Source organism: Streptomyces sp. NPDC004031, from assembly GCF_053604375.1.
Map to the genome: position 1 here is coordinate 1 of NZ_JBSGHL010000055.1, position 55969 is coordinate 55969.

The 55969-nt window shown below is 74.3% G+C and carries 47 protein-coding genes and 2 pseudogenes; 27 read left to right on the top strand and 22 right to left on the bottom strand.

What is annotated here, in order from left to right:
* Together ACWERV_RS28465 and ACWERV_RS28470 are read left to right on the top strand one after the other, a co-directional pair.
* Nucleotides 1-575 (top strand): SPFH domain-containing protein (locus ACWERV_RS28465; RefSeq protein WP_452938349.1); only part of this gene is annotated, 575 nt, incomplete at its 5' end.
* A 249-nt stretch (nucleotides 576-824) separates the two neighbouring features.
* Nucleotides 825-2768 (top strand): discoidin domain-containing protein, encoded by a 1944-nt coding sequence (locus ACWERV_RS28470; RefSeq protein ID WP_452938351.1) that lies wholly within the window; start codon nucleotides 825-827, stop codon nucleotides 2766-2768.
* Nucleotides 2769-2823: 55 nt separating this feature from the next.
* Here ACWERV_RS28470 and ACWERV_RS28475 read toward each other — a convergent pair whose 3' ends face one another.
* Nucleotides 2824-3735, bottom strand: a complete 912-nt coding sequence (locus tag ACWERV_RS28475) for an EamA family transporter (protein ID WP_398189659.1) — start codon at nucleotides 3733-3735, stop codon at nucleotides 2824-2826.
* A 270-nt stretch (nucleotides 3736-4005) separates the two neighbouring features.
* On the opposite strand from ACWERV_RS28475, the gene ACWERV_RS28480 reads away from it, so the two are divergent.
* Nucleotides 4006-5868, top strand: coding sequence for an arabinofuranosidase catalytic domain-containing protein (locus tag ACWERV_RS28480; protein ID WP_452938354.1), 1863 nt, complete (start codon nucleotides 4006-4008; stop codon nucleotides 5866-5868).
* Between the two features lie 48 nt (nucleotides 5869-5916).
* Here ACWERV_RS28480 and ACWERV_RS28485 read toward each other — a convergent pair whose 3' ends face one another.
* Nucleotides 5917-6687, bottom strand: coding sequence for an IclR family transcriptional regulator (locus ACWERV_RS28485; protein ID WP_398189653.1), 771 nt, complete (start codon nucleotides 6685-6687; stop codon nucleotides 5917-5919).
* 69 nt (nucleotides 6688-6756) lie between these two features.
* Here ACWERV_RS28485 and ACWERV_RS28490 point away from each other — a divergent pair, with 69 nt between their 5' ends.
* The 3 genes from ACWERV_RS28490 to dmpG are packed head-to-tail and all read left to right on the top strand — an operon-like array spanning nucleotide 6757 to nucleotide 9520.
* Nucleotides 6757-7566 (top strand): 2-keto-4-pentenoate hydratase, encoded by an 810-nt coding sequence (locus ACWERV_RS28490; RefSeq protein WP_452938357.1) that lies wholly within the window; start codon nucleotides 6757-6759, stop codon nucleotides 7564-7566.
* Entirely contained in the window at nucleotides 7563-8516 is a 954-nt protein-coding gene (locus ACWERV_RS28495) for an acetaldehyde dehydrogenase (acetylating) (protein WP_398189648.1), read from the top strand. Before ACWERV_RS28490 ends, ACWERV_RS28495 begins: the two co-directional genes overlap by 4 nt.
* Nucleotides 8513-9520 (top strand): 4-hydroxy-2-oxovalerate aldolase, encoded by a 1008-nt coding sequence (gene dmpG / locus ACWERV_RS28500; RefSeq protein WP_452938360.1) that lies wholly within the window; start codon nucleotides 8513-8515, stop codon nucleotides 9518-9520. The genes ACWERV_RS28495 and dmpG overlap by 4 nt, the downstream gene beginning before the upstream one ends.
* Before the next feature lie 66 nt (nucleotides 9521-9586).
* On the opposite strand, the gene ACWERV_RS28505 is transcribed toward dmpG, so the two are convergent.
* From ACWERV_RS28505 to ACWERV_RS28520, 4 genes are all read right to left on the bottom strand, one after another.
* Nucleotides 9587-11350, bottom strand: coding sequence for an FAD-dependent oxidoreductase (locus ACWERV_RS28505; RefSeq protein ID WP_452938363.1), 1764 nt, complete (start codon nucleotides 11348-11350; stop codon nucleotides 9587-9589).
* Nucleotides 11351-11418: 68 nt separating this feature from the next.
* Nucleotides 11419-12261: an alpha/beta fold hydrolase gene (locus ACWERV_RS28510; protein ID WP_452938366.1), complete on the bottom strand. Its 843-nt coding sequence runs from the start codon at nucleotides 12259-12261 to the stop codon at nucleotides 11419-11421.
* Nucleotides 12261-13202: a VOC family protein gene (locus ACWERV_RS28515; RefSeq protein WP_452938369.1), complete on the bottom strand. Its 942-nt coding sequence runs from the start codon at nucleotides 13200-13202 to the stop codon at nucleotides 12261-12263. Before ACWERV_RS28515 ends, ACWERV_RS28510 begins: the two co-directional genes overlap by 1 nt.
* 80 nt (nucleotides 13203-13282) lie before the next feature.
* The gene (locus tag ACWERV_RS28520; protein WP_452938371.1) at nucleotides 13283-14848 is read right to left on the bottom strand and encodes a bifunctional 3-(3-hydroxy-phenyl)propionate/3-hydroxycinnamic acid hydroxylase; all 1566 of its coding nucleotides are present in this window, start codon (nucleotides 14846-14848) and stop codon (nucleotides 13283-13285) included.
* Nucleotides 14849-15007: 159 nt separating this feature from the next.
* Between ACWERV_RS28520 and ACWERV_RS28525 the strand changes: the two genes are divergently transcribed.
* Nucleotides 15008-15658 carry a TetR/AcrR family transcriptional regulator gene (locus tag ACWERV_RS28525; protein WP_398189631.1) on the top strand — a complete coding sequence of 217 codons (651 nt, stop codon included), beginning with the start codon at nucleotides 15008-15010 and terminating at the stop codon, nucleotides 15656-15658.
* Between the two features lie 36 nt (nucleotides 15659-15694).
* Here ACWERV_RS28525 and ACWERV_RS28530 read toward each other — a convergent pair whose 3' ends face one another.
* Together ACWERV_RS28530 and ACWERV_RS28535 are read right to left on the bottom strand one after the other, a co-directional pair.
* Nucleotides 15695-15934 carry a hypothetical protein gene (locus tag ACWERV_RS28530; RefSeq protein WP_398189629.1) on the bottom strand — a complete coding sequence of 80 codons (240 nt, stop codon included), beginning with the start codon at nucleotides 15932-15934 and terminating at the stop codon, nucleotides 15695-15697.
* Nucleotides 15935-16165: 231 nt separating this feature from the next.
* Nucleotides 16166-16327 (bottom strand): hypothetical protein, encoded by a 162-nt coding sequence (locus ACWERV_RS28535; protein WP_452938375.1) that lies wholly within the window; start codon nucleotides 16325-16327, stop codon nucleotides 16166-16168.
* On the opposite strand from ACWERV_RS28535, the pseudogene ACWERV_RS28540 reads away from it, so the two are divergent.
* Together ACWERV_RS28540 and ACWERV_RS28545 are read left to right on the top strand one after the other, a co-directional pair.
* Nucleotides 16326-16853, top strand: a pseudogene (locus ACWERV_RS28540) (MFS transporter); the annotation flags it as partial. The gene ACWERV_RS28535 and the pseudogene ACWERV_RS28540 sit on opposite strands and share 2 nt — an antisense overlap.
* A gap of 97 nt (nucleotides 16854-16950) precedes the next feature.
* Nucleotides 16951-17352 (top strand): glycoside hydrolase family 5 protein, encoded by a 402-nt coding sequence (locus ACWERV_RS28545; protein WP_452938445.1) that lies wholly within the window; start codon nucleotides 16951-16953, stop codon nucleotides 17350-17352.
* Nucleotides 17353-17362: 10 nt separating this feature from the next.
* Here the strand turns inward: ACWERV_RS28545 and ACWERV_RS28550 are convergent, their stop codons facing one another.
* Entirely contained in the window at nucleotides 17363-17902 is a 540-nt protein-coding gene (locus ACWERV_RS28550; RefSeq protein WP_452938377.1) for a hypothetical protein, read from the bottom strand.
* A 304-nt stretch (nucleotides 17903-18206) separates the two neighbouring features.
* On the opposite strand from ACWERV_RS28550, the gene ACWERV_RS28555 reads away from it, so the two are divergent.
* From ACWERV_RS28555 to ACWERV_RS28585, 7 genes are all read left to right on the top strand, one after another.
* Nucleotides 18207-20153, top strand: a complete 1947-nt coding sequence (locus tag ACWERV_RS28555) for a hypothetical protein (RefSeq protein ID WP_452938380.1) — start codon at nucleotides 18207-18209, stop codon at nucleotides 20151-20153.
* Nucleotides 20154-20229: 76 nt separating this feature from the next.
* On the top strand, nucleotides 20230-21072 hold the full coding sequence (locus ACWERV_RS28560; RefSeq protein WP_452938382.1) for a preprotein translocase subunit SecD: 843 nt from the start codon (nucleotides 20230-20232) through the stop codon (nucleotides 21070-21072).
* Nucleotides 21073-21193: 121 nt separating this feature from the next.
* On the top strand, nucleotides 21194-21769 hold the full coding sequence (locus ACWERV_RS28565; protein ID WP_452938384.1) for a hypothetical protein: 576 nt from the start codon (nucleotides 21194-21196) through the stop codon (nucleotides 21767-21769).
* 127 nt (nucleotides 21770-21896) lie between these two features.
* A complete protein-coding gene (locus tag ACWERV_RS28570; protein ID WP_452938448.1) occupies nucleotides 21897-22349 on the top strand; it encodes a SigE family RNA polymerase sigma factor in 453 nt (150 codons plus the stop codon).
* Nucleotides 22350-22354: 5 nt separating this feature from the next.
* Entirely contained in the window at nucleotides 22355-23110 is a 756-nt protein-coding gene (locus ACWERV_RS28575; protein WP_452938387.1) for a hypothetical protein, read from the top strand.
* A 204-nt stretch (nucleotides 23111-23314) separates the two neighbouring features.
* On the top strand, nucleotides 23315-24595 hold the full coding sequence (locus tag ACWERV_RS28580; protein WP_452938390.1) for a quaternary amine ABC transporter ATP-binding protein: 1281 nt from the start codon (nucleotides 23315-23317) through the stop codon (nucleotides 24593-24595).
* Nucleotides 24588-26408, top strand: coding sequence for an ABC transporter permease/substrate binding protein (locus ACWERV_RS28585; RefSeq protein WP_452938393.1), 1821 nt, complete (start codon nucleotides 24588-24590; stop codon nucleotides 26406-26408). Before ACWERV_RS28580 ends, ACWERV_RS28585 begins: the two co-directional genes overlap by 8 nt.
* Before the next feature lie 62 nt (nucleotides 26409-26470).
* Here ACWERV_RS28585 and ACWERV_RS28590 read toward each other — a convergent pair whose 3' ends face one another.
* Entirely contained in the window at nucleotides 26471-28123 is a 1653-nt protein-coding gene (locus ACWERV_RS28590) for a ricin-type beta-trefoil lectin domain protein (RefSeq protein WP_452938395.1), read from the bottom strand.
* Nucleotides 28124-28321: 198 nt separating this feature from the next.
* Complete coding sequence (locus ACWERV_RS28595) at nucleotides 28322-29077, bottom strand: ArsR/SmtB family transcription factor (RefSeq protein ID WP_398189597.1); 756 nt, start codon at nucleotides 29075-29077, stop codon at nucleotides 28322-28324.
* 57 nt (nucleotides 29078-29134) lie between these two features.
* Here ACWERV_RS28595 and ACWERV_RS28600 point away from each other — a divergent pair, with 57 nt between their 5' ends.
* Nucleotides 29135-29809: a flavin reductase family protein gene (locus tag ACWERV_RS28600; protein WP_452938397.1), complete on the top strand. Its 675-nt coding sequence runs from the start codon at nucleotides 29135-29137 to the stop codon at nucleotides 29807-29809.
* Here ACWERV_RS28600 and ACWERV_RS28605 read toward each other — a convergent pair.
* A complete protein-coding gene (locus tag ACWERV_RS28605; protein ID WP_452938400.1) occupies nucleotides 29793-30353 on the bottom strand; it encodes a TetR/AcrR family transcriptional regulator in 561 nt (186 codons plus the stop codon). The two genes, ACWERV_RS28600 and ACWERV_RS28605, sit on opposite strands and share 17 nt — an antisense overlap.
* 101 nt (nucleotides 30354-30454) lie before the next feature.
* On the opposite strand from ACWERV_RS28605, the gene ACWERV_RS28610 reads away from it, so the two are divergent.
* The 4 genes from ACWERV_RS28610 to ACWERV_RS28625 all read left to right on the top strand — a co-directional run bounded on the left by ACWERV_RS28610 (nucleotide 30455) and on the right by ACWERV_RS28625 (nucleotide 33850).
* Nucleotides 30455-31378, top strand: coding sequence for an NmrA/HSCARG family protein (locus ACWERV_RS28610; protein WP_452938403.1), 924 nt, complete (start codon nucleotides 30455-30457; stop codon nucleotides 31376-31378).
* 95 nt (nucleotides 31379-31473) lie between these two features.
* A complete protein-coding gene (locus ACWERV_RS28615; protein WP_452938406.1) occupies nucleotides 31474-31632 on the top strand; it encodes a hypothetical protein in 159 nt (52 codons plus the stop codon).
* 165 nt (nucleotides 31633-31797) lie between these two features.
* On the top strand, nucleotides 31798-32106 hold the full coding sequence (locus ACWERV_RS28620; protein WP_452938407.1) for a hypothetical protein: 309 nt from the start codon (nucleotides 31798-31800) through the stop codon (nucleotides 32104-32106).
* A 166-nt stretch (nucleotides 32107-32272) separates the two neighbouring features.
* Nucleotides 32273-33850, top strand: coding sequence for a hypothetical protein (locus ACWERV_RS28625; protein WP_452938410.1), 1578 nt, complete (start codon nucleotides 32273-32275; stop codon nucleotides 33848-33850).
* Nucleotides 33851-33945: 95 nt separating this feature from the next.
* Here the strand turns inward: ACWERV_RS28625 and ACWERV_RS28630 are convergent, their stop codons facing one another.
* On the bottom strand, nucleotides 33946-34488 hold the full coding sequence (locus ACWERV_RS28630; RefSeq protein WP_452938413.1) for a hypothetical protein: 543 nt from the start codon (nucleotides 34486-34488) through the stop codon (nucleotides 33946-33948).
* A gap of 141 nt (nucleotides 34489-34629) precedes the next feature.
* Between ACWERV_RS28630 and ACWERV_RS28635 the strand changes: the two genes are divergently transcribed.
* The gene (locus ACWERV_RS28635; RefSeq protein ID WP_452938451.1) at nucleotides 34630-35547 is read left to right on the top strand and encodes an NADP-dependent oxidoreductase; all 918 of its coding nucleotides are present in this window, start codon (nucleotides 34630-34632) and stop codon (nucleotides 35545-35547) included.
* Nucleotides 35548-35576: 29 nt separating this feature from the next.
* Here the strand turns inward: ACWERV_RS28635 and ACWERV_RS28640 are convergent, their stop codons facing one another.
* Complete coding sequence (locus ACWERV_RS28640; RefSeq protein ID WP_452938415.1) at nucleotides 35577-36128, bottom strand: TetR/AcrR family transcriptional regulator; 552 nt, start codon at nucleotides 36126-36128, stop codon at nucleotides 35577-35579.
* A 114-nt stretch (nucleotides 36129-36242) separates the two neighbouring features.
* On the opposite strand from ACWERV_RS28640, the gene ACWERV_RS28645 reads away from it, so the two are divergent.
* A complete protein-coding gene (locus ACWERV_RS28645) occupies nucleotides 36243-37292 on the top strand; it encodes an aldo/keto reductase (RefSeq protein ID WP_398189575.1) in 1050 nt (349 codons plus the stop codon).
* 9 nt (nucleotides 37293-37301) lie between these two features.
* Here the strand turns inward: ACWERV_RS28645 and asnB are convergent, their stop codons facing one another.
* From asnB to ACWERV_RS28670, 5 genes are all read right to left on the bottom strand, one after another.
* The gene (gene asnB / locus ACWERV_RS28650; protein ID WP_452938418.1) at nucleotides 37302-39131 is read right to left on the bottom strand and encodes an asparagine synthase (glutamine-hydrolyzing); all 1830 of its coding nucleotides are present in this window, start codon (nucleotides 39129-39131) and stop codon (nucleotides 37302-37304) included.
* Between the two features lie 126 nt (nucleotides 39132-39257).
* Nucleotides 39258-40646: a cytosine permease gene (locus ACWERV_RS28655; protein WP_452938421.1), complete on the bottom strand. Its 1389-nt coding sequence runs from the start codon at nucleotides 40644-40646 to the stop codon at nucleotides 39258-39260.
* Between the two features lie 31 nt (nucleotides 40647-40677).
* Complete coding sequence (locus tag ACWERV_RS28660; protein WP_452938423.1) at nucleotides 40678-42180, bottom strand: oxamate carbamoyltransferase subunit AllG family protein; 1503 nt, start codon at nucleotides 42178-42180, stop codon at nucleotides 40678-40680.
* Nucleotides 42177-43727, bottom strand: a complete 1551-nt coding sequence (gene fdrA / locus ACWERV_RS28665) for an acyl-CoA synthetase FdrA (RefSeq protein WP_452938426.1) — start codon at nucleotides 43725-43727, stop codon at nucleotides 42177-42179. Before fdrA ends, ACWERV_RS28660 begins: the two co-directional genes overlap by 4 nt.
* Nucleotides 43724-44644 (bottom strand): oxamate carbamoyltransferase subunit AllH family protein, encoded by a 921-nt coding sequence (locus ACWERV_RS28670; protein ID WP_452938428.1) that lies wholly within the window; start codon nucleotides 44642-44644, stop codon nucleotides 43724-43726. The genes fdrA and ACWERV_RS28670 overlap by 4 nt, the downstream gene beginning before the upstream one ends.
* Before the next feature lie 125 nt (nucleotides 44645-44769).
* Here ACWERV_RS28670 and ACWERV_RS28675 point away from each other — a divergent pair, with 125 nt between their 5' ends.
* Complete coding sequence (locus ACWERV_RS28675; RefSeq protein WP_452938430.1) at nucleotides 44770-45705, top strand: carbamate kinase; 936 nt, start codon at nucleotides 44770-44772, stop codon at nucleotides 45703-45705.
* Between the two features lie 388 nt (nucleotides 45706-46093).
* Here the strand turns inward: ACWERV_RS28675 and ACWERV_RS28680 are convergent, their stop codons facing one another.
* Both ACWERV_RS28680 and ACWERV_RS28685 read right to left on the bottom strand, forming a co-directional pair.
* Entirely contained in the window at nucleotides 46094-46747 is a 654-nt protein-coding gene (locus ACWERV_RS28680) for a GntR family transcriptional regulator (protein ID WP_398189557.1), read from the bottom strand.
* Between the two features lie 103 nt (nucleotides 46748-46850).
* Nucleotides 46851-48860 carry a lamin tail domain-containing protein gene (locus tag ACWERV_RS28685; protein ID WP_452938433.1) on the bottom strand — a complete coding sequence of 670 codons (2010 nt, stop codon included), beginning with the start codon at nucleotides 48858-48860 and terminating at the stop codon, nucleotides 46851-46853.
* 266 nt (nucleotides 48861-49126) lie between these two features.
* Between ACWERV_RS28685 and ACWERV_RS28690 the strand changes: the two genes are divergently transcribed.
* The 3 genes from ACWERV_RS28690 to ACWERV_RS28700 all read left to right on the top strand — a co-directional run bounded on the left by ACWERV_RS28690 (nucleotide 49127) and on the right by ACWERV_RS28700 (nucleotide 55800).
* Nucleotides 49127-50638 (top strand): cryptochrome/photolyase family protein, encoded by a 1512-nt coding sequence (locus ACWERV_RS28690; RefSeq protein WP_452938435.1) that lies wholly within the window; start codon nucleotides 49127-49129, stop codon nucleotides 50636-50638.
* A 92-nt stretch (nucleotides 50639-50730) separates the two neighbouring features.
* Complete coding sequence (locus ACWERV_RS28695; protein ID WP_452938438.1) at nucleotides 50731-51756, top strand: helix-turn-helix domain-containing protein; 1026 nt, start codon at nucleotides 50731-50733, stop codon at nucleotides 51754-51756.
* 198 nt (nucleotides 51757-51954) lie between these two features.
* The gene (locus ACWERV_RS28700; RefSeq protein WP_452938442.1) at nucleotides 51955-55800 is read left to right on the top strand and encodes a S8 family serine peptidase; all 3846 of its coding nucleotides are present in this window, start codon (nucleotides 51955-51957) and stop codon (nucleotides 55798-55800) included.
* Nucleotides 55801-55878: 78 nt separating this feature from the next.
* Here ACWERV_RS28700 and ACWERV_RS28705 read toward each other — a convergent pair.
* A pseudogene (locus ACWERV_RS28705) lies at nucleotides 55879-55969 on the bottom strand (transglycosylase SLT domain-containing protein); the annotation flags it as partial.

Here is a 55969-nt window from a genome sequence, read left to right on the forward strand (position 1 = left end):
TGGCCACCCCGGCGACCGGCTGGGGCGTGCACATCGACCGGGTGGAGATCAAGGACGTGGCGCTGCCGGAGTCGATGAAGCGGTCGATGGCCCGGCAGGCGGAGGCCGACCGGGAGCGGCGGGCCAGGATCATCACCGCGGACGGTGAGCTGCAGGCGTCGCAGAAGCTGTCGGAGGCTGCCCGCACGATGGACGCCAACCCCGCCGCGCTGCAACTGCGCATGCTGCAGACCGTCGTCGAGGTCGCGGCGGAGAAGAACTCGACGCTCGTGCTGCCCTTCCCCGTCGAGCTGCTGCGCTTCTTCGACCGCGCGTCGTCGGGCGCGGCCCCGCGGCCCGCCCCGTCCGCCTCCCCCGTCGAGCCGGTCGAGCCGGTCGAGCCGGTCGAGCCGGTCGAGCCGGTCGAGCCCATGGAGCCGGTGGAGCAGGCCGAGCGGGTCGAGCCGGTGGAGCCCGCCGAGGAGGCGGGTGAGCTGACGGCGGCCGGGGAGCGGGCGGAGCTGCCCGGGGCCGCGTCGCCGAAGTCCGCCGAACGGTCCGCCCAACCGCCCGCCGAACCGCCCGCCGAGGTGTAACGGCCGCCGCACGGGGAGCCGCGCGGGCCGTCCGGAACGGGCCGCGCGCGGCTCCCCGTCGGCCGTTCCTGTTACATCAACTTGTTTCATCACGTCATGCACCAACCCCTTGCGGCACGCCTCTTGACACCCGAGAGGCGTGCCGTCTTTGCTGATGCACGCCGCACCGCCCGCACATTGTGTTTCATTCTGTTTCACCCGGACGAGGTCAAAGACCGGCGGCCGGGTCCCGTCAGCAAGGAGACGTCCATGAAACGCGCCTTCGGCGCCTCGGCCCTCATGGCCGCCGCGCTGTGCCTGGCCTGCCTGCCGTCCACCGCCACCGCGGCGGCGCACCCGGCCCACGGGCCGGACGAGCCGCAGGCACAGGTGTGGCTCACGACCGCCGACGACTCCGCGCAGCTCCAGCGGCAGGCGCCCGTCGCCTTCCACCGGGGGGCGTCGGACCTGACCACGATCACCGTCGACCCCACGCGGCGCTTCCAGCAGATGGACGGCTTCGGCGGCGCCCTCACCGACTCCTCCACCGCGGTGCTCGGCGCGCTCCCCCGCCCGGCGCGGGACGCCGCGATGAGGCGGCTGTTCGACCCGGCGTCCGGCATCGGTGTGAGCTTCCTGCGCCAGCCGGTCGGCTCCTCCGACTTCACCGCCGAGGCCGAGCACTACACGTACGACGACATGCCGGCCGGGCAGACCGACTTCGCGCTGCGCCACTTCAGCATCGCGCACGACCAGAAGCAGATCCTTCCCCTGCTGCGGCAGGCGGAGCAGCTGAACCCGCAGCTCACCGTGCTGGCCACGCCGTGGAGTCCGCCCGCGTGGATGAAGGACTCGGACTCCCTGGTCGGCGGCCACCTCAAGGACGACCCGGCCGTCTACCAGGCGTACGCCCGCTACCTGGTGAAGTTCGTGCAGGCCTACCGGGCGGCCGGGGTCCCCGTCGACTACCTGACGGTGCAGAACGAGCCGCAGAACCGCACGCCCAGCGCGTACCCCGGCACCGACCTGCCGGTCGAGCAGGAGGCGAAGGTCATCGAGGCGCTCGGCCCGATGCTGCGGGCCGCCGGGCTGCGTACGAAGATCCTGGCCTACGACCACAACTGGACGACGCACCCGGGCGACATCGCCACCGCGGAGAAGCTCGGCGAGGACCCGCAGACGGACTACCCGTACGAGATCCTCGACGGCCCCGCCGCCAAGTGGGTGGCCGGCACCGCCTACCACTGCTACTCCGGCGACCCGAGCGCGCAGAGCGCCCTGCACGACGCCCACCCGGACAAGGGCATCTGGTTCACCGAGTGCTCCGGCTCGCACGGGGCGACCGACACCCCGGCGGAGATCTTCCGCGGCACCCTGACCTGGCACGCCCGCACCATCACCGTCGGCACCACCCGCAACTGGGCCAAGTCCGTGGCGGACTGGAACCTCGCCCTGGACGCCGACGGCGGCCCGCACAACGGCGGCTGCGACACCTGCACCGCGCTGCTCACCGTGCAGCCGGACGGCACGGTGAGCGCCAACGCCGAGTACAGCACCATCGGGCACCTGTCGAAGTTCGTGAAGCCCGGCGCGTTCCGCATCGCCAGCACCAGTTACGGCACCACGGGCTGGAACGGCCAGCTCACCGATGTGGCGTTCACCAACCCCGACGGCTCGACCGCGCTCGTCGTCCACAACGAGAACGACGCGCCGCGCTCGTTCACCGTGGCCGTCGGCGACCAGTCCTTCGACTACACGCTGCCCGGCGGGGCGCTCGCGACCTTCACCTGGCCCGCGTCCGGCCGCCTGCACACCACCCTGCGCCAGCTCGACCTGTCCGGCGCCACCGCCACCGCCGCCCCCGCGGGTGACGGCGCGGCCGCGGCCGTACTGGACGACGACGGCAGCACCCGCTGGTCCAGCGGCGCCGCGCAGGCCCCCGGCCAGTACGTGCAGCTCGACCTCGGGCGCCGCACCGCCTTCGGCACCGTCGCGCTCGACGCGGGCGACAACCCGGGCGACTTCGCCCGCGGCTGGCAGCTCTCGGTCAGCGACGACGGCGCCCACTGGCGTACCGCCGCGCAGGGCGCCGACACGGGCCAGCTGACCACGGTCCGGCTGCCCCGCACCACCACCGCCCGCTACCTGCGCGTCACCCAGACCGGTACGGCCGCCAACTGGTGGAGCCTGGCGGACGTCCGCCTCTACCGCTGACCTGACCGCCCGCCGCCCCATGCCCGCTGCGGTGCGGGCCCGGGGCGGCGGGGGCTCACGCCTCCGGCCGGGCGCCGCGCGTGGCGCCCGCCGACGCGGCCATCACGCACAGCACCGCGACCCACTGCGACCAGTGCAGGGACTCGCCGAGCACGACGAGGCCGACGAGCGCCGCGGTCGCCGGTTCCAGGCTCATCAGGATGCCGAAGACGTGCGGCGGGATCCGGCGCAGCGCCTCCAGTTCCAGCGAGTACGGGACCACCGACGACAGCAGCGCCACGCCGAGCCCGGCGAGCATCACCCACGGCGAGACCAGGGCCGTCCCGCTGTCCGCCACACCGAAGGGCACGGCGACCAGCGCGGCCACCGCCATGGCCAGGGCGAGCCCGTTGCCCTCCGTGGTGTGCCGGCCGAGCGCGGCGCCGAGCAGGATGTAGAGGCCCCAGCAGGCCCCGGCCGCCAGGGCGAACAGCAGGCCGACGAGGTCGATGTCGCCGCGGCCCTCCATCAGCAGCAGCACTCCGCCGCCCGCGAGCAGCGCCCAGAAGGCGTCCAGCCACCGCCGCGACCCGCCCAGGGCCACGGCGAGCGGGCCGAGGAACTCGGTGGTCACCGCGATGCCCAGCGGGAGCCGGGCGAGCGCCAGGTAGAAGCAGAGGTTCATCACGCCGAGCACGACGCCGTAGCCGAGCACCACCGTCCACGCGCGGCGGCCCATGCGCAGCGGCGGCCGCCAGACCGCCATCAGCACCGCGGCGGCGAACAGCAGCCGCAGCGCGACCGTGCCGAAGCTGCCGACCTCGTCGAAGAGGTGCTTGGCCAGGGCGGATCCGACCTGGACGCTCACGATGCCGACCAGCACCAGGGCGGGCGGGGGCACGGCGCCGAAGGCGCGTCCGGCGAGCGCGGTCGGCGAGGAGCGCGGGAGCGGGGCGCCGCCGGCCCCGTCGACGTTCATGACAGCCATCCGGGGATTCTGCGCGATCCGGCGCCCGCGGGCACCCCCTTTCCGCGTCCCGGACCGCCGCCGCGCGGGCGTGGGCGCATCCGCCCCTTCCGCACCGGGGGTGATCGTTCGTCACAATGCTGGGTGGGGCATGCTTCTCCGTCGTAGGACCGCACGGCTGCGTGCGGCGGCCACGGCACCACAGCACCCGGCCGCCGCGCGGCAAGCACCCGCACGATCCGCACGACCCCGCATCACCTCGACGGACACTCGACGGAGAAAGGGTCGACGATGACCGCACACCCTCCCCGCAGCCACGGCCGGCTGCGCCTCGCCCTGCGCCGCTGCCGCAGCGCCCTCCTCGCCCTCGGCGGCACGCTCGTCCTCGCCGCGGGCCTCCTCCTCGGCGCCACGGGCCCCGCGCACGCGGCCGGATCCCTCCCCTGCGACATCTACGGCGACGCCGGCACCCCGTGCGTCGGCGCCTTCAGCACGGTGCGCGCCCTCTACTCCGGCTACGGCGGCAGCCTTTACCAGGTCACCCGGGTCACCGACGGCGCCACCCGCGACATCGGCCCGGTCGCCACGGGCGGCTGGGCGGACGCAGGCGCGCAGAACGCCTTCTGCACCGGTACCGCCTGCCGCATCAGCCGGATCTACGACCAGTCGCCGCAGCACAACGACCTGACGATCGCGGGCGCGGGCACCGCGGGCGCCGCCAACGCGGGGGCGCTCGCGAGCGCGCTGCACGTCACGCTCGCCGGGCACTCGGTCTACGGGGTGTACGTGCAGCCGGGCGTCGGCTACCGGCACGCGGTCGGCTCGGGTGTCGCGACGAAGGACCAGCCCGAGGGCATGTACATGGTCACCAGCGGCACCCACACCATCCACGACTGCTGCTTCGACTTCGGCAACGTCGAGGCCAAGGAGGAGGACACCGGCGCCGGGCACATGGACGCCCTCAACATCTCCCCCGCCCGCGCCTGCGACCCCTGCACCGGCAACGGCCCGTGGGTGCAGGCCGACCTGGAGAACGGCATCTTCCAGGCCGACACCAACGCGCACAGCCGCAACGGCGGCAACGCCACGCCGTTCGTCACCGCGGTGCTGAAGAACAACGGCAAGGACACCTTCGCCCTCAAGGGCGGCGACTCCCGCTCCGGCGGCCTGACCACGTGGTGGAACGGCGCCCTGCCGCCCGGCTACGCGCCCATGAAGAAGGAGGGCTCGATCGTCCTGGGCACCGGCGGGGACAACAGCAACCGGGCCGGGGGCTCCTTCTTCGAGGGCGCCATGACCGCGGGCTACCCCTCCGACGCGGCCGAGAACGCCGTGCAGGCGAACGTCGTCGCGGCCGGTTACGCGGGTGACACCGCGGGCACCGCCCCGGCCACGGTCGGCGCGCCCGGCGGCAAGTGCGTGGACGTCACCGGCAACGACGTCGGCGGCGACGGGGCCGCCGTCCAGATGTGGGACTGCCAGACCGGGGCCGTCGACCAGCGCTGGACGCACGAGTCGGACGGCTCGCTGCGCACCCTCGGCCGGTGCCTGGACATCAACGGCAACGGCACCGCCCAGGACACCCAGGTCGAGCTGTGGGACTGCAACGGCGTCGGCGGCCAGAAGTGGACACAGCAGGTGGACGGCTCGCTGTACAACCCGCAGTCCGGCCGCTGCCTCGACACGCCGAGCGGCTCCACCGCCAACGGCAGCCGGCTGCGCATCCACGACTGCAACGGCACCGCGGCGCAGAAGTTCGCGGTCAACGGCGGCGGCGCGGTCGCGGGCCCCGCGGGCAAGTGCCTGGACGTCTACGGCGACGACAACGGCGGCGACGGCGCCGCGGCCCAGCTCTACGACTGCCAGTCGTACGCCGTCGACCAGCACTGGTACCACCGCGCCGACGGCTCGCTGACGACGCTCGGCCGCTGTCTGGACGTCACGGGCGACTCGACGGCCGCGGACACCCCGGTCGAGCTGTGGGACTGCGACGGCAACGGCGGCCAGGTCTGGCGGCTGCAGACCGACGGCTCGCTGCTCAACCCGCAGTCCGGGCTGTGCCTGGACGCCAAGGACGGCTCCACCGCCAACGGCACACCGCTGCGGATCCACCAGTGCAACGGGACCGAGGCGCAGCGGTTCGGCCTGAACTGACCCGCCGGGGGTGGTGCGGGGGCCTCCTCCCCCGCACCACCGCCCGGGTCACAGCGTGGCGGTGTGCGGGGGGACGCGGCGGCGGGCGAGCTGGTTGCCGAGACCGGTGGCGGCGGCCCGCACGGCGTCGGCGTGGCTCTCCGGGCGGAATCTGCCGACCGGCCCCGACACACTGATCGCGAGCGAGGTACGGCCCTCCGCGTCCGGCACCGGGGCGGCCACGCACAGCAGCCCGGCCGCCGACTCCTCGTGCTCGTAGCCGACGCCCGCCTCCAGGACGCCCTTGAGCTGGCGCTCCAGCGCGCCCGGGGCCACGACGGTGTGCGGGGTGCGCCGCTCCAGCGGCCCGGCCAGCACCTCCCGGCGCAGGTCGGGCCCGGCGTGGGCGAGCAGCACCTTGCCGATCGCGGTGCAGTGCAGCGGCATGCGCCCACCGGTGCGGGAGGGGCTGGCGGCCTGCCGGTGGCCGCCGATCTTGGCGATGTAGACGACCTCGGCGCCATCGCGCACGCCCAGGTGGACGGTCTCGTGGGTGCGCTCGTAGAGGTCCTGGAGGAAGGGCATGGCCACCTCCAGCAGGGTCCGCTCGGCGGAGGCCCGCAGGCCCAGCTCGAACAGTCCGCCGGAGAGCCGGTAGCCGTAGCGGTCGCGGTCCAGCAGCCGGTGCTCGACCAGCTCGGCGGCGAGGCGGTGCACGGTGGCCTTGGGAAGCCCGGTGCGGCGCACCAGCTCGGCCAGGCCGAGGACCCGGTCGTCGCCCGTGAACGACCGCAGGATGGCCACGGCCTTGCCGAGCACCGTGTTCAGCTCCGGTTCCACACGAACAGCGTACCGCTGAGCGGAACGCCGTCGTGGCCGCGGACCTGCGGCGATGCGAGCCTGAGCGGCATGACCGACAACCCTGTGGCCACGGATGCCGTGGCCGAGGCGGCCGACCGGCTCCTTCGCGCTCAGGCCGGCGGCACGCCGTGCCCGCCCGTGCGGGACCTGATCGGCCGCGACGACGTGACGGCCGCCTACGCCGTCCAGCAGCTCCTCACCCGGGCCCGGCTGGCCGCGGGCGAGCACGTGGTGGGCCGCAAGATCGGCCTCACCTCGCCTGCGGTTCAGGCCCAGCTCGGCGTGGACCAGCCCGACTTCGGCGTGCTCTTCGACACCATGAGGTACGAGGACGGCGCCGCCGTCCCGGCCGCGGCGGTGCTCCAGCCGCGCGCGGAGGCGGAGATCGCCTTCGTGCTGGGCGCGGACCTCGCCGACGGCGAGCTGTCCGTGGATCAGGTCCGCGCCGCGGTCGATCACGCCGTGGCCGCGATCGAGATCTGCGGCAGCCGGATCGCGGGCTGGGACATCAGCTTCGCCGACACGGTCGCGGACAACGCCTCGGGCGGCGCCTTCGTGCTGGGTCCGGACCGCCTGGACCTCGCGGACTTCGAGCCGCGGGACGCGGTGATGACGCTGGAGGTGGACGGCGAGCAGGTCTCCGCCGGCACCGGCACGGCCTGCCTGGGCGACCCGCTGCTGGCCGTGCGGTGGCTGGCCCGGCAGGCGCGCGCGCTCGGCGACCCGCTGCGGGCGGGCCAGGTGATCCTGTCCGGCGCGCTGGGCCCGATGGTGCCGGTCGCGCCCGGGAGCACGGTACGGGCCACGGTCGGGCCGCTCGGCACGGCCTCCTTCACCCTTGCAGAGGAGCAGCGATGACGGCCGCGCCGCGCACGAAGGTCGCGATCATCGGTTCCGGCAACATCGGCACGGACCTGATGATCAAGGTGATGCGCACCTCGCAGCATCTGGAGATGGGCGCGATGGTCGGTATCGACCCCGCGTCCGACGGTCTCGCGCGGGCCCGCCGGTTCGGCGTGGCGACCACCGCGGAGGGTGTGGAGGGCCTGGTCGCCCTGCCCGGTTTCGACGAGATCGGGATCGTCTTCGACGCCACCTCGGCGAAGGCCCATGTGGCCAACGCCGCCCGGCTGCGGCCGCTGGGCAAGCGGCTGATCGACCTGACCCCGGCCGCGATCGGCCCGTACGTCGTCCCGGCGGTGAACCTGGACGCACACCTCGACGCCGGGGACGTCAACATGGTCACGTGCGGCGGGCAGGCGACCATACCCGTGGTCGCCGCGATCTCCCGGGTCGCCCCGGTGCACTACGCGGAGATCGTCGCCTCGATCGCCAGCCGGTCCGCGGGACCGGGCACCCGCGCCAACATCGACGAGTTCACCGAGACCACCTCGGCCGCGATCGTCGAGGTCGGCGGCGCCCGCCGCGGCAAGGCGATCATCATCCTCAACCCGGCGGAGCCGCCGCTCATCATGCGCGACACCGTCTTCGCGCTCGTCGAGGCCCCGACCGCGCAGCTGCACGAGCGGATCCGGGAGAGCGTCGGCGCGATGGTCGCCGAGGTCGCCGGGTACGTCCCCGGCTACCGCCTCAAGCAGCAGGTCCAGATCACCGCGATCGCCGCGGACCAGCCCGTGCACACGCTGCTCCCCGGCGGCGTGTCCCGCCCCACCCACCAGGTGTCGGTGTTCCTGGAGGTCGAGGGCGCCGCCCACTACCTCCCGGCCTACGCGGGGAACCTCGACATCATGACCTCTGCCGCCCTGCGGGTGGCCGAGCGCCTCGCCGCCGGGAAGGTGCAGCCGTGAGCACTCCGATCTTCATCCAGGACGTCACCCTGCGCGACGGCATGCACGCCGTACGCCACCGGATCACCCCCGACGACGTGGCCCGCATCGTCGCGGCGCTGGACGACGCGGGCGTGGACGCGATCGAGGTCGCGCACGGCGACGGCCTCGCGGGCGGCTCGGTCAACTACGGCCCCGGCTCGCACACCGACTGGGAGTGGATCGAGGCGGCCGCCTCGGTGCTCCGCAGGGCCCGGCTGACCACCCTGCTGCTGCCGGGCGTCGGCACCGTGCACGAGCTGAAGCGCGCCTACGACCTCGGGGTGCGCTCGGTCCGGGTGGCCACGCACTGCACCGAGGCGGACGTCTCCGCCCAGCACATCGCGGCGGCCCGCGAGCTGGGCATGGACGTCTCCGGCTTCCTGATGCTCTCCCACATGGCCCCGCCGCAGGAGCTGGCCGCGCAGGCGAGGCTCATGGAGTCCTACGGCGCGCACTGCGTGTACGTCACCGACTCCGGCGGCCGGCTGACGATGAACGACGTGGCCGCGCGGGTGCGCGCCTACCGCGACGTGCTCGGCCCGCAGACGGAGATCGGCATCCACGCGCACGAGAACCTGTCGCTGTCGGTGGCCAATTCCGTGGTCGCCGTCGAGAACGGCGTCACCCGGGTCGACGCCTCGCTCGCCGGGCACGGCGCCGGGGCGGGCAACTGCCCCATCGAGGCCTTCGTCGCGGTCGCGGACCTGTCGGGATTCACCCACGGCTGCGACCTGTTCAAGCTCCAGGACGCCGCCGACGACCTCGTCCGCCCGCTCCAGGACCGGCCCGTCCGGGTCGACCGGGAGACCCTGACGCTCGGTTACGCCGGTGTCTACTCGTCCTTCCTGCGGCACGCCGAGAACGCGTCGGCGACCTACGGCGTGGACGTCCGCGACATCCTCATGGAGTGCGGGCGGCGCCGGCTCGTGGGCGGCCAGGAGGACATGATCATCGACATCGCCCTCACGCTGGCCGCCGGCTGAGCGGACCCGCGCACGGGAACGGCCCCCTCGGAGATCTCCGAGGGGGCCGTTCCCGTCACCGGCCGGTCAGGCGGCCGGTGTCTGGAGGATCGACCGCATGACGCCGAGCAGCGCGCCGGACGGGTCGTCGCCGCGCCCCGTGCTGCGCCAGCCGACGATGTGGTCGGGGCGGACCAGCACCGCGCCGTCCTCGCCGATGCCGCACACGTCGGCCCAGTCGCCGTAGCGGTCCTCGTAGGCGCAGCCGCGTCCGATGGCGACGACGTCGACGGCGACGCCCGTCTCCGCCTCGGCCCTGGCCGCGGCCTCCCGCCAGTCCGCGCCGCGCACCCCGGTCAGGAGGGTGAAGCGGCCGTGGCCGCACAGGTCGATCACGGGCACCTTGCGCTGCCCGTCGAGCAGCCACGCGTGCGGCAGGTGCCGGCCGGGGTAGGTGGTCGCGAAGTAGTGGATCTCCTCGTCCCGCGGCGCGGCCGGAGCGGGTTCCCCGTCCGTCACCAGGGCCGCGGAGCGGTAGTTCTGGTTGGTCTCCACACCGTGCGAGTTGAAGCACAGCAGGGTGTCGCGCACCGCCGTGTCGAAGGCGGCGCGCACCTGCGCGCCCTCGGTGGTCGGGGCCCGCAGCGTCTCCAGCGCCGCGCCGAGCGCCTCGGGGCCCGCGGCGGGCGGCACCCGCAGCGCCATGAACAGCGGCGGGATCAGCCCGTTGCTGGCGGTGGCCCGCTCGACGATCTGCCGGGCGACCGGCAGCCGTTCGTCGCGGTAGGTCTCCAGCAGCCCGGGGCCGGCCTGCCCGCGCAGCACCAGGGCGAGCTTCCAGCACAGGTTGAAGGCGTCCTGGATGGAGGTGTTGGAGCCGAGGCCGTTCATCGGCGAGTGCCGGTGGACGGCGTCGCCCGCGCAGAAGACCCGCCCGGCGGTATTGTCGGTGGCGTGGACGTGGTTGACCGCCCAGGTGGAGATCGACTCGATCCGCACCGGGACGGTGTCGTCGCCGATGAGCTGGTGCACGATCGCCCGGCCGAAGTCGTCGGTCAGCTCGGGGGCGCCCTGCTCGACGTCGTAGCCCCAGACCGCCATCCACGTCGTCCAGGGGCGGACCGCGCGCAGCACCCCGACGCCGTTGCCGTCGTGGCCGACACCGGGCTGGACGAACCAGTACATGTCGCCGGGCCGGTGCGCGACCAGATGCGTCAGATCGGCCTCGAAGACGATGTTGATGGAGCCGCCGAGGCCCATCTCGCCCTCCAGCGGGATGCCGAGCTGCGACATGATCCGCGAGTTGCCGCCGTCGGCGCCGATCAGGTACTTCGACCGGATCAGGTACTCCTCGCCGGTCACCCGGTCGAGCACGGTGCTGGTGACACCGTCGTCGTCCTGGGTGAAGGACAGCAGCTCGGTGCCGGTCCGCAGGGTGGTGCCGCGGCGGGTCGCGGCGCCCAGCAGGATCGGCTCCATCCGGTCCTGCGGCAGGTCGCACACCGCGGTCGGGCTGGCGAGATCGTGCTCGGCCTTGAAGGTCGGGTGCGTGTACCAGGTCCGCAGCCGCCCGAGCTCGGTGCCGGTCAGGCTGGTCGCCCACACGTGCTCGCCCATGAGGTGCTGGGGCATCGAGGCGCGCTTGGCGTCGTCCTCGACGCCGAGGTCGCGCAGCACCTCCATGGTGCGCTGGTTGGTGATGTGGGCCCGCGGCGTGTTCGCCACCGAGCCGTGCTTGTTCAGCACGATCGCGCGGATTCCGTACGCCCCCAGAAGGGCGCCGGCGGCGGCGCCCGCCGGACCGGCGCCCGAGACGAGGACGTCGGTCTCGACGGTACGGGGATTGCTCATGGGTACTCCTGAAGGAACCGTGGGACCGCGCCGCCGGGCGCTTGGGCGCACCCGGCGGCGCGGGAGCATCAGTGGTGCGTGACGAAGTCCGTCACCAGGCGGTTGAACTCGTCGGCGTGCTCCAGCTGGGCCCAGTGGCCGCAGTGGTTGATGAGGTGCGCGCGGGAGTCGGGGATGTTCGCGGCGAGGAAGAGCGTGGACTCGAAGGAGACCACCCGGTCGTCGCGGCCGTGGATGAGCAGCGAGGGCGCGGTGATGCCCGCCGCCTTGGCCAGGTCGAGCCAGATCGGGATCGGCGCCCGGGGGGCGGCCGCCGCGATGTTGGCCAGGTGCTCGGGGCGCCGGAGCGCGGCCTTGGAGCGCAGCTCGCACAGTTCGGGGGTGGCGAAGCGGGCCTTGTCGTAGACCATGATCTCGACGAGCCGCCGCATGCCCTCGGGGGTGGCGTTCGTGTACGTCTCGTACATGATCTTCAGGCCCTCGGTCGGGCCGCCGCCCGCGCCGAAGAGGAAGGGCCTCATCTGGATCGGCGGGCCCATGGTGATCAGGTGCGAGACCCGCTCGGGGCGTTCGGCGGCGAGCCGCAGCGAGGTGTGGCCGCCCATCGAGTTGCCGACGAAGGCCGCCTTCTCGATGCCCAGCGCGTCAAGCAGCTGGCAGGCCGCCTCGACGTGGTCGAGGGTGCCGAAGTCCACCTCGTCGGAGTCGCCCCAGCCCGGCATGTCGGGCGCGATGACGCGGAAGTGCCGCGAGAGCGCCTCGATGTTCGGGGAGTAGTTGCTCCAGCCGGTCGCGCCGGGGCCGCCGCCGTGCAGCAGCACCACCGGGTGGCCCTCGCCGGCCTCGTTGTAGTGGATCCGCCAGTCCCGGGTCTGGACGTAGCGGGAGATGTCGCTCTGCTGCAGGGCCATCAGTGGGCTCCTCCGGGGGTCTGGTTGGTGAAGGGTGCCTGGCCGAGCAGGGCGTGCACGGCCTCCGGCGGGCGGTGGCCCCAGCTGTGCAGCCGGTCGAGGGTCCGGACCTGCCAGGTGTCGTCGTCGATGAGCAGCCCGCCCCAGCCGTACTCGACGGAGAAGCCGGACGGGGTGCGGACGTAGAAGCTGAACATGTGGTCGTTGGGGTGCATGCCGAGCGTCATCTCGAACGGCTGCTTCGCGTCCATGCACCGGTCGTAGGCCATGCCGACGTCGCGGATGTCGGTGACCTCGACCATGAAGTGGTGGGTCCGCTTGGGGTGCGGCATGTCGCCGAACGCGACGCTGTGGTGGCGCGGGTTGCAGTGCAGGAAGATCAGGTCCGCGACGATGCCGGGGGCGAGTTCCTCACGGATGATGTCACTGATCCGGAAGCCGAGCAGGCCCTCGTAGAAGGCCATGTAGTCGGCGCGCGCGACGCCCTTGGACAGCAGCACCTGGTGGCCGGCGCCGCCGCTGCCGGTGACGAAGTCCCCGAGCAGGACGTCGGAGTGGAACGGGGTGGCGGCGTCGGCGAGGCCGGTGACCAGCTCGATGCGGTTGCCCATCGGGTCGGCGAGCTGCACGACGCGGTCCACGCGGCGGGCCGCGGCCAGCTCCGCGCCGCCCTCGGCGATCTCGACGCCGGCCTCGGCGAGCCGGGCCACGAGCGCATCGAGGTCCTCGGCGGAGGCGACCTCGTAGCCGCTGACCGCGAGGTCGTCGGCCGGGCCCTCGGTCACGATCCAGCGGTGCGCCTTCTCGTCGGTGCGCAGCGTGAAGCCGCGCTCGGTCCTCTCGCCCAGCTGCATGCCGAGCAGGGTGGTGCCGAAGTGCTCCCAGTCGGCGAGGTCGCCGACCTCGTACACGACGTACGCGAGCTCTTTCACTCCGGTCATGACGGTGTCCTTTCGATCCGCGGGCGGGCGCGCGGACGCGCGGCGCCGCCCAGGTCAGTGGGGGCGGAGGGGTGAAGGGTTCAGAGAGCGGGGACGGCCAGGCCGCCCGGGTCGGCGGCGGCGACGAAGCGGTCCGGGCGCACGGCCACGGCCCGGACGCCGTAGCGGGCGAGCCACGGCAGCAGCACGTCGTCGAGGTCGACCAGGTCGCCGGGGCCTCGCGTGTACGCGGTGCGCGGACGCACGGCGACGTAGGAGGCGCCGAGGGCGTCCCAGTCCGCCCGCTCCTGCCCGGTGAGCAGCGCCGCCGGGTCGGTGTCCGCGCCGAGCAGCACGAAGCCGCGGGGCAGCAGGTCGTCGAGGCGCGCCATGACGCCGGTGACGTCGCCGCACACCGGCTGCGGCACCATGCGGCCGATCACGCTGGCGTCGCCCTGCTCGCCGCGCAGCCAGCCGCCGGTGAGCACCGGCGGGGCGGTCAGCGGCGGCTCCCACGGGGTCACGGTGTTCTCCGGGACCGCGTTCATCGCCGCGACCTCCTCCGGCGACGCCTCCTGCTTGATGACGCGGCCGAGGCCGACGGCCAGGCCCGTGTAGAAGTCGGCGCTGGGGCGGCGCTCGGCCTCGTAGGTGCCGAGCCACTCCTCGGGCAGCTCGCCGCGCAGCACGCCGGCGAGCTTCCAGCCCAGGTTGTGGGCGTCGCGCATGCCGGTCTGCATGCCGGCGCCGGCCCACGGCGGCATCAGGTGGCAGGCGTCGCCGGCCAGGAAGACCCGGCCGCGGCGCCAGGTCTCGGCGGCGCGCACATGGTGGCGGTAGAACGCGTGCTGGTGGATCTCGACGTCGTCCCCGGTCACCCCGAGGGCCTCCAGCAGCGGCCACACCTCGGCGGCCGTCGGGAAGTCGGCCTCGGTCTCACCGGGCTTGAGCGGGATCTCCCAGCGGTGGTTCCCGGCCGAGAGCGCGATGTCGACGACCGGGCGTTCGCTGTCGGTCCAGAAGGTGAGGAAGTCCCGGTCCGGCCACCAGCGTTTGACGCGGCAGTCGATGACGACCCACAGCGTGTCGACGGTGTCGCCGAGCATCGGTATGCCGAGCATCTTGCGGGTGGGGCTGGAGCCGCCGTCGGCCGCTATCGCCCAGCGGGCGCGGGTGCGGGTCTCGGCGCCGGTCGCACGGTCGCGCGCGGTGACGGTCACGCCGTCCGCGTCCTGCTCGACGGCGACCACCTCGGCGCCGTAGCGGACCTCCAGGCCGTCCAGTTCCCCGCCGCAGCGGCGCAGCTCGGCCTCCATGGCCGGCTGGTAGATGTTGTAGAAGCGCGGCTTGGTGTTGCGGGTGCCGAGGGTGGACGGCGGGTGCTCGACGCGCATGACCTCCTGGCCGTCGTAGGTCACCCAGCGCAGGGCCCGCTGCGGCTCGACGACCTTCTCGATCCGCTCGTCGATGCCGAGGTCCTGGAAGATCCGCATCGTCCAGTCGTTCACGGTCACGGCACGGGCGCGTGCGTGGATGTCCTGGTCACGCTCGAAGGCGGTGACGCGGACCCCCCGGCGGGCCAGCGTCAGCGCTCCGACCAGGCCCGTCGGGCCGTAGCCGATGATCGCCACGTCCGTGTCGTATCCCGCGAGGGGGGTCTGCGTCATGCGAGCTCCAGTGATCGCTCTCTCACTATTGGACCGACCGTTCCGTCCAATAGTGAACACGGTCATACGGGAGCGGCCTCGCGTCAAGAGGCCTGGGGCAACCTTTTTCGGGCACACCTCCGGACACGGCCGCAGGTGGGGGCCCGTATGATCAACGGAATGGAGCGAGGATCGAAGGCGCCGAACGGCAACCGGCGCGGGCAGCGCTCACGCGGGGAGATCCTCGACGCGGCCGCGCGCGTCATGGCGGTACGCGGCTACGCGGGCACCACGATCTCGTCGATCACGACCGAGACCGGGCTGCCGAAGAGCGCGATCTACCACCACTTCCGCTCCAAGGGCGGGCTGCTCTCGGCAGTCATGGCACGCGGCGCCCGGGACTTCTTCGACGCGATGCGCGCCGCGCACGCCGATCCGCCCACGGGCGGCACCCACCGCGAGCGGATGGCCTGGTACCTGGACCGCACGGCCGCCGTCTTCACGGCCAAGCCGGACTTCCTGCGGCTCCACATGCTGCTGATGATGAGCGACGAGGCCGCCGAGGCGGAGGTCGCCGAGATCAACCGGCAGGTACGCGAGGAGGGCCGCGCCTACATGCGCGTCATGATCTCCTCGGCCTTCGCCGACGAGGGCCCGCAGATCGCCGGAGCGGTCGCCGAGGAGCTGGACCACTTCGCCATAGCGGGCTTCGACGGGGCCTTCGTCAACTCCCAGACCGACCCCGAGCGCACCATCGCCCGCCAGATGTCCCATCTCACCGACGCGATGGTCGCCCTCGGCGACGCGGCGGCGGCGCGCCTGCGGGGGTGACGCCCCGGGCCGGAGGGCCCGGGGCGCCGCTCCGGCTCAGTGCATCCAGAGCAGGTACAGGCCGTTGGTGCCGTACTCGCAGATGTAGACCGGCCCGTGTACGGGCGCGTACGCCTGCGCCTGGGCGACGCAGCTCTCGTTCGTCGGGAAGTACCCCAGGAACATGAACCCGCTTCCGGGCGGCGGCGAGGCCTGCGCCGCCGTGGTCGCGAGGCCGAGCCCCAGTACGGCGGTGGCGGCGACGGCGGCCGCGCGGGCGAGGATCTTGGTGCGCATGTCGCTCTCAACTCCTTCCAGGCAGGCGGATGCGCCTGCGGCTGAACCGGCAGGTGGAGGTGGTGCGTAGTGCGTGGACACTCGTGCGCGCGCAGCACGAAGCTTGGCCGGTGCGGAGGGGAGAATTCAATAGGTCCAGACCAATTGGTGAGGGTGGGGTGAGTGAGGCTCCCGCGCCCGCCCCGCACGCCGCCGACACCGCCGGGACACCCGGCGGCACGGGCGGGCGGCTCAGGTACCGGACGACGCCTCGCGGCCCTGCCGGACGGCGAGGTCCTCGCGGCGGAGCCGGTTCACGCGGCGGGTGCCCTCGTCACGCCGGCTGATCACCCCGGCCTCGCGCAGGACCTTGAAGTGACCGCTCTGGGTGGACTTGCCGACCGGCACGAACATGCCGGCCCCGCTCCACCGCGGCTACGCGGCCACGTTCGGCTTCTCGCCGCTGGTCGTCACGCCGATCTTCGCCGCGTACGTCGCCGCGCTGATCCCCGCCCTGCTGCTGGCGGACCCCGCGGCGGACGCGGTCGGCCACCGCCGGGTGCTGCTGCCCGCGATGGGCGCCGCCGCGCTCGGGTCGCTGCTGTTCACCCTCGCCTCCGGCACCGGGTGGCGGTTCGCCGCCCGCGTCCCGCAAGGCGCGGCCGTCGGCGCGGCCTCGGGCCCGCTGACCGCCGCGCTGACCGACCTCGAACCCGCGGGCGACCGGCGCCGGGCCGCCCTCGCCTCCACCGTGGCGTCCGTGGGCGGCCTCGGCCTCGGACCCGTCGTCGGCGGGCTGCTCGCGCAGTACGCCCCCGCGCCGCGGGTCCTGCCCTTCGCGGTGGAGATCGCGCTGCTGCTCGGCGGGGCGGCGGTGGCCCTCATGCTGCTTGTGCTCCGCCGCCGCACAATTCGCCGGCTACGACCGTCCGGCGCGCCGGCCCGCGGTCACCGGGCTGGTGCTGCTGGCCGCGGGACTCGCGCTGCTCGCCCTCACCCGCACCGTCTCCTCCCTGGCGCTGCCGGCCGCCGCCGTCGTGGTCGCCGACGACGTCCACCTGCTGGCCTGCGTCCACTACTACGCCCCCTTCGGCTTCACCCACCAGGGCGCCGGATGGGTGCGCGGCGCCGACCGCTGGCTCGGCCGCACCTGGGGCTCGGCCGCGGACGAGGACGCCGTACGCTCCGATCTGGGCCGGGCCGCGGCATGGGGGCGCGAGCACGGACTTCCGCTGCTGGTCGGCGAGTTCGGCGCCTTCTCGGCGGCGCCCATGGACTCCCGGGAGCGGTGGACGGCCTTCGTCCGCGCCGAGGCCGAGCGGCTCGGCATGAGCTGGGCCTACTGGGAGTTCGGCACCGACTTCGGGGCCTTCGACCCCGTCCGCGGCGCCTGGCGCGAGCCCCTGCGGCGGGCCCTCCTCGGCGGCCCGGCCGGGTGAGGCGCGGCTCTCAGCCGCCGGGGGCGGGTGCGGGCGGCGGGGTGGGGCGGCCGAGCGTGAAGACGAGGCTCGCCGGATCGACGCGGGCGGGCAGCACGGTGCCCTGGGCGGCGTCGCCGAAGCGGTAGCTGAAGACCTCCACCTCGACCTCGAACGGCTCGACGCCCGCGCCGCCGACCCGCAGCCGGAGCCGCACCTGCGGGTGGTCGTCGTGGGTGGGCGGGGCCGAGGCGACGGCGAGCACCAGCGCGGTCGCCTCCAGTCCGGCGGCGGCGAGCCGGAGCGTCAGACGCCGCTCCTCCCGGGCGTTGGCGACGGTGGAGTAGCCGACGAGGAGGACGAACACCCCGAGCGCCGCGAGCGCCCAGGCGCCCCACACCAGGCCGCCGTGCGTCCCGCCCGCCCCCGTCACGGCGAGGACCACGCACACCACGGCGCCGGCGCACCCGGCCACCGCCAGGAGCGCGCCGAAGGCAACGGCGACGGCGGTGATTCCCGGCCCCTTGGGGTCGGGCAGCAGCGCGGGCGCGGGCGCGGTGGATGCGGGCACGGCGGCAGCGTAACGGCCCCGGCCCCCGCCGGTCTCCGCTTTCGCCGCCCGGGGCTGTGACCGGTCCCGCGCACCGCGCCCGCCCGGCGCCCCCCGGGCCCCTCGGTTCTCTTCGGCCCCGCGAGGCATCTCGCCTCCCAGCCCGTCCTTCACTACCGTGAAACGCGCGTGCACTTTCCTGATCGGCGCTGCTCATCCCGGCCCGTGCGGCGACCGCCTGACGGTCGTTCGGGACCGTACGCCGTGGCCCGGCGGCGGGAAGGACCGGCGAACGTCCGTCCGACTTCCGAGGGAGATGATCTCCATGCTGGGGACGACGCACGGCAGACACCGGCTCGTGGCCGCCGCGGGCGTGCTCGCGCTCGCCGTCGGCGCGGGCGCGGCCGGTACGGGCCCGGCCCGCGCGGCGGCGGTCTGGGACCGCCAGCTCACGGCGACGACCGGGCTGTTCCTGGTCAACGGCCCCGACCACGCCGCGGCGCAGCAGTTCAGCACGGCCGCGACGCACGTCGGCGGCGTCAGCGCCTTCCTGGCGAGCAGTTCGCCGGTCGGCACGCTGGACGCGCAGATCCGCACCGACGTCACCGACCCGGCCACCGCGGTCGCGGACAGCCGGGTGGACCTCGCGGACCTCGGCGGCTCCGGCGAGGGCTGGGTCGACTTCCCCGTCGACGCCACGCTGGCCGCCGGGCAGGACTACTACCTCGTCGTGCAGGCGAGCGGCACGTCCGGCGACGTGGTGTGGAACGGCACCAGGTCCACGCTGTCCGGCGCGCTGCCGTCCTGGAACTACGACCCCGCCTACTGGGGCGGCTGGCACGCGTACGACTCCGGCACCCTGGCGACCACCCACGCCGCCTTCGGCATCGGCCTCACCGGCGCGGACGCCTGCGCCGCGGCCAACACCTGCTACCGGCCGGTCCCGGCCGGGATCCTCGCCGCGACCACCGCCGGGCTGCTCGGCAACGGGACGACGACGGTCTCGCTGACCCCCTTCGAGGCCTACGGCGCCTCCTACGTGTCCGGCAGCAACGTCCTGCGGCTGCCCGACGGCGACTGGCGCTACCTGCCGGACGGGGCGGCGCCGCCCGTGACCGTACCGGCCGGCGACCGCGGCGCTGCGGCGCAGATCGCCGCCTCGCGGGCCTGGCTCGCCTCCGGCACCGTGCCCGGCCGCACCCCGGCGGAGCGCGACGCGGCGGCCCGTGCCCTGCTGACGCTGCGTCTGCTCACGCAGCCGGACGGGGCGGTCGCCGCCGCGTGGTACGGCGCCTGGACGTACTCGTGGCCGCGCGACAGCAGCTTCGCCGCCGCCGCGTTCGCCGCCACCGGCCACCCGGACGAGGCCTACCGGATACTCGCCTACAACGCGCGCACCCAGCTCCCCGACGGCACCTGGGACGCGCGCACCCGGCTCGACGGCTCCGGCCCGCCCGACTCCCGGCACTGGCAGCTCGACGCCGACGGCTGGGTGCCGTGGGCGGTCTGGGAGTGGTACGAGGCCGCGCCCCGGGCGCACCGCGACGGGATGCTGCGCGCGCTCTACCCGATGGTGCGGAAGTCCGAGGACTACGTCACCGGCTCGCTGGACGACCAGGGGCTGCCGCCCGCCTCACCGGACTACTGGGAGATCGGCACCGACACGCCGAACATCGGCACCGCCGCCCCGCTGCTGTCCGGCCTGCGGGCCGCCGCCGGCCTCGCCCGCGTCACCGGGCACCCCTCCGACACCCGGGCCTGGACCGGCGCGGCGGACCGGCTGTCCGCGGGGATCGCGCGGGACTTCGCGCCACGGGGCTACCCGCGCACCGCCGACGGGCTGCACGGCCGGGACTCCGCGGTGACGTTCATGGCGCCGCCCTTCAACCGCCCGCCGGACGGACTGGCCGGCGCGATCGACGACACCTACCGGGCGCTGCTGCGCCCGAACGGCGGTGTCGTGCCCGGCGACGACCCCGCGCACCCCTGGGCGACCAGCTGGGGTCCCGAGACCGCCTTCTTCGCCCTCGCGTGGTCCGGCACCGGCAGGTCCGGCCAGGCCCGCCAGGTGGTGGACTGGCTGCTGGACCACCGCAACACGCTCGGCGAGCTGCCCGAGCAGGTCGATACGGCGGGCAACCCCGCGTCCGTGGTCCCGCTCGCCTGGACCGGCGCCGTCACCCTGCTCGCCCTCGTCCAGCTCGACGGGCACCCGCTGCCCGTCCCGCCGGACCGCTGCGCGCCCCCGTACCACGGGCACTGCCCGCGCTGACCGCCCGTCAGCCGCTCCCCCGCCGGGCTTGCCGAAGACCGGCACCCGGCGGGGGGCGACACGTCACACTGGGGTCATGCTCCCTCACCGCAAGGCGTACGCCGCCGCGCTCGCCGCCGTCGTGCTCGTCCTCGGGCCCGCCGTCTCCGGCTGCTCGGACTCCGGCGGCAGCCCGATGTCGGCGCCGCCGTCCGGCGCCCCGCAGGCGCGCACGACCACGACGTACACCGCGAGCCGCGCCGACTCCGGCGCCCCGACCGCCGAGGACATGCGGACGACCGCCGACCGGCTGCGGAAGCGCGCGAAGTCCCTCGGCCTGAAGAACACGGACGTGACGGCCGCCGGCACCGTCGTCACCATCGTGGCGCCCCGCGCCGACACCGACCGGGTGGCGCAGATGACGGCGACGGCCCTGCTGGAGTTCCGCCCCGTCCTCGACCCGGCGACCGCCGCGCAGCAGGGCCTGGGGCAGGCGTACTCCGCCCTGGCCTGCGACGGCACGACGCGGGCGATCACCTCGCTGCCCGACGGCCCGGCCGTGGCCTGCGACCGCCGGATGAAGGAGAAGTACCTGCTGGGGCCGACCGCCCTGCCCGGTACGGACGTCGAGAGCGCCACCGCGGCGCTCGACACGTCCAACGGCAGCGGATGGATCATCAACCTCGCCTTCACCCCGTCCGGTTCCACCGAGTTCGCCCAGGTCACCGCGAAGCTGGCGCAGAACCTCCAGCCGACCAACCAGTTCGCCATCGTGGTGGACGGCGAGGTGCTCTCCGCCCCCGCCGTCAACTCCGCCATCACCGGCGGCCAGGCCCAGATCAGCGGCAGCTTCACCCGGGAGGCCGCGGAGAACCTCGCGGCGGCGATCTCCAGCGGGGCGCTGCCCGTGCAGCTCGTGGCGAACGGCACCGGGCGGTAGAGCCGGTGCCCGGAAGTCGCGGGCGGCGTGCAACCTCACGGGCGGTACGGGAGTGAAGGAGGACGGAGGAGCCGCGGGGGTGCTCCTCCGTCCGACCCCGAACACCGTCACGGAGGATCCGATGAAACTGCGTCACCTCGCGTCGGCCGCGGCCGTCGCCACGGCGGCCACCGTCGCCGTCACCACCGCCCACGCGTCCGCCGCCCCGGCTCCCGCCGCCGTCACGTCCCACGCGAAGGCCCCGGCGAAGGCCGCGCCCGCGAAGGCCGCCCCGGCGAAGGCCGCTGCCGCCAAGGCGCACGGCGTGCTCGTCGTGCGTCCGGGGCAGCTGGTGAACGCCGGGCACGGGCAGTACCTGAAGCTCACCCGCACCGAGCGCTGCGTCGGCACGCCGCCCGAGGACTGGTCCACCTGCAAGAGCGTGACCGACGGCAACCAGCCCGCGGGCTCGGTGAGCCTGCAGAGCTCCGGTGACGCCTCGGGCACCCTGTACTCCCCGCTCTACATCGGCGACGGCAGGGCGGCCCGCATGACGGTGACGGCCGACGGGGTCACGTACCAGGTCCAGGTAGTCACGCTCGGCGGGCACCCGGGGTACGCGACCGGCTACGTCTGGGGCGCCCCCGTCAGCGGCTTCCCCGGTGACACCGAGGTCACCGTGTACGACGCCTCGGGCACGGTCCTTGCGCACTTCTGACAGCCCCTTGCTCGACCTCACCGCAACCGACGGCGCCGCCCCGGGACCCGGTACGTCCCGGGGCGGCGCCGCCGCCGCGGAGCCGGCCCCGGACTTCGAGTCCTGGGCGGCGGCGCGCTGGTCGCGGCTGGTGCGGACCGCGTATCTGCTGACCGGCGACCACCACGAGGCGGAGGATCTGGTCCAGACCACCCTCGCCAAGCTCTACCCCGGCTGGTCGCGGATCAGCCGGCTCGACGAACCCGACGCGTACGTCCACCGCGCGCTGGCGAACAACAACCTCAGCAGGTTCCGCCGCCGCCGCGTCGTCCACCTGCTCACCTCCCGGCTGCCGGAGCGCGGCAGGCCGGAGAGCACCGGGCGGGTCGAGACCCGGGCGTCGCTGGTCACCGCCCTCGCCGCGCTCCCGCCGCGGATGCGCGCCGTGGTGGTGCTGCGCTACTGGGAGGACCTGAGCGAGCAGCAGGTCGCCGACGCGCTCGGCTGCTCGGTCGGCAACGTCAAGAGCCAGGCGAGCCGGGCCTTGCACAAGTTACGGGACCATCCGGCGCTGGCCGCGACGGAGAGCGGGGAGAGGTGAGGGGAGTGAGCAGCGAGCAGCAGGAGGGCGCCGGCGACCCGGCCGCCGAGGAGGCGCGCGGGCTGGAGGAGCGGCTGCGCCGCGCCCTTTCCGACGCCGCGGGCACGATCGCGCCGGGCCCCTGGCCCGCCGGGCGGGTGCTGGGGCGGGCCGCGCGGCGGCGGCGCGTCCGGCGGGCCGCGGTGTACGTGCCGGCGCTGGGCGCCGCCGCCGCCGTGGCCGTCGCCGCGGTGCTGGCGGGAACGGCGGGCGGCCCGGACGGGCCGCCGGGACCGTTGCCGGCCGCCCCCGCGTCCCGTACGCATCCCGCCACGTCCGCGTCCCCCTCGGTCGTCTGGCCCGCGGTGCGGGTGGTCGCGCCGGGCAAGGCCTTCGGTCTCGGCGGCGGGACCCGGATGCGCGTCACCGCGGGCGAGCGCTGCGTCGACTGGAACGACGGCGCCGGGTGGGACTGCCGGGACGAGTCCAACGAGGACGGGAACCAGCCGCCGGAGTCGGTGAACGTCCAGTCGTACGGCTATACCGGCGGCACGCGCTATCTGCTGGTCTACCGGGGGACGCACGTGCCCGCGCGGATGGGTGTCACCTTCGGCGGCCGGGTCCGGCCCGCGACGGTCGTGACGCTCGCGGTGCACCCGGGGTGGGCGGGCGGCTACCTCGACGTCCCGTCGTCGGTGGCGGCGCAGGATCCGCCCGGTGCCTCCGGGGTCACGGTGTGGGACGCCGCGGGCCGGGTGATCGCGTCGATGGCGGAGCTGTGACCGGCGGCCGGGGCGACCCGGCCCCGGCCGCCGGACCTGCCGGTTCATCCCCGCGCGGGGACGGGATGTGAGCCGCCCCACAGGGAGACGGGCAAAATGTTTGCCCGATACACGGGCCCGGGTACGCGCGCCGCGACCACTCCGTCCCTGAAACGGCGCGGTCGCCCGCCGGGCACCGGGGGGTGGCCGGGCAGGAAGGCAGCCGTGCCGAAACTTGCAGTCGAGAACGTGTACAAGGTCTTCGGACGCAGACCCGGTGAAGGCGTCCGCCGCTTGCGGCAGGGCGCCGACCGGGCCCGTTTGCGCGCCGACGGCACCACGGCGGCCGTGATCGACGCCTCGTTCGAGGTGGCGGCGGGCGAGATCTTCGTGGTGATGGGCCTGTCCGGCTCGGGCAAGTCGACCCTGCTGCGGACCCTCAACGGGCTGAGCGCGCCCACCTCCGGCCGGGTGCTCTTCGACGGCCAGGACCTCGCGGCCCTGCCCGGCAAGGCGCTGCGGGCCCTGCGCGCCCGCCGGATCAGCATGGTCTTCCAGCACTTCGCGCTCTTCCCGCACCGCAGCGTGCTGGAGAACGCCGCCTACGGCCTGGAGGTCCAGGGCCTGCCCCGCGAGGAGCGCGAGGCACGGGCCGCCGAGGCGCTGGAGCTGGTGGGCCTGGCGGGCTGGGAGAAGTCCTGGCCGGACGAGCTGTCCGGCGGCATGCAGCAGCGCGTCGGCCTGGCCCGCGCGCTGGCCACCGACGCCGACCTGCTGCTGATGGACGAGTCCTTCTCCGCGCTGGACCCGCTGATCCGCCGCGACATGCAGGACCAGCTGCTGGAACTCCAGCGCCGGCTGCACAAGACCATCGTCTTCATCACCCACGACCTCAACGAGGCCATGCGGCTCGGCGACCGTGTCGCCGTGATGCGCGACGGCGAGATCGTGCAGATCGGCACCGCCGAGGACATCCTCGTCGGGCCCGCCGACGACTACGTGGCGAGCTTCGTCCAGGACGTCGACCGCTCCCGGGTGCTCACCGCCGCCTCGATCATGGAGGAGCCGGCCGTGACCGTGGAGCCCGGCGACGACGCGCGGGCCGCGATCCGCGCGCTGCGCGACGACCACGCGCCCGCCGCCTTCGTCGTGGCGCCCGACCAGCGGCTGGTCGGCCATGTCACCGAGGAGGACGCCGCCGAAGGGCTCGGCGCGGACCACGGCCGGGTGCGCGACGTGATGCACACCGACTGCGCCGTGGCGCAGGCCGACACCCCGCTGGCCGAGCTGCTCTCGCCCGCCGCCCGCTCCGAGGTGCCGCTCGCGGTGGTCGACGAGCAGGGGCGGCTGACCGGAGTGATCCCGCGCGGCACGCTGCTCGCCGCGCTCGGCGACCAGCCCGAGTGCGCCGCCGCTGCCGACGTCGCCGCCGGGGACGCCGGGGACGGCCCGGGAGCCGCCGTGCCGGGGGCCGTACCGCTCGGGAAGGAGGCGGCCCGTGCCTAGGATCCATCTCGGCAACTGGGCGGAGGACGTCGTCGACTGGCTGACCCGCCACCTCGCCTGGCTCTTCGACGCCGTCTCCGCCGTCGTGAACCACCTCTACGACGCCGTCGAGTGGGTGCTCGGCGGGCCGTCGCCGCTGCTGATGGCGGCCGTTCTCGCGGCCCTCGCCTTCTGGCTGCGCGGGGTGACCGCGGGCGTGCTGTCCTTCGCCGGTTTCGCGCTGGTGGACTCGCTCGCGCTGTGGGACGAGGCGATGCAGTCGCTGTCGCTGGTGCTCGTCTCCGCGGTGATCGCGCTCCTGCTGGCCGTGCCGCTCGGGGTGTGGGCGGCCCGCAGCCGGGCGGCGGGCGCGGTGGTGCGCCCGGTGCTGGACGTCATGCAGACGCTCCCGGCCTTCGTCTACCTGATCCCGGCGATCATCTTCTTCAGCCTGGGCACCGTGCCCGCCGTGATCGCCACCATCGTCTTCGCCATGCCGGTCGGCGTGCGCATGACCGAGCTGGGCATCCGCCAGGTCGATCCCGAGCTGGTCGAGGCCGCCGAAGCGTTCGGCACCCCGCCGGGGCGGACACTGCTGCGGGTGCAGCTGCCGCTGGCGCTGCCCACCATCATGGCCGGCGTCAACCAGGTGATCATGCTCGCGCTGTCCATGGTCGTCATCGGCGGCATGGTGGGCGCCGAGGGCCTGGGATCGACCGTGTTCGGCGCGATCAGCCAGGTGGACATCGGTCTCGGCTTCGAGGGCGGCGTCGCCGTCGTCGTGCTGGCCATCTACCTCGACCGGGTGACCGGCGCCCTCGGCGACCAGGTCTCCCCGCTCGGCCGCCGGGCGCTGGCCCGGCTGCGCGCGGGGCTGCACGGCGCGGCGGTGCTGCGCTACCGGCCGCGTCCGGCGGTGGGCCTGTCCTGCGTCGTCGTCCTCGCCCTGGTGGCGGCCGGCACCGGCGTCTTCTCCGGTTCCGGCTCCGGCTCCGGTTCCGGCTCGGGGTCCCCGGCGTCCGCCGCCGTGGGCAAGGGCCGGGCCGTGCACATCGGCGCCTTCAACTGGGACGAGTCGGTGGCCACGGCCAACCTGTGGGACGCGGTGCTCGACGACCGCGGCTACCAGGCCGACGTCAGGACGTACGACCCGGGCGCCGCGTTCACCGGCCTGTCCCGGGGCGTGCTGGACTACGTCACCGACGCCTGGCTGCCCACGACCCACGCGTCCTACCTGCAGCAGTACGGGAAGGACTACACGGACCTCGGCGCCTGGTACGACGAGACGTCGCTGGAGATCGCCGTCCCCTCCTACGTCAAGGGCGTCACGTCGATGGCCGACCTCAAGGGCCGGGGCAAGGAGTTCGGCGGCCGGATCATCGGCATCGAGCCCGGCGCGGGCGAGACGAAGCTGCTGGCGTCGAAGGTGCTGCCGGGCTACGGCCTGGACAAGGAGTACAAGCTCGTCAACAGCTCGACCGCGGCGATGCTCGCGGAGCTGAAGCGCGACTACGCCGCGCACAAGCCGGTCGCCGTCGTGCTGTGGTCGCCGCACTGGGCCTACAGCACGTACCGGCTGACGAAGCTGTCCGACCCGAAGGGGCTGTGGGGCAAGGGCGACGCGATCCACACCCTCGCCAACAAGGCGAGTGCGGCGAAACTCCCCCAGGTGTCCGCGTGGATGCGGGACTTCCACCTCACCGACGCCCAGCTGGGCTCGCTGGAGGCCGACATCCAGCAGGCCGGGCAGGGCAACACGATGCAGGGCGTGCGCGCCTGGCTGCAGCAGAACCCGGGCGTCGAGGAGAAGATGGCGCCGGTCTCCGCCGGCTGAGCCGCCGCTGCCCGGGTGTCCCGGTGCCGGCCGCGGATCGCGCGGCCGGCACCGGGCCGTTCTCAGGCCAGGGCGAACTTCTGGGCGCCGGAGCCGTTGCAGTCCCAGATCTGCAGGCGGGTGCCGTTGGCGCTCGCGCCCGAGGGCGAGTCGACGCAGCGGCCGGTCGTCGGGTTGGACAGCGAACCGTCCCCGTTCACGACCCAGTTCTGGTAGCCGCCGCCGTTGCAGGTGGCCAGTTGCAGCGGGGTGCCGTTGGCGTTGGCGCCGCCCGCGATGTCCAGGCACCTGCCGAGAGTGCGCAGGGTCTGGCCGCTCCAGGTCCACTTCTGGTCCAGGGAGGTGGCCTGCTGGCAGTCCCACAGCTGCACGGCGGTGCCGTCGCCGCCATTGTCGTCACCGGCGACGTCCACACACTTGCCGCCGGGGCCGTAGACCGGGGTGCCGATGGCGAACTGCTGGGCGCCCGAGCCGTTGCAGTCCCAGATCTGCAGGCGGGTGCCGTTGGCGCTCGCGCCCGACGGGGAGTCGATGCAGCGGCCGCTGGTGGGGTTGCGGAGCGTCCCGTCGGTCTGCCGCACCCAGTTCTGATAACCGCTCGTGTTGCACGTGGCCAGTTGCAGCTTGGTGCCCGCGGCGCTGTTGCCGCCTGCGATGTCCAGGCACTTGCCGAGGGTCTGGAGGGTCTGGCCGTTCCACGTCCAGTGCTGGTCCTTCGCCCCGGACTGGCAGTCCCACAGCTGCACGGCGGTGCCGTCGCCGCCGGTGTCGTCACCGGCCACGTCCACGCACTTGCCGCCCGGTCCGGTGATCGTCTGGCCGCTCACCGAACCGCCGCCGCCCCCGCCCCCGGAGCCGGGGCCCTTGTTGTAGACGGCCACCGAGTCGACGACCAGTTTGCCGCCGGAGACCGTGGCCGCGTTGGGGCCGCCGCCGAAGGCGTCGGGGAAGCCGCCGCCGATCGCCAGGTCGTAGATGATGAAGAAGGGGTGGTCGACCGCGTCGGCCCAGGTCGTCGCGTCCACCTGGTTGGCGCTGACGGTGAAGAAGTTGTTGCCGTCGAGGTAGAAGCGGATCTGCTCGGGCGACACCGAGCGGTCGATCTCCGCCGCGTAGTCGTGGAAGCCGGTCTGGCAGCCGGAGCAGGCCCGCTCGCCCGAGCCGATGCCGGTCGACTCGTTGCACGGCCCGCCCGGGTTGACCCCGCAGTGCAGGGTGCTGAAGTCGGAGCTGCGGCCGTTGATGTCCTCCATGATGTCGACCTCGCCGGACTTCGGCCAGGTCACCCCGGAGCGCAGCGGCGCGCCGAGCATCCAGAACGCGGGCCAGTACCCGGCGCCGTTGGCGGTGCTGACGTTCGGCTGCTGGAGGACGGACTCGATGCGCACGACGCCGCCCGCCGGGGCGCCGAAGGTCGCGGCCTGGGTCTCCACCCGCCCGGACGTCCAGCCGCTGCGCGGGTCGGAGCCGGAGTGCTGGGCCTGCAGCACCAGATGGCCCTGGCCGTCGTAGTAGACGTTGGACGTGCTGCTGGTCATGGTCTCGATCTCGCCGGTGCCGAAGCTGCTGCCGGGCCCGGTGTCGTACTTCCACAGGCCCTGGTCGATGCCGGTGCCGGCGGCGCCGTTGAAGTCGTCGCTCCAGGTGAGCGAGAAGCCCGACGGCGGCGCGGGCGCCGCCTCGGCGGCCGGTGACGCGATGGCGGTGGCCGCCACCGTGGCGACGACGACGGGCAGGAATGAGAGCGCTCTCTTCCACGCACCGCGTCGTCCTCGTACGAATGTCCAGCGCATAGGTCCAACTCCAGGGAGAAGGCGTGATGTCCGCAGGGTCACCGCGCGGGGTGCGCGGGGGTACGTCGGACCGCCGCGCGGGGTGCCGCCGCACGGTGTGTCATGTACACAGCTTGGAGATCAGCGGGACGTCCGGCAAGACGCGCGACCCGTTTCGCTGAAGAGACTGTCGTCCAGGCCGAGATGCCGGCGCAGCTCCCGTCGCCCGAGGGACGTGACGGTGACCGCGCGCGTGGTGCCGACCCGGGCGATCCAGCCCGTGTCGAGCGCGTGCCGGCACAGGGCGCCGCCGACCGCTCCGGCCAGGTGCGGGCGGCGCTCCGTCCAGTCCAGGCAGGGCCGCACCGACGGCCGCCGGGTCCCGGCCGGGACGGCGACGCCGAGATCCGCGAGCCAGGCCGCTCCCGCCGCGGTGAGCCCCAGCCCGTGGTCCAGGTCCAGCAGCCGCCGCTCGATCATCGCGTCGGTGACGGCGACCCCGAGGGCCCCGGCGAGGTGGTCGTAGCAGGTACGGGCGTGCGCCAGGGCCCGGCGGCGGCCGTCCGCCGACAGCGTGCGGGGAGCCGCGCTCCGCGCGGGGGCGAGCGCCGCGAGGCTCTCGATCAGCTCGGCGACCTGCGGACCCGCCAGCCGTACGTAGCGGTGGCGGCCCTGCCGCTCCTCGGCCAGCAGATTCCCGCGGACCAGCGCGTGCAGATGCTCGGTCGCGGTCGACCGGGCCACCCCCATGTGCCGGGCCAGCTCCGTCGCCGTCCAGGCCCGGCCGTCGAGCAGCGCCACGCAGAAGCCCGCCCGGGTGCCGTCGGCCAGCAGGGCCGCCACGGATGCCAGGTCGGGGCCGGTCCCGCGCTCGCGCCGTTCGTCCATACGCCCCATTGTCCCCGGTGACGCTTCGGCCGCCGCCGAACCGACCGGCTCCTACGCTCCCCCGCCATGGACACCGCACCGCCGGACGCCCCGGCTACCTCCGTCGAGATCGAGCCCGCCATCCTCTACTTCGGCACACCGGTGGTGCTGCTGTCGACGGAGAACGAGGACGGCTCCTTCAACCTCGCGCCCATCTCCTCCGCGTGGGCCCTCGGCCGCACGGTCGTCCTCGGCCTGGGACGCGACGGCCAGACCGCGCACAACCTCGCCCGCCGCCCCGACCTGGTGATCAGCCTGCCGTCCGCCGCGCAGTGGCGGGCCGTGGAGCGGCTGGCACCCCTGACCGGCCGCTCCCCCGTGCCGCCGTCCAAGCCCGAGGGCTGCCGCTTTGAACCCGACAAGTTCGCCGCGGCGGGCCTCGCCCCCGAGCCCTCCCGCCACGTCCGCCCGCCCGGCGTCGCCGGATGCCCCCTCCGCCTGGAGGCCCGCGCCGCGGCCGTACGGCCCGGTGCCACGGGCGGCTTCGTCGTCGTCGAGGCCGCCGTCCGCAGCGTCCACGCCGACCCCGCCGTCGTCGTCCCCGGCACCGACCACATCTCCCCGACCGCCTGGCGCCCCCTGATCTACAGCTTCCGCCACTACTTCGGCCTGGGCCCCGAACTCGGCCACTCCTACCGCACGCAGACACCCCCGCGGGCCGCCCCCGACGTCACCGGGGGCCCGTTCACCGTCCGGGGCTGAGCCCCTCCACCGCGAGGCGGAAGAGGCGGTCGGCCTGGGTCCCCGGGTCCTCGTGGTGCTCGGTGGCCAGGGCGATGCCGGTGGCGAGGGTCAGCAGGTCGTGGAAGGTGACGTGCGGCGCGACCGCCTTGTCGCGCACGGCCCGTTGCAGCAGGGGGGTCCCGGCCGCGGCGAGCCTGCCGCCGCAGGAGTGCGCGGAGGGCTCCTCGGTGGGGGGCTCGTAGCTGAGGGTGTCGGCGAACCCGCGGGCGGAGACGGCGTAGGCGACGAGGGCGTGGAGCCACTCCAGGAGGGCGGTGCGGGCGTCCTCGGTCGCGGCCAGCTCGCGGGCACGCTCGCACAGGCCCTCGATGCGGCCCTGGAAGACGGCTTCGAGGAGGGCCCGGCGGGTGGGGAAGTGACGGCGCACGGTGGCCGAACCGACGCCCGCGGTGCGGGCGATGTGCTCCTGGGAGGCCTCGGCGCCGTGCGCGGCCACCTCGGCCTCGGCGACGGCCAGGATGCGCTGGTAGTTGCGCCGGGCGTCCGAACGCTGACCGGTCATGATCTCCTCGTTGCTAAACGGCGGGCCCCGCCATATCGTAGCGGCAAGAAAAACGGCGGGCCCCGCCGTTTTTGACCCGCGGTCCACGGGGAGCAGCAGCCATGCCCATCAGCAGTGAAACGGTCCTGGTCACCGGAGCCACCGGACAGCAGGGCGGGGCCACGGCCCGCACGCTCCTGGCCGCCGGGGTGCCCGTCCGCGCGCTCGTCCGCGATCCGCGGTCGGAGCGCGCCCTGGCGATCGAGGCGCTGGGCGCCGAACTGGTGCGGGCGGATCTGTCCGACCCGGCCTCCCTCGGCCCGGCGGTCGCGGGGGTCCGCGCGGTGTTCTCGGTGCAGATGCCGCCGATGACCGGGCACCACGTGGACTTCGCGGGCGAACTCGCCCAGGCGGCCCACCTGGTCGAGGCGGCGAAGGCGGCGGGAGTACGGCAGTTCGTGCAGTCCTCGACCAGCGGGGTCGGTGCGCACACCCGGGCCCCCGGCTGGGCCGAGGGCCGCTGGGCGGCGATAGCCGACTACTTCCGCACCAAGCAGGCGATCCTGGAGGCGGTGCGCGGCGCGGGCTTCGCCCGCTGGACGGTGATCAAGCCCGCCTTCTTCATGGAGAACCTGCCCCTGCTGGCCCCCCGGGGGCCCCGCGGCGGACTGCTGACGGTCCTCCGGCCGGACACCGAACTGGCCCTGGTGGCCGTACGCGACATCGGCGCGGCCGCGGCACACGCCCTCCAGGACCCCGACCGCTTCCACCGGGTGGAACTGGAACTCGCCGGTGACCTGCTCACGATGGAGCAGATCGCGCAGACCCTGTCCGCCGCCTGGGGCGTGCCGATGACCGCGCCGTCCATGAGCCTGGAGGAGGCCCTCGACGCGGGCATGCCGGCGTGGGGAGCCGGACACGAGTGGAACAACGCGGTTCTCCAGCCCGCCCGGCCCGAGTTCGCCCGCGAGCTGGGCATCACGCCCACCACCTTCGCCGAATGGGCGGAAGGCCACCCGGCGCCCGTGTCCGGTCAGGCGTATTGACCCGCAGGGCAGCCGGGGCGAACGGTGACAGTCCTGTGGCAGGAAGTGTGGCCTCCGTCACAGCCGCCGCGCTCCCGTCCTGCTGGACTCGCCCGATGGCGTACGCGCTGTTCCTCCTGCTGCCCGGCTGTCCCATCACCGCCCTCGCCCTGGCCGGTTACGGCCTCGGCCGCCACCGCCTGCGGCATGCGGACCGGCAGGCGCGGCTGCGCTCCCTGGCGGCGCTCGCGGGGGCCGTGGCGGCGGCGGTCTAGGGTCTGTCGTTTGGATCTCCGTGGAGCAAGGAGCGGGGTCCGGTGCGTGCAGCTGCAAGGCGGAGGAGGGAGGCAACGCGGAGCGTTGTCGACCGACGACAACGCGGCAGATGTGCGTGCCGGGGCACGCGACGCCGCGGAGATCCAAACGACAGACCCTACACCGTGGGCCTGCTCGCCCTCACCCTCACGATCCTGGACGCGCAGGACAACGGGGCCGACACCTCGCCCCTGCGGCCCTGCCGGGTGGCGGGGCATCCGGAGCGGGCGGCGAACGTGACCGGCTACCGCGTCGAGTACGTGCCGCTGCGGTTCGTCTGCGACACCACGGACGGGGACGACTACTCCGCGGACGCGGTCCCCGGCTGGATCACCCCGGTCGCCGCCGGGTTCGCGGTGGCGGGCGTCGGCTGCGCGTGCGCCGCTGCGGTGGAGGGGGAACGGCGCGCCCGCCGGGGCGCGGCCGCGGCCTGAGGAAAGGCCCGGCCGGAGCGGCCTTCCCGGCGCGCAGCGGCAGGACGACCGGGCTCCCGGGGCACCTGTGGTGACGTGCGGTCAAAGCTTTGCCCGCACGTCCGCGGCCGTTCGCCTTGCGCGGCTACTGTCCACACGCCCGGTCCCGCTGCGGAGAGGCACGTCCATGAGCACCCCGGTCCACCGCACGCCGGAACGGCAGTCCGGGGCGGCCGTCACGACGGCGGGCCGTGGGCAGCAGGAGCGGCGGCCGTCCGCCGGGGCGCCCGAGCACGGGCTGCTCGGCGTGCAGGCCGGGGCGGGCAACCGGGCCGCGGCCGCGATGGTGCAGCGCGCCAGAGGCGCGGACGGCGGGAAGGGCAAGGGGAAGGCGCCGCAGGGCGCGGGCGCGGCGGCGCCGTCACCGGGGTACCGGGACCGGATCGCGGCGATCCTGGACCGGCTCAAGAAGAACTTCGAGGTGATCGACACCTTCGTCAAGAACGTCCAGGTACCCGCCAACGCCGGTTTCGCGCAGCACGCCGCCGCCACCGTCGACGACGGCCTGAAGCACTCCGCCGCGTCCTCGGGCGGCGCCGCCGGGTCGGAGAGCCTCGTCGCGGAGGCCGTGGGCGCGGCGCTCGGCGGCATGGAGGCGGCCAAGGCGCGCAAGGACGCCGCCAAGCACAAGGCGGGGGCGGCCTTCCACGGGGCGAACAAGAAGTTCACGTCCAAGGCGACCGAGGCGGTCGTCGGCGCGGCGAGCGCGGGGAACAACGCCCTCGGCGTCGCCAAGGAGCTGACGAAGGCCGAGAAGGCGCTGCACGCCGCGCAGGCGGCGGAGGTGAGCGGTATCGGCTCCAGCGTCGTCGGCGCCGTGAAGGGGGCGCGGGCCGCCCGTCGCTTCGGCCTGACGGCCCGCAAGTACCGTGCCCTGAAAGGCATCGAGAAGCCCGGTCGTACCGCCGACGGAGCACTGGACCAGCTCCGGCAGGCGCGCGACGACGCGGAGTGGGCCGCGGCCGAGGCGTACGTCGCGCTGGACAGCCAGTGGGACCACGACGGCGACGACCGGCTGGACCGGGTGTCCGACGCGATCGACGCGGCCTGGGAGGCGATGGGCGGCGCCCGGGACGCGGCCCGGGACGTCCGGCGCGCCGAGGACGTGAACACGATGGACACCGTCCTCACCTACGCGCTCGGCAAGCAGCGCAACAAGATGGGCAAGCAGGCGCTCACCGCGGTCGGCGAGTCCACCAAGGCCGCGGGCGGCATCGTGACGGCGATCGCCGCGACCGCGGGCGGCGCCGCGCTGGCCGGCAACCCCGTCGGGTGGGGCCTGGCGGCGGGCGCGGCCGGGCTCATCCTCGGCGTCACCGCCTACAAGGCGGGCCGCGCGGGCACGAAGCGCTACGACGGTGCCCGCCACCCCGGCCGCTGGGCCGACGACGGCGCGGCCGCCGCGGAGCCCGCCTCCCGCGGGGACGCGCTGAAGGAGGCCCTGAAGTTCTGGAAGAAGGTGGAGAACGGCGAGCGCCAGGCGATGGCCCGCAAGATCTACGCGCTGGCCGCGGGGCCGGACGTCAGGGGCAGCGGCGACACCTCCGCCGAGATGCGGGAGTCGGCCAGGGCGCTGCTCGTCGCCCTCAAGGCGGGCCCGGCCGACCAGCGCCTGACCCCCGAGGAGTGGTCGGACTCCCTCAACGACCCGGCGAGGACCGCCGCCTGGGTCAAGGAGATCGCCGAGCAGCTGTCCTCGGCCTGACCGCGACGCGGGCGGCCCCCGGCCGTCGTCCGGGCGGCCGGTGTCCTGGGCGGCAGCGGGCGCGCCCTGCGGACGGCCCCGCCCCGGCCGCGGGCTCAGTGCGTCAGGGCGTTCGCGCTCACGATGAACAGGCCGAGCAGGACGTCCACCAGGCCGACGCGGCAGGCCGGTCCCCAGCCCTGGCCCGCCGCCCGAGCCGCCAGCAGCCCCCAGCCGAAGAGCGCGACGGTGTTGACGGTGAGGATCACGTCGACGGCGCTCCCCTCGCCCCACCATCCGGCGGCGGCGCCCAGCAGCGCGGCCACCGTCGGGAGGACCGCGGCGACCAGGGGCCACTCGGCCAGTACCGAGCGGACGCTCTGCGCGGTGGCGCGCCTTCCGCCGGGCGCCCAGTGGGCGACGGCGTGCGCGTAGCCGTGGGCCGCGGCGGCGGCCAGCGCCGCGACCAGGATCCACAGCGCGTCGTAGCCCGCGTTGGGCCTGCCCTCGCCCTCGTCGAGAGCGGAGGCGAGCGCGCTGGCGAGCACGGTCCCGTACACGCCGCCGAACAGCAGCCGCTGGAGCGGCACCCCCAGGGGCGCGGGCGTGCCGGGCCGCGCGCCCTCCGGGAGGGCGCCGCCGCCGGACGGAAGCGTCATGCCGCCACGATGTCACCGGGGGCGGAGGCGGACGCCGAGACGCGCCGCACCGCCTTCCGGATCGGCGGCGGCGCCCGTGGTGGGATGAGGGATGTCGGGGGCAACGGCGTGCGGAGAGGTCGGAAGATGGCCGACAAGACCATGCGGGCGATCGTCTACGGGGAGTTCGGCGGCACGGAGGTGCTGCGCGAGGAGCGGGTGCCGCTGCCGAAGGTCGCCCCGGGCGAGGTGCTGGTCAAGGTGCGCTGCGCGGGGGTCAACCCGGTGGACTGGAAGGTCATGGCGGGCGGGCTGGACAGCATGATGGACGTGGTGTTCCCGGCGATCCCCGGCTGGGACGTCTCCGGCACCGTCGCGGAGGTCGGCATCGACGTGCCCGAGTTCGCCGTCGGCGACGAGGTGATGGGGTACGCGCGCAAGGACTACGTGCACGGCGGCACCTTCGCCGAGTACGTCAGCGCGCCCGTGCGCACCCTCGCGCCCAAGCCCGCCGCGCTGGACTGGGCGCAGGCCGCCGGGCTGCCGCTGGCCGGGCTCACCGCCTACCAGGTGCTGACGCGGCTGCGCACCGGCGAGGGCGACACCGTGCTGGTACACAACGCGGCGGGCGGTGTCGGCTCGCTCGCGGTGCAGATCGCCCGCTCGCTCGGCGCCCGCGTCATCGGCACGGCCTCCCCCCGCAACCACGAGCGGCTGCGCGCGCTGGGCTGCGAGCCGGTCGCGTACGGGGACGGGCTCGCCGAGCGGGTCCGCGCGCTGGCCCCGGACGGGGTCGACGTGGTCGCGGACTTCGTCGGCGGGGTGCTCGACAGCACGCTCGCGGTGCTGGCCGCGGACGGGCGGCACGCGTCGATCGCCGACCCGGCCGTGCTCGGCGCGGGCGGCCAGTGGATGTGGGTGCGGCCGGTCGCGGCGGACCTGGCCGCGCTGGGGCGGCTCGCCGACGCGGGCGGCCTCACGGTGGACGTCGCGGAGACCTTCGCGCTGGGCGACCTCGCGGCGGCGTTCGCCCGCAGCCAGGAGGGGCACACCGCCGGGAAGATCGTCGTCGAGGTCTGAGCGCTCCGGGGTCCCGGGACTTCAGCGCGTCAGGGGCGGAAGCCGCGGATCGCCAGGTCCAGCAGGCGCCGGACCTGGACGGCGCCCTCGGGCGTGTCCGGGGTGCGCCACAGGCAGCTCAGCAGCATGACGACGTCGACCGGATCGATGCCGGCGCGGATCTCGCCGGCCCGCTCGCACGCCTCCAGCAGCTCGGCGACGGCGGCGCTGACGGGCGGCCAGGTGGCGCTGACCACCTCCTGCGCCGCGGCGGAGTGCAGCGCCTCCCCCAGCCCGTGCTTGATGCGGACGTAGCCGGTGAGGTCGGTGAACCAGCGGCGCAGCGCGTCCAGCGGGTCCAGGGCGGCCAGCAGCTCCGGCACGGACGCGGCCAGCCGGGCGACGTCGTGCCGGTAGACCTCCAGGATCAGCGCCTCGCGGGTCGGGAAGTGCCGGTAGAGGGTGCCGGGGCCGACGCCCGCCCGTTTGGCGATGGAGTTGAGCGAGGCGTCGGGGGCCTCGGCGAGCGCGTCGTGGGCGACCTGGAGGATCGCCTCCCGGTTCTTGAGCGCGTCGGAGCGCCGCGGCGGCGTGTCGGCCACGGTCCCCTCCCGTCGGGTCGGCGGTCCGCCGCGATTGCTGAACGGAGAGTTCTCCGTTAACGTCGGAAGCGAACCGGAGATGTCTCCGTTCTCTTCCATCATAGGAGCTCCGCCATGCGTTACCTCAAACTGGGCCGCACCGGCCTGGACGTGTCCCCGATCGCGATCGGCGCCATGACCTACGGCGAGCCCGGCCGCGGCCACCCGGTCTGGTCCCTGGACGAGGCCGCCGCCCGCCCGCTGATCCGGCACGCGCTGGAGGCCGGGATCAACTTCTTCGACACCGCCAACATGTACTCCTACGGATCCAGCGAGGAGATCCTCGGCCGCGCCCTGAAGGACTACGCCGACCGCGACGACGTCGTCGTCACCACCAAGGTCCGCCACACCATGCGTCCGGGCCGTCCCAACGGCGGCGGCCTGTCCCGCAAGGCGGTCATGGCCGAGATCGACGCGAGCCTGCGCCGCCTCGGCACCGACCACGTCGACGTCTACATGGTCCACCGCCTCGACACCGACACCCCGCTGGAGGAGACCCTGGAGGCCCTCGACGACGTGGTGCGGGCGGGCAAGGCGCGCTACCTCGGCGCCTCCTCGATGCACGCCTGGCAGTTCGCCAAGGCCCTGCACCTCCAGGAGCGGCACGGCTGGGCCCGCTTCGTCACCATGCAGGACCACTACAACCTGCTGGCCCGCGAGGAGGAGCGCGAGATGCTCCCGCTGTGCGCCGACGAGGGCGTGGCGACCACTGTCTGGAGCCCGCTCGCCCGCGGCCGCCTCGCCCGTCCCTTCGACCGGGCGAACGCGGGCGAGCGGGCCGCCACCGACGGCGGCTTCGCCGACCTGCTCTACGCGGCGGACGCCGACAGCGACCGCCGGATCACCGACGAGGTCGGCGCCGTGGCGAGGGACCGCGGCGTCAGCCGCGCGCAGGTCGCCCTGGCGTGGCTGCGCCGCAATCCCGTGGTGGCCGCGCCGCTGGTCGGCGCGCGGACGACCGGTCAGATCGACGAGGCCGTGGCCTCCCTCGACCTCGTCCTCACCGACGAGGAGGCCCGCCGCCTGGAGGCCCCGTACACCCCGCGATACGACGTCCAGGGCGTCTCGGACACCGCGGAGATGGAGCGGATCAAGGCCCGCATCCCCGGCTACGCGAACACCTGACCTGCCGGGTCACGCCGCCTCGACGACCGGGCGGCGCAGGTCGAACCAGGCGGCGAGGTCGAGCGTGCGCTCCAGGGCGGAGCGCTCCTGCTGGGTGATCTCCGCGGGCGCGGCGAGCGCGGCGGACCGGACGGCCCCGCGGTCGCACAGCGCGAGCCCGGGGTGGTCGGAGGCGAGCAGATCGAGGGCCTGCTCCTGGACGGCCGTCACGTACGCCGGGTCGAAGGTGCCGGGGTAGCCGCTCTTCTTGCGGTCGGCGACCGAGGCGGGCAGCAGGTCGCGGGTCGCGGCGCGCAGCAGGCTCTTCTCCCGGCCGTCGAAGGTCTTGAGCGACCAGGGCGTGTTGAAGACGTACTCCACCAGCCGGTGGTCGCAGAAGGGCACCCGCACCTCCAGGCCGACGGCCATGCTCATCCGGTCCTTGCGGTCCAGCAGCGACTGGACCATGCGGGTCAGATGGAGGTGGCAGACCTCGCGCATCCGCCGCTCCAGGCCCTCCTCGCCGTCCAGCCGGGGCGTCCCGGCGACGGCGGTGCGGTACTGGTCGGCGAGGTAGCCGGGCAGGTCGAGGGCCGTACGCAGGCCGGGGTCGAGGACTTCCGCGGAGTCGAAGACGCCGCCGCCCACGAGCCACGGGAAGGTCTCGACGTCGCGCCGCTCGTCGTGGAACCACGGGTAGCCGCCGAAGACCTCGTCCGCCGACTCGCCGGACAGCGCGACCGTCGACCGCTCGCGTATCGCGCGGAAGAGCAGGTAGAGCGAGTTGTCGCGGTCGCCGATGCCGACCGGCAGGTCGCGCGCGCCCACCGCGGCCCGGCGGACCTCCGGCGCGGCGAGGTCGGCGCCGGCGAGCACCACGTCCTGGTGGTCGCACCGTACGTGCTCGGCGACGGCGTGCACGTACGGGGTGTCCTGGGTGGGGCTGATGTCGACCGGCCGGAAGTGCCGCTCCTGGTCGGGGAAGTCGACGGCGAAGCTGCGGACGGTCTCGCCGCCCGCGGCGAGGTCGCGCGCGGCCAGCGCGGTCATCGCGGACGAGTCGAGCCCGCCGGACAGCAGCATGCAGCGCGGGACGTCCGCGACGAGCTGGCGGGCGATGACGTCCTCCAGCAGTTCGCGCACCCGGCGCACGGTGGCCTCGCGGTCGTCGGTGTGCTCGGTGGCCTCCAGCCGCCAGTAGGCGCGCTCGTGCACACCGCCCGCGTCCACGACCGCGAGGTGGCCGGGACGCAGCTCGCGGATGTCCTTCCACACCGCCAGGCCGGGGGTCTTGGCGAAGGTGAACAGCTCGCGTAAGCCGTCCAGGTCCACCACCGGGCGGCACAGCGGGTTGGCGAGGATCGCCTTGGGCTCGGAGCCGAAGACGACACCGTCGTCGGTCTCGGCGAAGTAGAAGGGCTTGATGCCCATCCGGTCGCGGATCATGACGAGGCGGTCGGTGCGGGCGTCCCAGACGGCCAGCGCATACATGCCGTTGAGGCGCTCGGCGACCGCCTCGCCCCATTCCAGGTAGCCGTGCAGGACGACCTCGGTGTCCGACTCGGTGGTGAAGCGGTGGCCGCGCGAGCGCAGCTCGGCCCGCAGCTCGGTGTAGTTGTAGGCCTCGCCGGAGTAGACCATCGCGACCTGGCCGTCGTCGGTGTCGACGTGCATGGGCTGCGCGCCGCCCGGCAGGTCGATGACCGCGAGCCTGCGGTGCCCGAGGGCGGCGTGCCGGGCCGTCCACGCGCCGCGCGCGTCCGGGCCCCGGCAGGCCATCGTCTCGGTCATCGCCTCCAGGACGTGTCCGTGGGCGGTCAGGTCGCGCCGGTAGCCGACCCAGCCGGTGATTCCGCACATGTGCGTGCCTCCGCGTCAGGGGATTGGGTGCATTTACCATGCACCCGTATGTGACGGGATGGACACGGTGCGCGGCGTTCCCGCGGGTGTCTGGTTTCTCACAGGTAAAATCTTGTTATATACATGTTATTTCGACAGCGGCGTGTCCAGGACATTCCCGCCAGGGCCCTTCCCCTGGAGCTGCGGACCGTATACGCCCTCCGGCTGCGGCAGCACCCGCTCCAGCACGGCGTAGGCGACCACCGCGACGACCAGGCCGGTCACCGCGTCGGACAGCTGCGGGGCCCACCAGTGGGCGATCGCCGCCGCGCCCGCGCCGACCGCCCACGCGCCGAAGGCCGTGGGGCGCACGGCCGCGGTCGGCCTGCTGTCCATGGCGCTGCGGCCGCCGCGGGCCAGGAACTGGTCGGCGATGAGCACACCGCCGAGCGGCGGCACGAACACGCTGAGGATGACCAGCCAGTCCAGGAAGTGGTTCCACACCCCGGCGAGCGCGGCCAGGGTCCCGATCACCCCGAGGACGACCGTCGTGGTGCGCATCCTGCGGCCGGTCAGGTGCGACCAGCCCAGGGCGCCGTTGTAGAGGCAGTGGCTGCACACCGAACCGAGGTTGACGAAGACGAAGACGGCCGCGAGCACGTTGAGGATCCCGGTGTGCTCGCCGGTGAGGATCGGCAGGAAGTCCCCGCCGCCGGTGGCGGGAGCGGCGACCGCGCCCGCCGCGACCACCAGGCCGCCCGTCACCTGGGCGACCACGCTGGCCACCGGGAACGCGCTGACGGTCGCGAGGACCGCCTGCCGCCCGTTGCGCGACCAGCGGGTGAAGTCCGCCGTCATCGTGCCGGAGTCGGCGAAGGTCGCCATCATCATCGACACCGCGGCGCCGAAGGTCAGGCTCGCGTCGCCGCCCACCCCGCCGTACGACAGCACGTCGCCCAGGCCCTGGTTGCGGGCGACGATCACCAGGGCGATACCGCCGGCCAGCAGGAACAGCGGGGCGGCGACCGCGCCCAGCCAGGACAGCGCCCTGATGCCGAGGTAGGTCAGCGCGATGAAGCCGAGCCCGGCCAGGACGGCGACGAGCCGCTCGTGCCAGCCGAAGGCCTGGTGCAGCGTGGCGCCGGTGGCGCCGGTGTTGAAGGCGAACCACCCCACCACCACGGTGGCCAGGAACGCCGAGGCGATCACGTAGCCGGCCCGGCCGAAGGTGCGGGTGGCCTGGAGGGAGAAGCTCTCGCCGGTGGAGCCGGCGCGGTGGCTGAGGATCCCCACGTACAGCAGCATGACGAGGTTGGCCGCGGCGATGGCGGCCAGTCCGCGCCAGAAGCCCAGCATGGCGACGACCACGCCGCCGGGCACCGCGTTGGTGAGGATCATCGGGAAGCCGAACCAGACGGCCGAGACCGTCCAGAGCGACTTGCGGCTGTCCGCGGGGACGGGGCTGTGCTCGAACTCGGCGTCCGGCTCCGGGGATCCGGACGGGGTCGGGTCCGCCGCGGCGTCGTGCGTGTTCATGGCATGTGGCTTCCGGTCGGGCTCTCGTACGTCAGGAGAGGGCGTCGGCGGGGGATGCTGCGGAATCTGCGGCCGCGGCCGGGCCGGAGAAGAGGCCAGCCAGCGCGGTGGCCGCCGCGGTGAAGGCCTCGGCCGGCGGGTGCGTGATGCCCGCGCCGATCATGCCGATGCCGGCCTCCTTGTGGGCGATGGCCGTGTTGATGACCGGGAGGATGCCCGTGTCGAGGACCTTGCGGACGTCGATGCCGGTGGGCAGCCCCTGGAAGTCCAGGGCCGGGATGGTGACGTTGGGGTTCTGCGCGGTGGTGATCTCGCCCATGTCCCGCGTGTAGCCCATGGCCTCCTGCACCGTGCCGCCGACCAGCGCCACGATCGCGGGCGCGGCCGACATCGCGAAGCCGCCGAAGCCGTACGTCTCGGTGATCGCGCTGTCGCCGATGTCCAGGCCGGAGTCCTCCGGCTTGTAGCCGGCGAACATCGGGCCGACGACCCGCTGCGCCGGGCCGGTGAACCAGCGGCCCGGCAGCCCGCTGACGCGGATGCCGAACTCGACGCCGTTGCGCGCCATGGTGGTGACGATCGTGGAGTCGGGGATGCCGTGCGCGGCGTCGAGGGCGGCCTTGGCCATCGCCATCCACGTCGGCCCGGAGAAGTAGTCCGAGCTGGCGATGAAGTCGAAGACCTCCTTCTTCTGCTCGGTGCCGAAGGACGTCCGGATCAGCGAGGAGCTGAGCGCCTGAGCGAGCAGCAGGGTGCCCGCGTTGTTGCGGTTGTGGCACTCGTCGCCCATGTGGACGGCCTGCGAGAGCATCAGGCGCAGGTCGATCGGCCCGCCGATCTCGACGGCCTCCTTGAGCATCGGCCCCAGGACGTCCCGCATCCACACCAGCCGGTCGATGACGCTGCGGTCGTTGGCGCCCATCCGCAGGATCTTCGCCATCTGCTCGGACAGGTTGGTGTACGCGGTGTTGCCGTGCGTCTCGTTGCGCACGACGTGCATGTACATCGACGCCGACGTGACACCGGCCATCGAGCCGACGCAGTCGTGCTCGTGGCACGGCGCGAAGGTGATCGCGCCGGACGCGGCCAGCTCGGCTGCGGCGTCCAGGTCCTCGGCCAGGCCCTCGAAGACGAGCGCGCCGGTGACCGCGCCCTTCATCGCACCGGCCATCTTCTCCCAGGTGATGGGCGGGCCGGAGTGCAGGATCGTGGTGGGCGTCATGCCCGGGACGACGTCCAGCGCGCGGCCGAAGCCGACGAGCATCGGGCGGGCGGCGGTGATCCGCGCGACCGCCTCCTCGTTGGCCGCCGCGATGCGCGCGGCCGTCTGCGGCTCGTCGAGGACGTCGAGGGCGCGGGCCGCCTCGGGGCTGCCGCCGCCGGGCGGGGTCCAGTCGACCGTCGTGACCTGCGCGCCCTGGGCCGCGATGTCCTGCTCGAACATGGCCAGGCCGACGTTGACGACGACGGGCGGGCCCGCGAACAGCGCGGCGGCGGGGGTGGTCTGCGGGGCGGCTGCGGTGGTGTCGGTCATGCCTGCTGGGCCTTCCGTGCGATCTCACGGGCGAACCGGCCCGTCTCGGTGCTGCTGGTGGTGACGGTGACGCCGGCGGCCCGCAGGGCCTCGGTCTGGGCGGCGACCGACGGGGTGTCCAGGTCGGTGCCGAGGACGTAGCCGACGATCTCCAGGTGGCGGCCGGCCGCGCGGGCGACGTCCTGGGCCTGCGCGATGGCGGGCAGCGTGCTGCCGACCGGGTCCTCGTGCGCGCCGAAGCCGAGCACGAAGTCCATGACGACGACGGCGACCTCGGGGTCGGCGGCCTCCGCGACCAGGCGCTCCAGGCGCACCGAGGGGTCGATCATGGGGTGCGGGCGGCCGTTGGTGAAGTCGTCGTCCCCGAAGTCGAGGAAGGTGTGGCCGGTGCTGGGCGCGGTGGCGGCCAGCCGGCGGGCCGGGTCCTTCTGGATGTTGCTCCAGACGTCGAAGCCCGCGTCGCGCACCGCGTACATCGTCTCGTCGCACAGGGTGCCGCCGCAGAACAGGCCGCGGACGTAGGTCTGCCCCGCGGTGAGCCGGGCGGCGACCGCGTCCGCGGCGGCCGTGACGTCCAGCTCCTCGGTGGCCGCGGGCTCGATGCCGGCCAGCCGCACCGCCTGGTGGGCGGCGTCGTGGCTGTCGGCGGCGAAGTGCCCGCCGGCCGCGGCGACCGCCTCCTGCGAACCGCCGATGAAGTAGACGACGACGGGCTTGCCCGCGGCGGCGACCTCGGCGAGCACCTTCTTCTCGACCGAGGGGGCCGGGGGCTTGGAGACCAGCACGATCACGTCGGTGCCGGGGTCGGCGGCGAGCGCGCGGATGCCGTCGGTCATCATGATGCCGCCGACCTCCTCGCTGAGGTCACGGCCGCCGGTGCCGATGAGCTGCGAGATGCCGCCGCCGAGGGCGTGCACGCGGACGCTGACCTCCTGCGAGCCGGTGCCGGAGGCGGCGACGAGGCCGACACGGCCGGGGCGCACCTTGTTGCCGAAGCACAGCGCGACATTGCCGATGACGGCGGTGCCGCAGTCCGGGCCCATCATGAACAGGCCGCGCTCGTGCGCGAGCTGCTTGAGGGCGACCTCGTCCGCGACGGACACGTTGTCGCTGAAGAGCATCACGTGCAGGCCGCTCAGCAGGGCCTTGCGCGCCTCGCGCGCGGCGTAGGCGCCGTTGACGGCGATGACCGCGAGGTTGGCGCCCGGGGTCGCCGCGGCGGCGGCCGGCAGGGTGCGGTGGGCGACCGCCCCGGGGGCCGCGGCGGCCGGGGCCTTGCGCTGGAGCAGCTCGCCGACCTGGGCGAGCAGGGCGTCGGTGTCGGCCTCCGGCGCGGTGACCAGGACGATCATCAGGTCGCCGTTGCCCGCGTCCCGCAGCTCGTCGGTCAGCAGGCCCAGGTTGTCCAGGACCTGCTTGTTCATCTCGGTGCCCATGGCGGTGAACGCCTGCTCGACGCCGTCCAGGCCGTTGGCCTTGGTGGAGACGGACATCAGGGACACGGAGTCGAAGTAGGTGTTCTTCCGTACGACTGCTGTGGTGCTCACAGCGGACCTCGCAGTTCTTCTTCCAGGTGGAGCCCGGCCGCCAGGCCGGACAGGGTGTCGCTGCCCGAGGTGTGGCCGACGGCCAGCACCGCGCGGACCGGAGCGTGCAGGTCGAGCGGGCCCGCCGCACCTTCCAGCAGCCGCAGCAGGTCCAGGAGTTCGGCGCGGGCCCGGCCGCGGGCGGCCTCGCGCAGGGTCGCGAGGGCGACGTCGGTGGTGCGGCCCGGGTGGGCGTCCAGCACCTCGCGCAGCACGGGGACGAAACCGGCCAGGGCGCTGCCCGGCAGGGCGGCGACGAACACCAGCCCGGTCAGGAAGTCGTCCCCGGCCGGGGTCAGCCCGGGGCCGAGACCCAGCAGGGCGAGCACCCCGCGGCGGGTCGCCGCGGTGTCGCGGGCGCGGATGCCCGCGGTCAGCTCCGCCCGCCCGGTGTGCAGGGCCCGGACGACGGCGTCGTCCATCGGGCCCGCGCCCGGGGCCGCGCCGAGCATGCCGCCACGGGGGCCGTACGTGTGGTTGAGGCGGTCGATCCGGGCGGCCGCCGCGGCGCACGCACCCGCCGGGAGACCGGCCAGCGTCGGCCGGATGGTATACCAATGCCTCGCCCCCGCGACGGTGAGGCACAAGGGGCGCCCCGGCACCGCGAGGGTGAGGCAGCCGGGCGCGAAGGCGACCGGCTGCCCAGCGGCGAGACCGCGCCCCGCCCAGCCGCCGACATCGGCGGTGAGCGTCCGCGGGGCGTCGCCCGAGCCGCGCGCGGCCAGCGCGATGAGCGCGTCCTCCGGGGTCAGCACGTTGACGACACGGGCGAAGACGGAGTGGACGCGGCCGGTGCCGCTCCCGGCGCCCAGCTGCCGCAGCAGCTCCGCGTCGCCGGACTCCACACGCACCGCGGCCGCTGCCCCATGGCCTGCCATCGCGCCCTCCTTCCGCCGTTCCGGCCGGGCACGCCCGCGCACCCGCGCGGACTCCCGGCAACTCCTCCATATTGGTATACCATTCTTGTTCGACAAGCGAACACACGTAAGGCAGGGACAACCACATGCGCATCGTCGTCGCCCTCGGAGGCAATGCACTGGCCAGGCGCGGGGAGCCGATGACGGCCGGGCACCTGCGCGCCAACGTGCGCGGGGCCTGCCAGGCGCTCGCCGGGCTCGCCCGCGAGCACGAGGTGGTCATCACGCACGGCAACGGGCCGCAGGTCGGCCTGCTGGCACTGCAGAACCTCGCCTACCAGGACGTGGCCGCCTACCCGCTGGACATCCTCGGCGCCGAGACGCAGGGCATGATCGGCTACGTCATCCAGCAGGAGCTGTCCAACGCGCTGGCCGGGGAGCGCGAGGTCGCCGCGATCGTCACCACGACGGAGGTGGACGAGGCGGACCCCGCGTTCGAGCGCCCCACCAAGCTGATCGGCCCGCAGTACTCGGCGCAGGACGCCGCCGAGGCCGCCGCCGAGTACCGGTGGACGATCGCCCGCGACGGCGGCGCCTTCCGCCGCGTCGTCCCGTCCCCGAACCCGCTGCGCATCATGCAGGCGCCGCTGGTGAGCCGGCTGCTGGACGGCGGCACCCTCGTGGTGTGCGTCGGCGGCGGCGGGGTGCCGGTGCGCACCGACTCGCGCGGCCGCCAGGTCGGCATGCAGGCCGTGGTCGACAAGGACCTCGCCAGCGCGGCGCTCGCCGCCGACCTGGGCGCGGACATGCTGATCATGCTCACCGACGGCGACTTCGTCAGCGAGAACTGGGGCACCCCCGAGCAGCGCGACATCCTCACCGCCTCCCCCGAGGGCCTGTCCCAGCTCGCCTTCGCCGAGGGCTCGATGCAGCCCAAGGTGGACGCGGCGGTACGCGTCGCCAAGGCGGGCGGCCGCGCGCTCATCGGCCCCCTGGAGCGGCTGGACGACCTGCTGGCACGCAAGGTCGGCACCGAGATCCGCCCGGACCTGCCGGAGGGCATCATCTTCACGAGCGCGTGACGCGCCGCGGGCTCCGGGAGCCCGCGCCCGGCTGCTCCGCGGCGAGCGGGGACGCCCGGGGCCGTCACCAGCTCCTCCCCGGCGAGCGGGAACACCCGGGGGGCGGGTGCCCGGAGCCCGTCAACGGCCCCTTCGCGGCGAGCAGGAACACCCGGGGGGGCGGGTACCCGGAGCCCGTCAACGGTCCCTCCGCGGCGAGCAGGAACACCCGGGGCAGCCAGGGTCCGTGACCGGGCCCTTCGCGGCAGCCGGGGACGCCGGGGCCTGTGTGGTCCGCGGCGAGCGGAGCGCCGGGGCTCGGGGCGCGGGAGGGCGCCGGGCTCGGGGGGCCGGACCGCGGCGGCCGGAGAACGCGGGGCAGGGAGGCGCCCGGCGCGGCCCGCTGCGGCTACTCCGCGGCGGTCACCGCGCGCCGGGCGGCGGCGCGGCTGCCGCTGGCCTCCAGGTGGCGGGCGGCCAGCTCCTCGACGCCGGGGACGTCGCGCGCCTCGATCGCCCGGTAGAGGGCCTCGTGCTCCTCGGCGACGGCGGTGAAGTCGTCGTGCTGCCCGAGCAGCCAGCGCAGCCTGCTGCGCAGCGTCAGGTCCAGCTCGTTCAGCAGCGCGTTGTCGGCCAGCTCGGTGACCGTCTCGTGGAAGGCGGCGGCCGCCCGCCGGGCGGCGGCCCCGTCGCCCCGGGCGGCGGCCGACAGTTCCTCGTCCAGCCGGGCGCGCAGCTTCGCCAGCCCGGCCCTGGTACGGCGCTGCGCGGCCAGCCGGAAGCCGAGCGTCTCCAGCGCGGACCGCACCTCGTTGAGGTCCGAGACGTCGGTGGGGCTGAATTCCCGCACCACCGCCCAGGTCCGCGGCCGCGGGGTCACCAGCCCCTCGCCGACCAGCCCGCGCAGCGCGTCCCGCACGGGCAGCCGGCTCACCCCCAGCTCGGCGGCGATCTCCCGCTCGACCAGCCGGCTGCCGGGCGCCCGGGTGCCGTCGGTGATCTGGTCGCGCAGGACGCGCATGACCCGCTCCGACTCGGGTGTGAATTCCTCAGCGCCTGTCATGCGCTCATTTTCGCACCGGCCCCCGCCGGGCCCCGGCACGGCGGCGCCCCCGGCCGCGCGGTGCGGCCGGGGGCGTCGTGCCCGGGGGCGGGTCGGCGGGCGTTCAGCAGGGGAAGGTGCCGCTGTAGAGGGCGTGCCCGCTGGAGGACGTCTTGGAGCCGAAGCCGTAGATGCCGTCGTCGGACCAGACCGCCTCGCGCGAGCCGCCGACGCAGGTCGAGGCGGGCGCGAGGGCGAAGCCCTCCAGGTTGTCCGCGGGCATCACGGCGGGGTTGGTGTAGGTCACGTCGGGGACGATCGCGCCGCCGGAGACCTTCATGAAGGTGTGGGTCTCACCGCAGGTGTTGTCGCAGGTGGCGACGATGCGCTGGGTCGCCGTGTCGAACTCCACGTCCATGACGGACGTCTTGCCCGTCGCGATCGTGCCGAAGGTCGTGAACGTGCCGTCGGAGTTGAGGCCGTACACGTGCAGCGAGCCGTCCCACTCCAGGCCCGCGAAGTACAGGCCCGCGCCGTGCAGCGGGTAGTCCGCCGGGTCGTAGGCGGCGCCGGTGCGCGGGTCGGTCCAGCCGCCCGCGGTCAGCCAGCTGTCGGGGACGTAGCCGACGCCCTCGAAGCCCAGGTTGGCGTCGTCCTTGTCGCCGGTGTCGAGCTGCGGGAACTGGGAGGTCATGTCCCACTGGTGCAGCGGGGAGAGGGTCGAGCCGGTCGCGGCCGGGTCGTACTCCAGGACCGTGTCCTTCGGGACGGTGTTCTTGGTGTTGTCGCGCTCGGAGGTCACGTAGAGGTGGCCGTTGCCGCCGACCGTCACGCCCTCGGAGTCGGGCTCGCCGGAGCCGCCGGAGAAGCGGATCTGCTTGCCGGTCGTGCTCCACGAGGAGTCCGGGATCCAGGTGCTGCCGCTCTTGACCAGCTTGAACAGCCAGTTCTTGTTCTTGACGGCCCACAGCACCGACGGGTTCGCCGGGTCGAAGGCCAGGCCGCTCACGTCACGGCCCTCGGGCCCGGTGGACGTGGTGAAGGCGCAGACGCGGTCGGCGATCGTGACGTCGGCCCCGCCGGGCCAGGCCTGGGTGCCGGAGGGGGCGGAGTGCGAGCCGCTGGGCGCCTCGGGGGTGCAGCCGCTGGTGAGCGAGCCGCCGCCGCCGAGCAGTTGGCCGGGCTGACCGCCGCCGGTGCCGCCGGTGGTCCCGCCCGTGGTGCTCCCGCCGGTCGTCGTACCGCCGCCCGAGCAGGAGTTGGCGCTGCCGAGGGTCGCGGTCGCGGCGGTCCGGAACCAGCCGGTGCCGTCGGCGCAGCGCTCGTCCGAGGGCTTGGCGCCGTCGGTCGCCCAGCTCACCGAGTCGACGGTGTCGCCGCTGCCGTCGAGAAGGAAGAGCGAGTCGTTGTCGCCGAGGCCGATGGTGGAGTCGAAGGTGACGTAGCCGCCCGCGGGGATGCTGGTCGCGCTCGGCGAGGAGGACGAGATCTTCGCCGCGGAGTGGCCGGTGTCGCCGTCGGTGTACTTCCACGCGCTGATGCTGACCGCGCTCGTGCCGCCGTTGTACAGCTCCACGGTGTCCGAGCCGTCGGAGGTGACCTCGTTGACGCGTACCCGGCTCGCGGCCGGGAGGGAGGACGGGCAGCCGGGGGCGTTCGCGGAGCCGAAGGTGGCCGCGGCGGCGGTCGTGACCCATGCCCCGGTCCCGTCGCCGCCGCACCGCGCCATCGCGGGCTTGGCCTTGTCCGTGGCCCAGTCGACCCGGTCGACGACCGTACCGCCGGAGGTGTAGATCACCAGCTTGTCGGAGTCCCCCAGCCCCTTGGGGGAGGTGAAGGTGACGAAGCCGCCCGCCGGGACCGTGCCGGAGGACGGGCTGAAGGACTGCGCGGAGAAGCTGTCGTCCGACATCTTCCAGCCGCTGATGCTCACCGCGGTCGAGCCGGTGTTGTACAGCTCCACGGTGTCGTTGCCCGAGGAGGTGACCTCGTTGATCCGGATGTTCTGGTAGCCGGCCGGGTCGGCGGCCGCCGCGGGCTGCGCGGCGAGCACCCCGGCGACGGCGAGACCGGAAAACGTCAGAGCCGCGGCGCACAGGGAGGCGGCGCCGGCACGCGAGTGAGTTGTAGGCACGAGGCCGAACTCTGGAGACGGAACGTGGAGACCGCGTGTACGCCGCCTGAACGCCGCCTGCTGCCGACCGGAACGCCGGACGCCGCTTCCGGCTCCCGTCCGGGGCCGCCTGACGACATGGCGCCTCGCCCGTCGGAGTGAGCCTGCGGGCGCGCGGGCCCCGCGTCGCCGATCATGCCGGGGACGGCACGCGTACCGACCCGCGCGCGGACCGGCGGACGGAATTTGCGTACCGCCGGGCGGCGCGCACGACCGGAGAGGTGGAGATGGCTGATCCGCACTGGCTGTTCGGCGACCAGCTCGGCCCCGGCTTCCTGCGCCCGGACGCGCACGGCGGGGGTCCGGGCCGCGACAGCCCTGTCGTGATGATCGAGGCCCGCTCGGTCTTCCGCCGCCGCCGCTTCCACCGGGCGAAGGCCCATCTGCTGCTGTCGGCCATGCGGCACCGGGCGGCCGAACTCGGCGACCGCGTCCGCTATGTCCGGGCCGACACCTACCGGGAGGGGCTGCGCGCGGCGGTGCCCAGCGGGCCGGTCACGGTGCACCACCCCACCTCCCGCGCCGCGCTGGCGCTGGTCGGGCGCCTGGAGCAGGTCCGGGTGCTGCCCGCCCGGGGCTTCCTCGTCCCGCACGACGCCTTCGCGTCCTGGGCGGACGGGCGCGAGGGGCACCGGCTGCGGCAGGAGGACTTCTACCGGTGGGTCAGGCGCACGCACGGCCTGCTGATGGACGGCGCCGAGCCGGCCGGCGGGGTGTGGAACCTGGACCGGGACAACCGCGAGCCGCCGCCCCCCGGTGCCGCCTCGCTCGGCGCGCCCGCGCCCTACCGCCCGCGCGAGGACGCCGTCGACGACGAGGTCCGGCGCGACCTGGACGCGTGGGAGCGGACCGGTGACGTGAGCTTCGCCGGGCGCGACGGGCCGCGGATGTTCCCCGCCACGCGCCGCGAGGCCCTGGCGGCGCTGCGCCGCTTCGTCGACACCCGGCTCGCCGGGTTCGGCCCGCACGAGGACGCGATGCTCGCCGGGGACCCGGTCATGAGCCACAGCCTGCTGTCGTCCTCGCTCAACCTCGGGCTGCTCGACCCGGCCGAATGCGTGGAGCGGGCGGAGGAGGCGTGGCGGGCGGGCCGGGCGCCGCTCAGCAGCGTGGAGGGCTTCGTACGGCAGATCGCCGGGTGGCGCGAGTACGTCTGGCAGCTGTACTGGCACTTCGGTGAGGACTACCGGGGGCGCAACGCGCTCGGGCACCACGGGGGGCTGCCGGAGTGGTTCACCGCACTGGACGCGGACGCGGTCACCGCGCGGTGCCTGTCCACCGTGCTGGCGCAGGTCCGCGACACCGGCTGGACACACCACATCCCGCGCCTGATGGTGCTGGGCAGCCACGCCCTCCAGCAGGGCTGGGATCCCGCGGAGCTGACGGACTGGTTCCACCGCAACTTCGTCGACGGCTACGACTGGGTGATGCTGCCCAACGTCGTCGGCATGTCGCAGTACGCGGACGGCGGGCGCATGACGACCAAGCCGTACACCTCCGGCGGCGCCTACATCGACAGGATGAGCGACCTGTGCGGCTCCTGCGCCTACCGTCCCGGGGAGCGCAGCGGCGAGCGGGCGTGCCCGTTCACGCGCGGCTACTGGTCCTTCCTGCACCGCCATCGTGACCGGCTCGGCGCGAACCCGCGCACCGCCCGCGCCGTCTCCGGCCTGGACCGCCTCGCCGACCTCGACGCGCTGCTGCGCGAGGAGCGGCGGCGCGGGGACACGCCGCCGTGACTCCCACCCGCCGGGCGGGCGGCGGGTGTTGACAGCAGTTGTACGGGACATGAAGACTCCCCGCACGGATTGTTCCAGCTCCGGGGGTGCCGATGCTGGCTCCGCTCGGGATCCCGCCGGAGCAGGAGCGGTTGTACGTGCTGCTGATCGCCCGGCCGGGCAGTTCGGCCGCCGAGGTGGCCGAGCGGGCGGGGATCGGCGTGGCGGAGGCGGTCGCCCGGCTCGACGAGATGGCGGCGGGCGGGCTCGTCGTCGGCGAGGAGCCGCCGCCCTTCGACGACGCCGGGCCGCGCGAGGCCGGTGCCCGCACCTACCGGGCCGCGTCGCCCTCGGTCGCGCTCGCCCCGCTGCTGGTCCGCCGCCGCACCTCGCTCGACGAGGCGGGCGCGGCCGTCGCGGCGCTCGGGGAGCAATTCCGCAGCGCCTCCTCGCGCGCGGCGGGCGGGGTGGTGGAGGTGGTGTCGGGGCCGGTCCCGATACGCCACCGGCTCGGGCAGCTCATCGGCGGCGCCCGGCGCGAGGTGCTGATCTTCCTCGCGGAGTCGGTCGTCGCGGTGGAGCGCGACAGCGTCTACCCGATGGAGCGCGACGCGCTGCTGCGCGGGGTGGACTTCCGCGCGATGATCACCCGCAGCCATCTGGAGGTCCCCGGCATGTGGGACGACGTGCGCGAGGTCACCGGCCTCGGCATGAAGATGCGGGTGACGCCGGACATCCCGATGCGGCTGATCATCTCCGACCGCGCCAACGCCATGGTGCCGCTGTCGCTCGGCGAGGAGCCCGGACACGCGGACACGGTGGTCGTGCACGGTACGGGCCTGGTGGCCGCGCTGGTGCTGCTCTTCGAGGAGTACTGGCAGCGTGCCCGGCCGCTTCCGGTGCCCGGCGTGCCCACCGGCCCCGGCCCCGAGCCCGCGGGGGCGCAGCCCGGCGACCTGGACCGGCAGATCCTCGCGCTGCTCGCCCTCGACGTCACCGACCGGACCATCGCCGCCCAGCTCGACCTGTCCCTGCGGACGGTCGAGCGCAAGATCCGCGCCCTGATGGACCTGGCCTCGGTCGGCTCGCGCTTCCAGCTCGGCGCCGAGGCCGTCGCCCGCGGCTGGCTGAGCCGCTGAGCCGCCGAGCCGCGCGCGGGGCTCGGGCGTATCCGCCCTTACCGCCGCGCATCCGGCGACCTGACGCGCCGTCAGCGGCGGCAGGCTTCCGTCATGGCGGCGAACCGTCACGCCGAAGTGTTCTGCCTGCTCATCCGCGCCCGAAGAATGTGCTGCGTTCCGCGTTCCGCGTTCCACGCACCGTATGGAGGGCACCACGTGAGATCCCCGACCAGGCGCGGGCGGCTGCTGACCGCCGTCGGCGCCGTCCTGGCGGCGGTGGCGGCGACCCCGTCGATCGCGCAGGCCGCACCGTCCCGGACCGTCCCGCAGCCCGGCCCCCGGGCCGCCGCCCCCGCCACCGCCACCGCCACCGCGAGCACCGTCACCCTGGTGACCGGCGACCGGGTGACCGTGACCACGCTCGCCGACGGGCGCGCGGCGGCCACCGTCACCCGCCCGGCGAACCTGACCGGCGGTGTGCAGACCAGGACCGTCGGCAAGGACCTGTACGTCTATCCGTCGGAAGTCCTCCCCTACGTCGCCGCGGGCGTCCTGGACCAGCGGCTGTTCGACGTCACCGCCCTGATCGCCGACGGCTACGACGACGCCCACGCCTCGTCGCTGCCGCTGATCGTGCAGTACGGCGGCACCTCGGCGCGCACCGCCCCCGCCGTGCCGCGCGGCCTGTCCGCCCGGCTCGACCTGCCCGCCGTGCACGGCAGGGCGGTGAACCAGAACCGGTCGGACGCGGCCGCCTTCTGGCAGGCCGTCACCCCGGCGGCGGCGCTGACCCGCGCACAGGCCAGGGCCGCGCAGCGGCAGGGCACGGACGGCGGCGCGGCGGGCGCGAAGGCCCGGTCCGCGGACGGCGCGGCCGTCTTCGGCGCGAACATCAGCCACATCTGGCTGGACGGCAAGGTCAGGGCGACGCTCGCCGACAGCACCGCGCAGATCGGCGCCCCCGCCGTGTGGCAGGCGGGCGCCGACGGCAGGGGCGTGGACGTCGCCGTCCTCGACAGCGGCATCGACGCCGGGCACCCGGACCTGGCGGGCCAGGTGGCCGCCTCGGAGAGCTTCGTCCCCGGCCAGGACACCACCGACCGTCTCGGCCACGGCACCCACACCGCCTCCACGATCGCGGGCACCGGCGCCGCCTCGGACGGCAAGGAGAAGGGCGTCGCGCCCGGCTCCCGGCTGCTGGTCGGCAAGGTGCTGGGCGACGACGGCTTCGGCGACGAGTCGTGGATCATCGCGGGCATGCAGTGGGCGGCGCAGACCCAGCACGCCAAGGTCATCAGCATGAGCCTGGGCTCCACCGAGGTCAGCGACGGCACCGACCCGATGAGCCAGGCCGTGAACGACCTCAGCGACTCCACCGGCGCGCTGTTCGTCATCGCCGCGGGCAACACCGGGGCGGGCGGCATCGGTTCGCCCGGCGCCGCCACCTCCGCGCTCACCGTCGGCGCGGTCGACTCCGCCGACCAGCTGGCGTACTTCTCCAGCTGGGGCCCGCGCTCCGGGGACGGCGGTCTCAAGCCCGAGATCACCGCGCCGGGCGTGGACATCCTCGCCGCCCGCTCGCAGTACTCGGCCGAGGGCTCCGGCCCGTACATCACGATGAGCGGGACGTCCATGGCGACCCCGCACGTCGCGGGCGCGGCGGCGCTGGTCGCGCAGGAGCACCCCGGCTGGAGCGGGCAGCAGATCAAGGACGCCCTGGTCAGCACCGCGCACGAGACCCCGGACATCCCCGTCACGCAGGGCGGCGGCGGACGGCTCGACGTGCAGGCGGCGGCGCTCGGCGACGTGCGCGCCACGGCGACCGCCTGGGCGGGCTTCTACCCGTGGCCGCACACCGCGGACGCCCCGGCGACCAGGACGGTCACCTACACCAACTCCGGCACTACCGGTGTCACCCTCGCCCTGAAGGCCGCCGCCACCGGCCCCGACGGCGCGGACGCGTCGGCCGCCTTCGCCCTCTCCGCGTCCACGGTCACCGTCCCCGCGGGCGGCAGCGCCTCGGTCGAGGTGACCGCCGACCCGGCGAAAGCACCGTACGGGGTGAGCGACGGGCAGCTGGAGGCCTCGGCGGCGGACGGCTCGGTGGTGGCGCACACCCTCATCGGCATCGACCGCGAGGAGGAGCGCTACAACCTGACGATCACCACGGCCGACCGGTCCGGCGCTCCCGTCGCGGGCTACGCGGTGGTCTACCGCACCGGCGAGACGACGCCTTACCAGGTGGAGGTCCCGGACAGCGGCAAGCTGGTGATGCGGCTGCCCAAGGGCGAGTACTCGGTGCTGATGTACGCCGACCTGCCGGGCGCGGCGGGCCCCGACGACCTCGGCCTCGGCGTGCTGTCCGTCCCCCAGCTCCAGCTGGACGGCGACCGCACCGCCGCGCTGGACGCCCGCAAGGCGCACCGCGTCTCGGCGGTCACCCCGCAGCGGTCGGAGGACCAGCTGACGCGGGTGGAGTGGAACCGGGTCGCCGGGGACTTCGCCCTCAACGAGAACTACCTGCTGCCCGTCTCGTACACCAGCGTGTGGGCGCAGTCCACGGCCAAGGTGAGCAGCGGCAGCTTCGCCTTCGACACCCGCTGGCGCAAGGGCGCGCCGCTGCTGACCGCCGCCGCCAAGGGCCCGCACGGGGCGGCCGCGGACCTGTCGGGCCTGCTGGTGCAGGCGGGCTCCACGCTGCTGCCGGCCGGCCGCAGCAAGCTCCCCGTCGTCTCCGCAGGCCTCGGCCGCACCGCCGACTACGCGGGCCTGAACGCCCGGGGCAAGGCCGTGGTCGTCCGCTACGACCGGCAGGCCGACCCGGCCGCGCAGGCCGCCGCCGACACCGCGCAGGCCGCGGCCGCCGTCGCCGCGGGCGCCCGGCTGCTGCTGGTCGTGGGCGACACCCCCGGCAGGCTGTCGGCCTGGTACGGCGCGGACGACTACACCTCGCGCTCACCGGTCGAGGTGGCGTCCCTGCCGAGCACGCAGGGCGCCGCGCTCGCCGCCGCCGCCGCACGCGGCAAGCTGACGCTGGACGTGACCTCGACGCCGACCTCGCCGTACGTCTACGACCTGGTCGAGCGGCACGACGGGGCGATACCGGCCGCCGACCTGACCTACGCGCCCAGGGCGCGCGACCTGGCGCGGATCGACTCGCGCTTCGCGGGCAGCGCCGCCGACCCCGGTGACAACGGCCGCTACGACATGCAGGACTTCGACCGGTTCGGGGTCGGCCTGCAGAGCGTCCAGACGCTGGGCACGTCCCGTACCGACTGGGTCACCCCGGGTGGCGACCGCTTCGGCTGGTACGAGGAGTCGGACAACCCGGTGGTCCAGGAGCGCTCGCTGATCACCCACCCGGCCAAGGGCTCCACCACGCGGAGCGACTGGTTCCTGCCCGTCTACCACCCCCGGATGAACGACAGCCAGTCGCTGCCGAACCGGCAGGGCGACTTCTTCGTCCTGAACGTCCCCGGCTGGGGCGACTCCGGCTCCGGCCACAACGGCTTCGACCTCAACCTGTGGGGCGAGGAGGACAACCTGCACGAGACCGTCACCCTCTACCAGGGCGGCAAGGACCTCGGGTCCACCGTCTACCAGCAGCTCGCCGTCGATGCGCCGAGCAGCGACCCGCTGCCCTACCGGCTGGTCGCCGAGACCAGCCAGGACGGCGTCCTGCCCAGCTCGCCGAGCACCCGCACCGAATGGGGCTTCACCTCGGGCAACGGCTACGCCGACCTGCCGCTGCTGCAGCTCGACTACGGCGTCAACACCGACCTCGCGGGCCGGGCGCACCGGACCGCGCCGCTCACGCTGACCGCCTCCCACCTGCCCGGCGTCACCGGCGCCGGAACGGTCACCGGGGCCACCCTCCAGGTCTCCTACGACGACGGCGCCACCTGGACCGCCCTCCACCTCAAGCGCGGGCACGGCGCCACCTGGAGCACCACCGTCAAGGCTCCGCGCTCGGCCGCACGGGTCTCGCTGCGCGCCACCGCGAAGGACGACGCGGGCAACACCGTCAGCCAGACCGTGCTCGGGGCGTACGCGCTGCAGTAGGCGTATCCGGACACGCCGGAGGGCGGCGGGGCCGTATCGGCCCCGCCGCCCTCCGTATCGCTTTTCTCCGGCGCCGGATCAGTACGCGGAGTCCACGTTGTCCATCGTGCCGTAACGGTCGGCCGCGTAATTGCAGGCGGCGGTGATGTTGGCGACCGGGTCGTAGATG

What these genes read in the sequence shown, in the direction of transcription:
- asnB (WP_452938418.1), bottom strand. Translation starts at nt 39,131, where the DNA reads ATGTGCGGAATCACCGGCTGGGTCGGCTACCGGCGCGACCTGACCGCC.
- ACWERV_RS28530 (WP_398189629.1), bottom strand. Translation starts at nt 15,934, where the DNA reads ATGCGCACCAAGATCCTCGCCCGCGCGGCCGCCGTCGCCGCCACCGCC.
- ACWERV_RS28555 (WP_452938380.1), top strand. Translation starts at nt 18,207, where the DNA reads ATGCTGGGGACGACGCACGGCAGACACCGGCTCGTGGCCGCCGCGGGC.
- ACWERV_RS28470 (WP_452938351.1), top strand. Translation starts at nt 825, where the DNA reads ATGAAACGCGCCTTCGGCGCCTCGGCCCTCATGGCCGCCGCGCTGTGC.
- ACWERV_RS28495 (WP_398189648.1), top strand. Translation starts at nt 7,563, where the DNA reads ATGACGGCCGCGCCGCGCACGAAGGTCGCGATCATCGGTTCCGGCAAC.
- ACWERV_RS28520 (WP_452938371.1), bottom strand. Translation starts at nt 14,848, where the DNA reads ATGACGCAGACCCCCCTCGCGGGATACGACACGGACGTGGCGATCATC.
- ACWERV_RS28490 (WP_452938357.1), top strand. Translation starts at nt 6,757, where the DNA reads ATGACCGACAACCCTGTGGCCACGGATGCCGTGGCCGAGGCGGCCGAC.
- ACWERV_RS28610 (WP_452938403.1), top strand. Translation starts at nt 30,455, where the DNA reads ATGCCCATCAGCAGTGAAACGGTCCTGGTCACCGGAGCCACCGGACAG.
- ACWERV_RS28655 (WP_452938421.1), bottom strand. Translation starts at nt 40,646, where the DNA reads ATGAACACGCACGACGCCGCGGCGGACCCGACCCCGTCCGGATCCCCG.
- ACWERV_RS28625 (WP_452938410.1), top strand. Translation starts at nt 32,273, where the DNA reads ATGAGCACCCCGGTCCACCGCACGCCGGAACGGCAGTCCGGGGCGGCC.
- ACWERV_RS28510 (WP_452938366.1), bottom strand. Translation starts at nt 12,261, where the DNA reads ATGGCCCTGCAGCAGAGCGACATCTCCCGCTACGTCCAGACCCGGGAC.
- ACWERV_RS28515 (WP_452938369.1), bottom strand. Translation starts at nt 13,202, where the DNA reads ATGACCGGAGTGAAAGAGCTCGCGTACGTCGTGTACGAGGTCGGCGAC.
- ACWERV_RS28535 (WP_452938375.1), bottom strand. Translation starts at nt 16,327, where the DNA reads ATGTTCGTGCCGGTCGGCAAGTCCACCCAGAGCGGTCACTTCAAGGTC.
- ACWERV_RS28560 (WP_452938382.1), top strand. Translation starts at nt 20,230, where the DNA reads ATGCTCCCTCACCGCAAGGCGTACGCCGCCGCGCTCGCCGCCGTCGTG.
- ACWERV_RS28690 (WP_452938435.1), top strand. Translation starts at nt 49,127, where the DNA reads ATGGCTGATCCGCACTGGCTGTTCGGCGACCAGCTCGGCCCCGGCTTC.
- ACWERV_RS28695 (WP_452938438.1), top strand. Translation starts at nt 50,731, where the DNA reads ATGCTGGCTCCGCTCGGGATCCCGCCGGAGCAGGAGCGGTTGTACGTG.
- ACWERV_RS28645 (WP_398189575.1), top strand. Translation starts at nt 36,243, where the DNA reads ATGCGTTACCTCAAACTGGGCCGCACCGGCCTGGACGTGTCCCCGATC.
- ACWERV_RS28595 (WP_398189597.1), bottom strand. Translation starts at nt 29,077, where the DNA reads ATGGGGCGTATGGACGAACGGCGCGAGCGCGGGACCGGCCCCGACCTG.
- ACWERV_RS28475 (WP_398189659.1), bottom strand. Translation starts at nt 3,735, where the DNA reads ATGGCTGTCATGAACGTCGACGGGGCCGGCGGCGCCCCGCTCCCGCGC.
- ACWERV_RS28660 (WP_452938423.1), bottom strand. Translation starts at nt 42,180, where the DNA reads ATGACCGACACCACCGCAGCCGCCCCGCAGACCACCCCCGCCGCCGCG.
- ACWERV_RS28670 (WP_452938428.1), bottom strand. Translation starts at nt 44,644, where the DNA reads ATGGCAGGCCATGGGGCAGCGGCCGCGGTGCGTGTGGAGTCCGGCGAC.
- ACWERV_RS28615 (WP_452938406.1), top strand. Translation starts at nt 31,474, where the DNA reads ATGGCGTACGCGCTGTTCCTCCTGCTGCCCGGCTGTCCCATCACCGCC.
- ACWERV_RS28675 (WP_452938430.1), top strand. Translation starts at nt 44,770, where the DNA reads ATGCGCATCGTCGTCGCCCTCGGAGGCAATGCACTGGCCAGGCGCGGG.
- ACWERV_RS28680 (WP_398189557.1), bottom strand. Translation starts at nt 46,747, where the DNA reads ATGACAGGCGCTGAGGAATTCACACCCGAGTCGGAGCGGGTCATGCGC.
- ACWERV_RS28630 (WP_452938413.1), bottom strand. Translation starts at nt 34,488, where the DNA reads ATGACGCTTCCGTCCGGCGGCGGCGCCCTCCCGGAGGGCGCGCGGCCC.
- ACWERV_RS28565 (WP_452938384.1), top strand. Translation starts at nt 21,194, where the DNA reads ATGAAACTGCGTCACCTCGCGTCGGCCGCGGCCGTCGCCACGGCGGCC.
- ACWERV_RS28525 (WP_398189631.1), top strand. Translation starts at nt 15,008, where the DNA reads ATGGAGCGAGGATCGAAGGCGCCGAACGGCAACCGGCGCGGGCAGCGC.
- ACWERV_RS28505 (WP_452938363.1), bottom strand. Translation starts at nt 11,350, where the DNA reads ATGAGCAATCCCCGTACCGTCGAGACCGACGTCCTCGTCTCGGGCGCC.
- ACWERV_RS28480 (WP_452938354.1), top strand. Translation starts at nt 4,006, where the DNA reads ATGACCGCACACCCTCCCCGCAGCCACGGCCGGCTGCGCCTCGCCCTG.
- ACWERV_RS28635 (WP_452938451.1), top strand. Translation starts at nt 34,630, where the DNA reads ATGCGGGCGATCGTCTACGGGGAGTTCGGCGGCACGGAGGTGCTGCGC.
- ACWERV_RS28600 (WP_452938397.1), top strand. Translation starts at nt 29,135, where the DNA reads ATGGACACCGCACCGCCGGACGCCCCGGCTACCTCCGTCGAGATCGAG.
- ACWERV_RS28605 (WP_452938400.1), bottom strand. Translation starts at nt 30,353, where the DNA reads ATGACCGGTCAGCGTTCGGACGCCCGGCGCAACTACCAGCGCATCCTG.